The sequence below is a fragment of the Citreimonas salinaria genome, assembly GCF_900107235.1.
GTDB lineage: Bacteria > Pseudomonadota > Alphaproteobacteria > Rhodobacterales > Rhodobacteraceae > Citreimonas > Citreimonas salinaria.
On record NZ_FNPF01000022.1, the window covers coordinates 1 to 48,718 of the forward strand.

Below are 48,718 nucleotides of genomic sequence, written 5' to 3' on the forward strand. Positions count from 1 at the left end.
ATGATCTCATAGTCAGACATAAGCACGTGCTTAGGCATATGCCTAAGCCTCCATGGTTATGCCCGAGTGTCCGGTCGAAACGGGGGCCAGTTCACCGCGCCGGCAGACTGGCAGGCGTTCGAGCGACTGACCAGGGATCTGTTCGAGAGCGAATGGAAAACAGACGATGCTCGCGCCAATGGCCGGTCGGGCCAGCAGCAGCACGGAGTCGATGTTTACGGAACGGACCGGGTCCACAACAAAAAGGTGGGTGTCCAATGCAAAGGCCGCTCTGCGGGCTACGGAAAAGGCTTGAACGAGAAGGAGCTTCGAGAGGAAGTCGAAAAGGCCAAGAAGTTCCGGCCACCCCTCGACAGGTTCATCCTCGCCACCACCGCCCAAAATGATGCGCGAATACAGGAAGTCGCGCGCGAGCTGAACGAGAAGAACCGCAAGGAACACTTCTTCGAGGTGGATGTCCTTGGCTGGGATGAGATCAAGCACATCCTCAATCGCCATCCACGCGTTGCAGCAATTCATTGCTCGGGTGTATCGACGATCGCCGACCTTCAGATCACCGAAGCCTTGGGCGATGTTCATAAGGATCTGACACGGCAGATATCTGGTCTATCGACCGAGATCCGCTATTTCCATCGATCAGCCTCGATTGCGCCGGAGCGAGACCCATCAGATGACGCGCTCGGTCAGCGTATCACCGATGCAGCCGATCTTCTCAACGACAGCCCTGCACAATCGGCCATCTCCCGGCTCGAACGGCTTCTCGGAACCGAAGGACGCGACGCAAGCGCCAGAAGTCGCTTCCGCATCAAGGCCAACCTCGGATCCGCCCACTTCGCCAAGGGAGACAAGAAGGCAGCTGTAGATTGGTATCGTCAGGCTTACGACGAGTATCCCGATACGCCTGAGGGAGTTTCAATTCTGGCGGCCGCTGAGGTCATCGCAGGCAACCGCGAGAAGGCAGCAGAACTGGCAGTTCGCGCCATGGCGCTGCCCGACCCGCAACAACGGGCCGCCGGAGTCTTCTTGGAAACCGCGCCTCTCGAGACCCCATGGCAGGATCTTCAGGCCCAGCTTCCGAAACAGTTTCAACGGGTCCCGGAGTTCCTCTTGGCGCTTGCGGAACATGCGCAGTGCGCCGGTCAGGTCAGGGATTACCGGCGCTTGGTCAAGGATGCGGTCAATCGGGATCCCGACAATTGGCGCGTGCGCGCATATGCGGGCTACCTCCGGTTTCAGGAGGTAGCGGAGCGCGAAGATATCCGCAGCCTCAGGCTCATGCGGAAGAGCGACATCGAGATCGTCGAGGATGCGAGAACGCATTTTCTCGTTGCTTGGAACCTGCTGCAGACGAGCGGCTGGGCCCGGGAGGCTGAAACCTGCGCCATGAACGCCCTCTCGGCCTCCCTGATGCTCGGGGACGAAACCAAGGCGGAACAGCTTCTCGAGGAGGCGTTCCGGAAGTTTGGGGAGACCCCGCAGCTGCTCCGTTTCCGCGCAGCACACCACATGCACAAGGGTGAAGTTGGCACGGTCGCCGACGCCCTGTCGAGGATCCCGGAAGCCGACCGGGATCAGAACGACGAGCTCATGCTCCTTCAGGCGGAAATCAATGAAGGCGCTTATGCAGAAGCGCTCGCACGTGCCAACGTCCTGTATCGAGAAGCCGAAGACGCCGGTCTGCGTGTCGCATATGGCAACTGCCGCATCCTGGCCGCCGCGCAAATCGACTCTGACCGCTTCAAAGATGTCGCCCATGAAGTCCTGACGGATTACCCGGATTCCGCCCTGCTCCAGGCCTGCTTCGTGTTCAATCATCCGGGGGATCTCAACGATCCTGGGGTCATTGATCACCTTGCCGATCTGGCAGAGCACGAGACCAACAGCTTCGCTCGGGACCGTGCAGCTCATGCCCTCGCCAAGGTCGGCAGGAACTCCGAGGCCGCAGATATCTATCTCAGCCTCTGCAGTCCCGACACTGATACGCCCCAGCTTCGGATGGCCCTCCAGACCTTGGTGAACAGCCGCAGGATCCGCGAAGCCCGGGAACTCTACGGCAAGCTCGAGCCGGGAATGAAAGACACCGCAAGTATGCGCAGGATCGGCGCAGTCATCTTTCAATGCGCCGGCAACCTGAAGGGCGCCAGAAAGGAACTCGAGCACGTTTTCGACACGGGGGATGAAACCCTGGAAGACCGAGCTCGCTGGATCGACATCTGTGAGCGTCTGCCCGACATCCCGGCAATCAGCCGGTATCTCGACACCGTGCCGGTGGACATTGCCGGCGATCCCCGGATGCGAATGCACCTTGCGCACAAGCTCGATCACTACACGGACGATTTCCACAAGGCTCTCGAGATTGGATACCGTGCCTTGCGCGAAGGCTACGACGACTCCCGAGTACACCTCGGCTTCATGGTTGGTTTGATCCTGACCGGCCGGTCCGGGCGTCATGTCGATTTCGACCGCGAGGTTGTCGAGGAGGATACGGTGGTTGTGGTCTCACGCGATCACGCTGACCCGCTCACGAGGATCATCGAAACGGCTCCGACCCCGCGGGCAGACCGCGACGAGATTTCCCCTGATGACCCGTTGGCTCTTCGCCTGATGGGCAAGGCCGTGGGTGACAGTCTCCCGATGGATTCCGCGGTCGGGAAGTTGAACGCCACCGTCACAAAAATCCTGTCCAAGTATGCGCATGCGTATCATCGGTCTCAGAGGGACTTCGAGCGCCTGTTTCCTGAGAGCAAAATATTCGGAGCGCTGCGGATCGATGAAAATGATCTGGAAGGCAGCTTTCGTCCCATCCTCGACAGCGCAAGAGCGCGCGCTGAGCAGGTCAAGCGCATCGAGGAAGCTTACGAGTCTGGAAAGGCTCCTATAGCTCTGCTCGCCAAGGCTGGCGGAGGGACGGTCTTTGATTTCTGGGACTTCCTGCGGCACCACGGCAGCATCAAGATCAAGATGGCCCTCGGCAACGCCGTTGAGAGGAAGGTGGCAACGCAATCGGCTCTGAACGCGCCGGGCGTGATCGTCGATCCAATCACCCTATACGGTGCCCAGACTCTCGGCTTCGCCGAAAGCCTTCTTCAGGCATGCCCGGATCTGCATATCACCCAGAGCAGTATCGATATGCTTCACGAGGCCTATCAAGCCAGGGTGGATGCCATCGGTGGGTCAGGACACCGAGGCAGCCTTGTCGCGGACGAGCACGGGGCGCGTATGATCGAGATGTCCCAGGAGACCTCCGACCTCCTAATCTCGAACCTCGGACGAACCCTCGAGGTTGCAAGAGGCCTGAAAATCGCCATGCCGGAAGAAGGCACGACACTTCATCCGGATTTCGAAGCAGTCTTTGAAGACGTGGGCCCGTGCTTCGTGGATATGCTGGTAGTCGCCAAGGAGAGAGGGTGGACCTTGCTGGCGGATGATACTGCCCTCCGGCTGTTTGGCAGCCTGGATGGTATTTCATCAGCCTGGAGCCAGGTCGCGCTGCAGATCGCGCGCAACAAGCGCACGATTTCGCAGGAGGCTTATTCTGATGCCCTCGGCGCAATGCTGGAGGGAAATTATCGATACGTCAGCATCGACGGAGAAACGACACAGTTCGAGTGGGAACGCAGAGACACTTCGCTCTGGTTGGAGCAATTCCTCGATCATATCGCCCTGCCGACGAACGACCCCTGGAGCGTTGCTCAGTTGATTGGGTCCAGCCTCCTGGAACTCTGGGACGGCGAGGACGGTGGCGCGCGTTGCGCCGCCTATGCTGCCTTCATGCTTGAAGCTTTCTCAGAACGGTTGGGCGAAGATGGGGCGACCAAGATGCTGGGTGATTCAGTCGCCGCGGCAGTCTCGAGGGCGCAGAGAAACGCACGTAAGATCAAGCTTCCCCCGCTCCTGACGAGCACCACCCACCTTGTTTCCCCGGGTTTTCTGGCCCTGGAAATCAACCGAGACCTTAAAGAAGCCGTCCTGAACACAATTGGTGACTGCGTGAAGTCAGCACAGAATCTGACCAAGTTGCGCAGCAACGATCCCCTGGAACACGAAGCCTCATGAGGTTGGCAGCTGCCAACTGAGGTCCTCGGTTCAACCTGCTCGAGACTGCGCCCATGAGATATCTGAGCATCAGACGCGAAATCGAAGGCAGCCTGCCCACCGTGGCGGAGCTCCTTCGTCAGAAGGGCAAGAAAGATGCTCCCCGCGCCATGAGCCAGGCGAACATCGAGATCACCGAAGTCGGCTACGACAACTGTTCTGACCCCGCCATGCAATCACCCAGATTGATCGGTCGAGTTCGAAGACTGCCCGCGAGATTGGGGCGTTGTTTCCAGGGATGCGTGGCGCCATCAAGGCCCCGTTAGCGTCCATTGATTTTACTCCCCCAATAGGGTATATGTTTCGTGCAAGATGCGGTTATCCTGTCGGTCACCATCGATGACTCGGAAGATCCGGTCGTGATCGTGTCCATCGAGATCGCCGAGGGACGCCTCGAGGTCATGGCCGAGATTGAAATCGACCAGGACCGCAGGATGATCATTGCGACGGGCCTTCATCTGCACGGTGCGGGCTTCGATCCGAATGGCTTGGGGCCTTTGAGGCTCCGGCAGATTGTAAGGGCCATGCTCGAGGAGTTGGACTATGACGAATGCAGGATTGAAGGAGGTGTTCGGACGACTGGGGCAAGTCCAGGACGTCGACCGAAACCAGTCCGGTTCAGAAGAAAGTCTCGTTCTGCGTCCTGAGGGCGCGACTTCCGCGATCAACGCAATTGCGGCGACACGCGCCCTTGCACAGTGCGGGCTCACGCTTCTCCGGGCGAAGCGGGCCGTGGAAGCTGTCATTGCCGGAGAGGAGCTCACTCTCGTTCTTCCGAAAGTGGCCTCGCGAGATCGCCTGGTCGAGGATCTCGCCGCCGCGGGACTGCAGGGCAAATTCTTTCGAAAGAGACTTCGCATGAAGTCCAAGGTTGAAGCCGGAAAATGGGTCAGGAAAGTCCGCGTACGTGCAGGCCTGACCCAGGAGCAGTTCGCCGTCGTGTATGGCGTAGATCTCAAGACCCTCCAGAAATACGAGCAATGCGCGAGTGTCCCGGCCGCGTCCGTCCTGTCCTACCTCCAGATGATCGAAGCGGATCCCGAGGCCGTGAAGCGCATGCGCATCGAAGGGTGACGCCGCGTTGGCAGCGGCCAACGCTTTCCGGAAGGGTCACTGCCGTTCGCACATAGGAGATGCAGGACCTTGTCCCCGACCTCGAACCCTGCCTTCACCCCGGAACGACACGCGTTCCGAAAGCTGGACCTGGATGGCCCCGGCGGCATGCAGTGGTTCGAACTTCACCACCCCGATTTCGTCATGGAGGGTCGCGATCCACTGCGGCTGAACGTGTATCTCACCCGGGACGGCGACTTCACGACAATCTGGTATGGCCTGATCGATCCGCTCATCGCCGAGGCAAAGCTGGGCATGGACGACGACCGAGGGATGGAGCTGGCGCAACTATACGAAACCATCCTCTTTCGCGGCGACATAGGAGACGATGCCTTCGGAGCGAGCGTTCTCAAGGCGACCCGCGTCACGCGAATGGCGCCTGCCATTCTAAGAATGTCTGATGAGCATGGTTTGGAGTGCCTGCCTCTCGACGCGGCTCGAGACAAGCAGGAGCGCCCGGCCTGAAGCGGTGATGTTGGCAGCTGCCAACATCAATCTCCGCGACAGATCATCATTCAACCAGATCCCTGAGCATCCGCCGAGAGATCAAAGCAAGGCGGCTGCGCGGCCAGCCCTTTGCGTTTCGTGGTGCAAGTTCAGGCCAGGGTCGCTGCAATTAAGGTGTCTCGCGGACATAAAGCTCCCGAAGAAATTCTCGGAAGGCGTTGATCCCCGGACGTCGGCTGTGCGGACAAAGCCGCCTGACACCCTTGCAGCGAACCCCCCCGCGTGGGTGCCGAGTATCTAAGACGGCCGCGGCGGTGCAGCAGGGTTTCCCAGAAGCGGTCGTTCGAACATTGCCAAATATGCCAAATCGGAACCAGGTTACGTCCCAGCCAAAGTCCAATCCGCAGCTCGGCTCGGCGATCGAAGGAGTGACATTCAATCGGCGCGATCTTGCCCACCCGATCTTCCTATGAATGCATGTCTCGACAATCCGCCGAAAATGCTGCGAAGCGGGTCGGAGGATACTGCCCAGCGCACCGGGCGTGAGTTATGAAGACATTGCTTCCCTCTTCCTCACCGGCCGATCCGCGTACCCAAGAAGGACCCGCCTCGATGCGACCGCAATATGTCCACCTGCGCTGCCTTGCTGGCCTTCTCGCTGCACTCGCACTCGCCGCCTGCAGCACCGAAACCACGCGTTTCAATCCGTTGACCGATGTCCTGACCCCGCTCCCCGGCGTGGATGCCGAGACCCAAGCAATGTACGCTTCTGTTCCGGACGGGGACATAACCGTTCCGGCAGTGCCGCCGAAGTACCTGTCCGACGGCAAGGCCCGGCAGCTGGTAGATTATTCGACCTCCGAGCCAACCGGTACCATCATAGTCGACCCATATGCCCGACTGCTCTACCACGTGCAGGAAGGTGACAAGGCGATGCGCTATTCCATCGCCGTCGGGGAGGCGGGCTATGGCTTCTCGGGCACTGCGCGGGTGGCCTATGTGCGCAAGTGGCCGGGCTGGACCCCGACGCAAAACATGATCCGTCGGGAACCCGAAAAGTTCCAGCAATACGCGGACGGAGTGGAAGGCGGACTGGAAAACCCGTTGGGTGCACGGGCTCTCTACCTCTACAGGGGCGGACGCGACACTTTCTACCGCATCCACGGAACACCCAGCCCGTGGACCATCGGCCACCAGGCCTCGTCGGGTTGCATCCGAATGTTCAACCAAGACGTGATGCACCTCGCGGAGCGGGTCCGGGATGGAGCACGCGTCGTGGTTCTTACCGAAGCACAATCCAACGCGGGCAACGAGGTGGACGTCTGAGGTCCCGGCACGGCGACTTCCCATCTCAGAGGCCAAGCAATGCGGCTCAGGCAAGGCATTCAACCTGGCTGTGTCGGGCCAATTCGCTAAAAGGCGTGGATCATTCGCTGGTTGGGGGTGTTGGCTTTCTGGATATGCGAGCGAATGCGAAAGACGGCGACCGCATCGGGCTCGAAGCCGCCATGCAAGTCGGCAGCTGACGCATGATATCGAGGCGCCGCCGATGTCGGCAGCCGACGGCTCGGTGAAGCCATCTTGCACTCGCGGCTAAAGCCTGGACTCCGCCCTCCTTGTGGCATTGGATGCAGCTATAGCCGGATGCTACACTCCGTCCATGACATGGAAACCGACATCCGAGATGAGCCGCGATGAACTCGAGCAGTTGCGCGGTGCTGTCGAGCGGCTGGCTGTGTATGTACCACGCGACCTTACTGCCGACGAATCCGCGTGGCTCGATGCCTTTACCGAAAAGGTGGGCAAGCCCACGGAATCTGAAGAGGCGTTCTACGCAGACCGACGCAAAGCCAATGAAACGGCGAGGTGACCTGCCCCCCGTGGCATCGCTCACCGTGATGTAGAGTCTGCTCAACCGCGAAGGAGCAGACGAATGAGGAAGAGCCGTTTCACCGAGGCGCAGATTATCGGGATGATCAAGGAGCAGGAGGCGGGGATGGCCACGGCAGAAGTGTGCCGCAGACATGGCCTGAGCCCTGCGACGTTCTACAAGCTCAAAGCCAAGTATGGCGGCCTGGAGGTCTCCGACGCTGCTCGTCTGAAGGCCTTGGAAGACGAGAACGCCAAGCTCAAGCGCCTGCTGGCCGACACCATGCTGGATAACGTCGTGCTGAAGGATCTGCTGGGAAAGAACTGACGACATTGACCAGGCGGCGAGAGGCAGCGCTGCGGGCAATGCGAGATCACGACATTTCGCAGCGCCGGGCCTGCCAGCTTGTCGGTGTCGATCCCAAGACGGTCCGGCGCACACGCCCGCCGGACTGCCCAGAGATCCGCGAGGAAATGAAGGAGATCGCCGGGAAGCGGCGCCGGTTCGGCTATCGCCGGATCGGCATCCTGCTCGAGCGCAAGGGCATGACCATGAACCACAAGAAGCTCTATCGGCTCTACCGGGAGGAAGGGCTGTCGGTGAAGCGACGGCGCGGGCGCAAGCGGGCTCGCGGCACGCGCACGCCGATGCCGGAGGCGGCGCGTCCCAATGCGCGCTGGTCGCTCGACTTTCTGGCCGACAGCTTCGGCGCCTCGCGCAAGTTCCGCATTCTGGCGGTAATCGATGATTGCTGCCGCGAGAACCTGTGCCTGATCGCTGACACCAGCATCTCGGGTTCCCGCGTGGCCCGCGAGTTGGATGCGCTGGTGCGGATATATGGGAAGCCCGCGTGCATCGTCAGCGACAACGTCCTATGTCGGGAAGTTTTGGCTGCTTAGGTCAGCAGGTCATGGGGCGTCCGGTGTCCCGGACGCCCTGTTACGGTTGCCCAGACGGGCTCTGCCGTCAAGAAATGATCTCTTCCATAGCAAACACAGGGTACGCGCTGCGGCGGCCCTCACCGTCCTCAATACGAGATCCCAAATCCCAAGCAGAAGGCCCGAACATTATCTACGAGGTCAGCAAGCTGCCTCCACGGCTCGTCAGAGAGAGGTCCTTCCGCCTGGGCTCACCCCCTCGAAGAAGGGGCGATAGGGTTCGCCGTGCATGACCACGGCGTGTACGGTGCGCGCCATCTTCGCCGCGATCGCGGTGTAGGCCTTGCGGCGCAGATGGGCGTTGTGTCGATCCTTCGAGATGTAGCGTTCGAACTTGTCGCGGAAGCTGTTGGTCCGCTTGAGGACTGCGGTTTGGCCGGCCATCCAGAGCGTGCGCCGCAATCGGGCGTTGCCGTACTTCGAGATGCGACTCTGACCGCGGAACATGCCGGACTGCACGGTGGCGAGATCCATTCCGCAGAACTTCAGGAACTGCCGATGATGCCGGAAACGGCGCAGATCACCGGCCTCGGCCAGGATGGTCATGGCATTGATCGGGCCGATACCGGGAATGGTTGTCAGCAGCTGATAGTCAGGCAGACCGGACAGAAGCTCGACGGCGCGGGCCTCGATCTGATCACGCTGCCGGACAAGGCTTCGGCCCTCGGCAAGTACGAGGCGGAACATGCGGACAGCATCGGAATCCGAGTGTACTGGCAAACCCACCGAGCCCACGGCCGTGGCGTAAATATCTGAAAGCAGGAGTTCTTTGGACACCTTGCGGCCGACGACATCCCACGCATCAGCAATAAAGGCGTTCCGGCTCACGGCGGTGATCATGTGTGGTGACGGGTATTTTTCCAGGAATGCCAGGAACCAATCGGTTCGCGAGCTTCGGTGAAATCGTTCGGCCTCGGGAAAATACAGCGGCAGGTAGTGGGTCAGGATGCGGTGCCAGAGCTCGGTCTTCGAGCGCGAAACAATCTCATGGGTCTTTGACAGCTCCTGGATGTCGGATGTCCCGACCACCATCGGATCGTGAAAGAACTGCACGGCGCCGATCTCCAGCATGTGCAGGATGACTTGGGCGTCCTTCGGGTCGTTCTTGTCCCAGCTGTTGTGCAGGGCCTCCCGCGTCCTGGCCAGACCGACGGAGGAGACAAGCTTCAGCTCGAATCCGGCCCGGCCGAGGTGGTGCGCAAGCGTGCGGTGATAGTTGCCGGTCGCCTCGAACCCGATCCTCACCGGCAGATCATAACTGGCGAGGACCGCAGACAGGCGCTGGAAGTCGTCCAGCGTGTTGGTGACGGTTATGCGGCGGCGGCGCTTTTTGCCCGGAATGCCGATCAGCACTTCGTGGCGATGCTTGGAAATGTCGATGGCGACCAACAGGGTCGGCGCGATAGAATGGGTGGCGGTCATAGCCGGTCTCCTCAGCGGTGTGGTTGCGCAAACCACTGTTGAGACCTGAGCCCCGGTTATGGCCACACGCTGCGCTATCTGGGGGCTGCGCGCGTGGCCATAACCTGTCGGCAGCCCTTATTCCCGACGTGCTATGGCACGGAGTTCACCAGTCGTGCCATCCTCCGGTGGGCCGACCAAAACGAAGTGCCTTGGCATTACATCGATCCAGGCAAGCCGCAGCAGAACGCCTTCATCGAGTCGTTCAACGGCAGCCTGCGCGACGAGCTTTTGAACGAGGAGCTCTTCGACAGCCTTGACGACGCCCGCCGCAAGCTGGCGCTCTGGCGCTACGACTACAACGCCATCAGGCCGCATTCCTCGCTGGGGAACCAGACGCCACTCGAAGCGCGCCGAACGCTTGAGCAATTCGAGGGCTCCGCGCCCGGCGCGCTTGCCCAGAACGACCGACCAAACTACCAATCTCAAATCCGCAGGCTCTCGTTATGAACGAGGGACCCGCGGGGGGCAGGTCAGAGGGTAAAAAGGATGACGGCATGACATCCCCGATCGATCGACCTCCCGAAGTCCTGGCGGCAATGCAAAGGACGCGGGAAGCGGCCCAGCAACTCGATCGCGATGCGCTTGCGGTCGTGTGCTGGCTCGACGCGGAGTTCCCGGGCCTGATCACCAGCCTTGAAATTCAGCGGCACTACTCTTGCGAGGACAACCAGATCGCCCATGTCGAGCCGCGGGTGACGGATCGCCCGCGGCGACACGAAGTCCGCGATCTGGCCGAGACGGCATTCGAGGCGTTGGGCTGGTCCCTGCACCCGGAGGGGCGAGATATACGCTCTGCTGTCTATCGGACGTCACAATCGCAATCCGCCCATGCCCGCATTGTCGATGTTGCCCGTGTTTGCCGGGTGATGGAGGCGGCAGGCGCCATGGAGACGCGCCCGCCTCTAACGGCCTCACAAAGGGGATGAATATCCGCCACCGTTGCTCCTCCCGCGAGGCTCTTCACGGAGGGCACGTTCCCTGCTCGTTCTTCATAGGCTATACTTCCAGCATGAAGAACGTCAGCATTGAAAATTTCGCGATCCTGGATTTCGAAGCTTCCAGCTTGTCAGCGGCAAGCTGGCCAATCGAAATCGGACTCTCATGGCTTGCGAACGGTCAGGTGCAGACCTGGTCATCTTTCATCCGCCCGGATCCGGCATGGGACCTCGGCGACTGGTCGTCGCAAAGCGCCGAGGTCCACGGCATCCCCCTCTCAGAGCTCGAGGACGCGCCCTATGCCGCGGAAGTCGCGGAAGCCTTTCTCAATGTCGTCGGGCGCCGCAGCCTCGTCTCTGATGCCCCTGAGTTCGAGGAACGCTGGCTCTCGCGCTTGCTGCGAACTACCCGCCACGTGAAGTCCTCTTCGATCGAAGATTTCGACGCTGTCTCGTTCGCAGTGTTCTCGGGCTACGCTCTCGATATGCTCTATGAGACCATTGAGCGGCACCCCGCGCCGCATCGAGCGGGACCGGACACCGCACGCCTCGCCCGGGGGTGGCTCAGAGCAACGGCACTTCAGGAACCTGAGTAGAGGATCGCATGACCGAGTTTTTTACCACCGAGATCATTCTCGCCGGCACTTTGGTCAGCCTCAGCGCCATGGCGATGACTGCCAGTATCGTCGTGCTTCGGCCGCCGAAGGACAGGCGACCGACGGTCGATCTCGATGCCTTCGTTCGCAATGCACCCTATCACCGCTTGCGTGAGATCGGGATTGTCGTCGAGGAGCCTGCGGCCTGAAGCTCGATGGCTTGCAGTGAGCGTGGAGGACCTCCGGCGGAGACGACGCTCGCCGGTATCTCTCGGTATCTTCAGGAGTATACCGGCATCACAAGCGCACTCTTGAAGCTATTGCGAACGACGCGCCAGACATACATTCTGGCAGGAAACTAAAATAAGGGTTTGAAATTCTTTTCTGGGGGTGTAGGTATTTCTCAGCAGGAAGGGGAATCACATGCAAACAACAACACACATGGACGCCCGCATGAACCAACGGGGCATCAACAAGGAACTGATCAACCTCGCGCTGGAACACGGTGAGCCCAAGGGAGACAAGACCGTCCTCGGGCGAAAGGAGTGCCATGAGGCCATGCAGCAGCTGCGCCGCGAACTGAAGGCCCTCGAGCGGGCAATGAGCAAGGGCGGGATCACCGTTGTCTCCGACGGGGAGGCCCTCATCACCACCTACCGCACCGACAGCTTTTCGTCGGCCGCTGCAAGAAAATAAGGGGCTGAAACAGAAATGAAGTCACGATATCAAAACATTTGGCACGCTCTTGACGGCATCCGCGGGTATATCAGGCCCTCCGAGATGCCCGAAGCTCTCCTCATCGAGGCGTCCCAATCTCTCGGAATGCAACAAGACACTTCCGACCCGAGGTTTACCGCTTGGGAGAACGTGTTTGGGACCGAAGCATACCGGTCTCTGAAAGAGGCGCGGTCGCTCTTTCTTTCCTTGCCCGTACCGGAACGGCTCTCTGCCTTCGATGAAATGATGAGTATCTATCGGTCAGATACAGGTTTCTCCTGGATCGGGCATCAGGCCGCAAAGCGCATCGTTGAGCTGGCAGACGACCCCGATGCCGCCCGCTGCGCATTTGCGAGTTCCCTTCATCCAGCCCTGCTGTTGGCGATGAATGGAACGAGTGTGCGCTTCGAAGACATCAATCACGACGTGTGCAACCTCGCGAGAATGATGGCGGTCGTTCTGGAGGTTCATCTTCAAGTGGTCCCGGCCGATCCGTTCGCCAGAATCGATGAAGAAACCAATGACGCAGAAATCATCATGGCGCCTTTCGGGTACAAGATTCCCTCAACGTCCGATCTTCCCAAGAAGACCCTGGAAATTCTCGGAGACGATGGCCGATCTCGGCGCCTTAGCAGTGAGGCTGTGGCACTCGCCGACGCTCAAGTGTCCACATCCAAACTCGTGATCGTTTCCGTTGCCGACGGTGCCATGTTTCGGGGTGTCGGTGTCGAGCCCATTGCCAGGGAAGCTCTCGTGGAATCCGGCCGGCTCCGGGCCATTCTTGCGGTTCCGGGAGGGATGATCTTCCAGAACACCGGCGTTGCCAGCGACATCCTCATTCTGAGTTCAGAGTGGGATACCAAACTCAAGGTTCGCTTCGTCGATCTGAGCGCACCTCGGTTTGCCGGGAAGACCGTCCGCGGTCGTCCCGAGATAAAGTCAGACACCTCTTGGCTCAAAGCCATCGTGGCCCCCGTTCTGGAAAGCAGCGCCTCGGCGATGGATGTTCCGATCTCCGACATTCGGGCGAAGGATTACATCCTGAGCTTGGATCGATATCTCGTTCCACCCGCAGTCGCCGACCTGGAGTGCTTTCTATCCGAAAGGGATACTCTTCCGCTTCACGAGGCCGTCGAACTCATCCGTCCGTTGTCTCTCGGTCAAGGCGATGACGGCGACTTCAAGATACGTGAAGCATCTCCTGCAGACATCGGAGAGCGCGGTTACCTTCCGTTGCCCAAGAAAGAGATCTCCATCGAGCGAGCGCAACTCAGGAAGGCCCGCAATCAGAGGCTAATGCCGGGAGATGTTCTCTTGTCAGTCAAGGGAACCGTTGGCTCGGTCGCCTTGGTGCCTGAAGAAGCTTCCGTGGATGGGGAAAGCCATTTCTGGACAGCTGGGCAGTCGTTCATGATCCTCCGCCCCAAGCAGGGAAGAATTTCAGGCATCGCCTTACTCGAATACTTCTCGAATCCTTCCGTGAAGACCGCATTGAGGTCCCTTGCTGCGGGCGCGGCCATCCAAACGATCTCCATCAAGGACCTCAAGGAGTTCCGTGTTCCCGTCCCCTCGACCGAGGAAGAGGACGAGATCGAGGCGGCATTCCGGGACCGTCAGGCCCGCTTGGCCGAGGTTCGCACCATCCTCAAGGGCATCGAGCAGGCCCGGGATGCCTCATGGCCTCATCGGGAACTTCAGGGTGCGCAAGCATGAGCGCGTCGCACCACGACGATGGTCCTGGGAAATCTCGTTCGGCCACAGGAATCCGGACCAATATCCAGAACAGCCGCGAGATCTTACGCCACAAAACCTCCAGGGACACCATGAGCAACCAGAAAACAACGAACCTCAGCGCCTTCATCTGGTCAATCGCGGAGCTCCTCCGGGGAGATGCGAAACCCTCCGAATACGCGAAAATCATCCTGCCATTCGTGGTCCTTCGCCGGCTGGACTGCGTGCTTGCACCCACCAAGGACGCGGTCATCGAGGCGGCCGAGAATCTGTCCGACGATCTCGACGACGAGATGCGAGACCGGATGCTCACCAGCATCGTCGGACCCCGGGCCAAGATCTACAACCGCAGCCGCTTCACCTTCGAGGCCCTGCGCGGCCAGGACGCCGAGCAGCTGCGCGAGAACCTGATGGATTACATCACGAAGTTCTCGACCAATGCCCGCGACATCTTCATCGACAAGTTCGACTTCCCAGCTCAACTGAAGGCCCTCGAGGAAGCCGGCATCCTCTACCTGGTGTTCGAGCGATTCTGTCAGATCGACCTGCACCCGGACACCATCTCGAACATCGAGATGGGGCAGCTCTTCGAGGACCTGATCCGCCGCTTCAATGAGAACTCCGCGGCCGACAACGGTGACTATTTCACGCCTCGGGAAGTCATCCGGCTGATGGTCGAGCTGCTGCTGGCCTACGATCACGAAGCCCTCTCTGGATCGGGAGTGATCCGCACGATCTACGATCCGACGATCGGCACGGGCGGCATGGCCTCGATCGGCGAGGAAGAGATGCGCGCGCTTAACGAGAAGATCCGCGTGAACATCTTCGGCCAGGAGATGATCAAGGAGAGCTACGCGATCTGCAAATCCGACATGCTGATCACGGGCCACGATCCTGAGAACATCGCCTTCGGAAACACGCTCACCGACGACGCCTTCCCGACCCACAAGTTCCACTACATGCTGTCCAATCCGCCCTACGGCGTCGACTGGAAGAAGTCCAAGGACAAAGTCACCGAAGAGCACGAAACCCAGGGGATGGACGGCCGCTTCGGAGCCGGACTGCCAAGCATTTCTGACGGGCAGCTCCTGTTCGTCCAGCATATGGTATCCAAGATGCGACCGGACGAGCAAGGATCACGCATCGGTATCGTCATGAACGGCTCGCCGCTATTCTCTGGCGGTGCAGGGTCCGGCGAGAGCGAGATCCGCCGCTGGCTTCTGGAGAATGATCTCATCGAGGCGATCATCGCCCTGCCCACTGACATCTTCTACAACACCGGCATTCAGACCTACGTCTGGCTACTGTCGAACAAGAAGATCGAAGGCCGCCGAGGTAAGGTCCAACTCATCGACGCAAGCGGCGAGCGCTTTTGGAGTCCCACGCGCCGAAGCCTGGGCGCGAAGCGACGTGAGATCCCCGAAGAGGCACGCCAAGAGGTTGTGTCGATCTACCATGACATGCTGAACGGCGGATCGGATCACTCCGAAGTCTCCAAGATCTTCGACACAACCGCATTCGGCTTCCGCAAGATTCGGGTGGAGCGCCCGCTGCGCCTACGGTTCGATGTGACTGAAGAGACCATGGCTGCCCTCACAGCTGCGAAGCCCGTGGAGAAGCTCGACCAGGACGCCCGCGAGGGCTTGCTGGCTGCGGTGGAAGCGGCTTGCGCTGATGCGCCGATCATGGATCGCGTCGTGTTCCGAAAGTCCCTGCGTGCGGCCTTGAAAACGGCCAGCATCAAGATCGGCGCACCGATGCAGAAAGCTATCGAGGCAGCGATCGGGACACCCGATGAGGACGCGGCGATCTGCCTCGACAAGGACGGCAAACCCGAGCCCGATCCGCATCTGCGCGATTTCGAACTCGTGCCGTTGGCCGAGGACTGGCGCGACTATGTCGCCCGCGAGGTCACGCCCTTCGTGCCCGATGCCTGGGTCGACGAGACCTATCGCGACGACAAGGATGGTGAAGTCGGCCGCGTCGGCTACGAGATCAACTTCAACCGCTACTTCTATAGCTACGCCCCGCCGCGTCCGGTGGCGGAAATCGACGACGACTTGAAATCGCTCGAAGCTGAGATCGCAGGGCTGTTGGCGGAGGTAGTGGAATGAAGCGGACACGACTTCGGTGGCTGGCGAAAAACCTTGACTATCTGCGCATTCCGTTAAACGCGACGGAACGTGCTGAGCGCCAGGGAGATGTCCCCTATTGGGGAGCCAACAGAATCGTCGACCACGTCGACACGGCTCTTCTGGATGAAAGGGTAGTTCTTGTTGGCGAAGATGGCGCGCCGTTTTTTGACCGCACCAAGGATGTCGCCTTTGTTTCGGATGGTCCAATTTGGCCCAACAACCACATTCACATCTTAAAGCCGAACCCCCGAATGTTGGAGGATCGCTTCCTTGCTTATTTTCTGAACCACGTCGAATACGCCTGGTATATCAACGGTTCCACCCGCGACAAGCTTACGCAAGCTCAGCTTGGAAATATTGAGGTGTTATATCCTGACCTCGACTCCCAGAAAGCCATTGCCGATTTCCTCGACCGCGAGACCGCCAGGATTGATGCGCTGGTAGAGAAGCGAAATGCATTCAATGCGCTACTCGATGAAGTCGCGAGATCCTTGATCGCCGACGCCATCAATGGAAGATTGATCGAGTCGCAAGAGCGCCAAGATGCTGCTTGGTTGGGCACAGTTCCAAAAACTTGGGACATGAGGCGCATGCGCTTCATATATCGGGAGCGGGTTGGCCGAAGTGAAACCGGCGAGGAAGAGCTTCTCTCGGCTTCACACCTCACCGGCGTGACGAAGCGTTCAGAAAAAGAAGTCAACATGTTCTTGGCCGAAAGCAACGTTGGCTACAAAAAGGTCATGCGTAATGACTTGGTGGTCAACACGATGTGGGCATGGATGGGCGCCATGGGAATCAGCCCCGAGGAGGGTATCATCAGCCCATCGTATGGTGTCTATCGACCAATTGATCAGAGACTGTCTCCAGAATTCGCTGATCTTGTCGTTCGTTCCCCGCAGTTCACTGCCGAGGCAACTCGACGCAGCAAAGGGATCCATTCTTCGCGCCTTCGTCTTTATACTGACGCTCTCTATGACATAGTCTTTCCGGTGCCGCCGCTTGATGATCAGACACGCCTTGTCGAACAGTTGGCGCGTAGACGGTCTCGAGAAAATGCTCTGAGGGAGAAGAACGAACAGGCAATTGCGCTGTTGCAAGAACTCCGCGCCTCCCTGATCACTGCCGCCGTCACGGGCCAGATCGACCCAGCCACCTATCGGCGCAATAGCACAACGGACCGGGCGCTGGACCGGATCGCCGAGGAGATGACGCAGTGAGCACAGTAATTGCCGACCTAAAAGACGCGGTTCGCGCGACCCTGCGCGCGGACTTCGAGCCCATCCCCTCGGTCCGCGCCAACAGCGGCAAGGTCCACCTGGAAGTCTGGCGCAGCCGCGGCAAGCGCCGCGCCGTCGGCGTGGAGCTCGGCCATGACACTCAGGTGAATTTTTGGGTGGTCCGTCCTTTCGGATTGCCGAAAACCTTGCCCGCCAGCGTGGAGCGCGTCGACAAGCAGCCCAAGGGGCGCCTCTGGACGGATGCTGAGGGCAAGGGGGCGAACAGCAATCTCAGTGCCTACGAAGAATTCCGCGGCAATCCGATCGCTCGCCTCGAGGTCCGCAGCATCGAGGATGCCCACGTGATCCTTGATCACCTGCGCGGCTGACCAAGTCCATTTGAACCAGAGACATTGACGAAATCGCCATGACAACAAAGCCCAAGTCCTTCACAGCCGAGAAGCTGCACACCGAACAGGTGGTCGAGCGGCATATCGTCGATCAGCTCGTTGCCACCCAAGGCTACGACGAGCGTCCGTCAGACGCATTCGACAAGACACTCGGGCTCGACCGGGAGGTCGTGGTCGCCTTCATCAAGGGCACGCAACCCGAAGTCTGGAGGACACTGGAAGGGCAATATCCGGGCGCCGCCGAAGGCGAATTCTTCCGCAATCTTGAGGTGGCCCTGAAAGGGCGCGGCACGCTCGAGGTCCTGCGTGAGGGCTTCAAGATCGTGCCGAACATGCACTTCCGGTTGATGTTCCCGCGCCCGGCGTCGTCACTCAACCCCGATCTGGTTCGCGCCTGGCAAGGCAATCGCCTTACCGTGATGACCCAGGTCGTCTATTCCAAGCGTCACGGCAACGCGATCGACATCGTTCTCTTCCTGAACGGCATTCCCGTCGCGACCCTGGAGGTGAAGAACACCCTCACCGGCCAGACATTCCGTCATGCCGAAACCCAGTATAGGAAGGATCGCTCGCCGGCCGGGGAGCCGCTTCTCACCTTCAAGCGAGGGGCTCTGGTGCACTTCGCTCTCGATCAGGAGCACGTCTCGATGACGACGCGCCTGATGAACGGGAAGACGCGCTTCCTGCCTTTCAACCGCGGTCGCGATGGCGGCGCCGGCAACCCGGACATCGAGGGCGATTTCGCCATCGGCTACCTCTACGCCGACCAACCCGAAGGGAAGGCCATATTCGGGCGCGAGGTCTGGATCGACCTCATGTCGAAGTTCATCCACCTCGACAAATCGGACGGGAAACAGAAGATGCTGTTCCCGCGGTTCCAGCAGCTGGACTGCGTGCGAAAGACACTGGCGCATGCCCGCACCAACGGCCCCGGGCACAACTATCTCGAACAGCACTCTGCCGGGTCCGGGAAGTCGAACACCATCGCCTGGTTGGCCCATCAGGCTATCAATCTGCACGACGATCAGGACAAGCCGATCTTCGACACCGCGATCATCATCACTGACCGCCTCGTTCTGGACCGACAGCTGCAGGCCACGGTCGCCAGCTTCGAGAAGACGCCCGGGCTGGTGAAGAAGATCGGCGGGACGTCCCGTGACCTCAAGGCGGCCATCGAAGCTGGTGCCCGGATCATCATCACCACCATCCAAAAGTTCGGGACCGAACACCTTGCGAAGCTCTCCGGAGTGAACACGAGGCGTTTCGCGATCATCATCGACGAAGCTCACAGCTCCCAGTCCGGCAAGGCGAATGCCGACATGGTGCGCTCGCTGACGCGCTCCAGCGAGGACGTCGAGGATGTCATCCTGGAATATCAGCGCGCCCGGGGACCCCAGCCGAACATCTCGTTCTTCGCCTTCACTGCCACACCAAGGCCGGTGACGCTGGAGCGCTTCGGTCGCATCGGCCCGGACGGCACTCCGCAAGCCTTCCATCTCTACTCGATGCGCCAGGCCGTCGAGGAGGGCTTCATCCTCGATGTCTTGCAGAACTACACGACCTACCAGGCCTACTTTCAGCTCGAGAAGACCATCGAGGACGACCCTGCCCTGCGCACGCGGGACGGTCAGCGACGGGTCGCCCGCTTCGCCCGCCTCCACCCGACCAACATCGCCCAGAAGGTCGAGGTCATCGTCGAGCACTTCCGCCGGCACGTGATGCACGAGCTCGGCGGCGAGGCGAAGGCCATGGTGGTGACGGAAAGCCGCGAACATGCCTTGCGCTACTGGCAAGGCTTGAAAGGCTACATCGAAAAGCAGGGATACACCGACATGAGGGCCCTGGTGGCCTTTTCGGGTGATCTCGAGGTCGACGGCCAGACCTGGACCGAGGAGGCCGCCAACGGGTTCTCCGAAGGAGAGCTCCCGAAGCGGTTCAACGGGATCAAGCCGGACGGGACCCCCTACGACGTGCAATACCAGGTGCTCGTGGTCGCGGAAAAGTATCAGACTGGTTTCGATCAGCCGAAGCTCTGCGCCATGTATGTCGACAAGAAGCTGGATGGCCTGCAGGCCGTTCAGACGCTGGCCCGGTTGAACCGGACACATCCCGGGAAGGAACGGACCTTCATCCTCGACTTCCGGAACAGCGTGGAGGACATCCGCACGGCCTTCGCTCCGTTCTACGAGGCGACCCTGCTCGAGGAACGGACGAACCTCAGCCAGATCTACACGCTCGAGGCCCAGCTGCACGCCTCTCCCGCCATCGACATGACAGAGATCGGCGAGTTCGCTCAGGGCTTCTTCGTCGGCCGAGATCTGACCAGTGCCGAACGGACAAGGCTTGAAGCCATCGTGAGACGCGCCCGGGACCGGTTCCTGCTTGCCGACGACGAGGCGGCGACCGAGGAGTTCCGGCAGCTCGCGAAGAGCTACATGCGGTTCTATGCCTTCGTCAGCCAAGTCATCCCGCTCGAGGACTCGAGCCTGGAGGGCCTCTATGTCTATCTCGACTGGCTGGTGCGCCTTCTGCCCTCTCGGGCAGTCCCTGCGCAGATCGAGATCACCGACGACATGCTGCGTCTCGAGGCCTACCGGATCGAAAAGACCGATGAAGGATCCGCGTCCCTCTCAGCCGGAGAGGGAACCAGGATGCAGCCGATCGTGGAGTTCGGCGCGAGCCCATACACCGAGGAGGAAGAGAGGTCGCTCTCGCAGATCGTCTCGGCGTTCAACGACCGGCATGGCACAACCTTCTCGCGGGAGGACTTCCTGCGCTTGGAGCAGGTGAACCGCGAGATCCTCGAGGACGAGGATCTGCGCGAGATGATCCTCAACAATCCCGAAGATGTGGTGCGGCCCGAGTTCGCGAACCTGTTCATGGGCGCCATGATCCGCATGTTCCAGCGCGACACAGAGATGAAGAGCGCCGTCATGACCGACAACGAAGCTCGCGAGATGGCCATCCGGCACTTCTTCAGGACAGCTCGCCGTCAGGTCTTCGAGGAGGCACAGGATCGCTCCTGAGGTTCGAAAGGCCTCCTGGGGAGGCCGGCCCCTAACGGCAAATGTTGAAAGCGGCGCTCCACTTGGCGCCGCCTGTACTTCACTAATAACCTGTGCCTTGCCTGGTATCCCAGAGGCGCAGGATCTCAATTTGAGTCGATGTCACGCGGTAAATGAGCGTGAACGGTGTCCGAGGGATCGACAGCTCGCGCACGTTCTCCCGAGCATCACTTCGGTGACCGGCAAAAGGATTGGCCGCCAGCGTCTTCTGGATAGCTTTCAAGTGAGTCCGGGCCTTCGCGCTGCCTTCAGGGAAGACTGAACGGTAGTAGTAGCGGAACCATTGGATGTCCTGCGCCGTATCTTCGAGGAATACGATCTTCATGCGCTGTTGGGCGTGATGTCCACTTTCGGGGCGGAGAGCTCGTCCTCAGTGTCCCAGGAATCGATCCAGTCATTCATCGCCTCGGCGGAAATGAACTCGCCCTGGTCTGCCTGTTCCAGAGCGGCCTCAATGGCTGCGCGCTTTGCAGCCTTGGCTTCCAGCATCGCGCGAATGGCGCGTACCGCAAGCTGGGCGGGCGGTCGATCTTCGATCTCCGCCTCGCGCTCCAGCGATTGCCTTAGCGCGTCGTCAAGACGAATTGAGTAAGGTGAGGAGCCCAAAGATAAGTCCTTTCGCCCACGTTGTCATACAATGTAATACGGCACCGAGCAGGACGCAAGATGCTACGAGAGACGTGCCCGAAGATTTCTTCGACACTTGGAACCCTGAACCGGCCAATCCACCGCTGAGCAAACAGCGGGTGTGTCAACATCTGCCGTCAGGGGCTGGCCTGGGGAGGGGCCTTCTCTCCCCTTTCTGGCGCCCAACTACGCGAATCGATGGACTGAGATCGAGAGGGCAGCGGACGTGATTCGGGGCGATCGCAGCACCTGAGCCGCCTCAAGGCGCACCCAACGCCCCTCATCCCAACCCGCAAGCAACTTTTCCCACACGAAAAAAAACGCCTCCCAACCCGCCGGCTGGGAGGTCTGCTGTGGTCTTCGGTGGCGCACCCTGAAAGACCGGCGAGCCCGATTTTCCAACCCCATGAAATTTCGGGGCACGGAAGAACGGCTATATATGCCTCTGAGAGCCCTCAAAGATCAATATATAGGCACCCATCCCAACTTAAGCGCATCGTCCGAGCTCCAAGACGTTTTGAAATAATGGCCCCACAGGAATCGTCACCACAAGGGAAGCAGCCACTGCCCCGGAAATTTTCAAGTTGATCGGTCCACTGCTGCGCGCCGCAGCAGACCGCTCCCCTCGACATCTCCGAGACAGCAACCACCGTGTTTCCCGCGCAAAGAGACGCGAGACCTTTTGCGCGCACGTCTGCGAGCATGTGCCGTGACCGGTCCCGCCAGGTCCCGCTCAAGCCTTCGACCCCGCTGCGCGCCGCAGAGCCTTGACCGTCACGATCCCTGCCGAGTGCACCCGACACAGTGAGTAAATGGATCGCCGCTCGGCGGGCCAAAAGCGATCGGTCGAATTTTCTTCGACGAAGCTGCCACTATCCTCAGATCCAGGACAAGCATGCCGCTCCGCGGCTCTTTCAGGAGGATTCAAGATTCTCTTGATTCAGGGGCAAATTCGCCCCGGCAAATCAATACCTTAAAGACCCTTCTGGCGCAATTTCCCCGCATTCTGACGCAGGAAACCCGCGAAATGACGAGATTTCCCCGCGCCTTGTCGCAATCTCCCCGCGAGATGACGACATTTCCCTGCGTGGAAATTTTTGCCAAGCGCCGCCGTCTGACGCGGAGTTCGGAAGCGAAAGCGGTCACGGCCGGCGTCCCATGTCCGGGTTCTTGCGAACCCGGACACACGGCGCGCCACGGCCGTCGAACCATCACGGTCATTGTCTGTGGTCGCGAACACTTCTGCCCGCGCGTCCTGCGGCGCAGCAGGAACCTCATGCCGTGGACACCACGAGCGGCCACAGGGCTTCCGGAGAAAAATTCGGCATCGGAGACATTTCCCAGCCCAATTGCTTCTGCCGCCCGTGAAACGACCAATCTTCCGTGTATGGACATCAATCGCACCTACGAGGCCCTGACCTCCCCGACCCCGCCAACGCACCTTTTGCCTGCCGGCCCTCCGTTCGCGACCGCGAGCGCCCTCGCCCTCCTGATCCGGATCGAAGGCGTTCCCTTGCTGGCGCTCTCCTATTCGGCAAAGGACCTCGAGACGCGGTTTCCGCATGTAATGGTTCCCGCCTGCGCCCGAAAGGTCTTCAAGCTGGAGCTGTCCCGTTACCGGGCCTGGCGGCGGACGCTCTTCGACTTGTATCTGCTTGAGACCGGTTCACTCGCGGACCGAGACGTGATTGCCGGTTTGAAGCGCATCGCCCGCCTCCAATTCGGAGGACGCATCGTCGAGAAACTCAACATACTGCGTCATGCCCTACCGGATAAGATGGAGATCAAAGAACTCTCCTCCGCCAGCGCCCTTCAGATCGACCAGCGCCTTGCGGGCGATATACGCCCACCGTTTCGGGCGGCCCTCGCGCTTCTCGACCGACTACAGGACGCGCCACTCGCTGCCGGGTCGCGACATCTGCTTCCAACAGGGATCATCGGGCGGCTGCCGGCCCCGAGTGGACATCTCTACCATGCCCCTCTTCCGCCGCTGCTCGGCGCGGTATACTCGGAGGCCCCTCCCCTGCTCCGGGCAGCCGTGCCCTTCGTTTACCGGCTTTCCCTCATCACAGGTATCATTTCGCCCGACCAGGATCCGTCGCTCGACGCGTTTGCGAGGACGTGCCTGGCGCTGTGGGGAGTCGATCCGGCCGATCATGGGTTTCGGCGGCCGTCGCAGGTCGCCCTGAAGGCGTATATCCGGAACATCGGGCACTCCGTGGAGACTCCCTTCGGCGCGCCAAGACGGAAACAGCCAGAATTCGTGGATGCCTGGTCAGACCTGCGCGAACAGATGCGAGCGCACGGCAAGGACGCGGTGATCCAACGAACATGGGGCGTGTCCAGATATGCGATTCTGAACGAGCTGTCGCCTGCCCAACTTACAGCGGAATGGGTCCACGAGACCATGCACTCGCTTGCGGGTCACGACCGCAACGCGTTTCGCAGCGGGATCTTCGTCCTGAACGATCTGATCGAGGACGTGAGTTTTCCGGATGACGTTCTGCCGCCAGAGGTCATCGGACTGGTGCGGGAAAGAAAACAGCCGCAACCATGACCTCCGCGGTCGGCAATCCGGGCCTCGAAACGGGTTGGTGATGCCGGCAGACGCCCCGCATCACGATCGAAACCGCCGTGTCAGATCGGCGCGCCGGTAGCCCTGCCGCAAGCCCCTTTCGGGAGCAGGAATGTGCACGAAGACACCTGAACTTTTTTCTTCGTCATTGCCGGAGCCGGCCAATGTCATCTTCGAACAGGACAGGAACCCAGCCGAGAAGTTCTCCAGTCGGGCCCGATACCCGGAACTCTTGACGGTCGTGTCGGCATCCTTGCCGTCGCATCCCGGAAGCGACCATCGAGCAGAAAATGCTCCCGGAGCCCACAAATGGAGACCATCCATGAACTCGATTGTCATTTCACGCGTCCCAGACGTCACAGACGAGACTCTTCTGCATGCTGCGTTGTCGCGGCTGGGGTCCTACCTGGACTACGAATCCGGCTCTCTCGAAGCCCTCCTGACGCTCACCGGGAACGAGGCTGCAATCAACGACATCGAGGCGCTGCATGCGCTGCATCTCGACCAGGATGCGACTGCGGCCGATATCCGTCAGCTTCTGATGCAGGCACAGACATCGCTCGTGCGCCTCCTGGGCGTCGTAGGACCGATCCTCCTCCACGCGACAGTCTTCGAGCGGAGCCCATCGGATTTCGACGCCTGGCTGCGCTGGTCCGGTGCGCGCCTGCGGGATATCTCCGCGACCCTGTCACGTGCCCTCGTGGACTGACACGAACGACGTGGTGGCTCCGGAGACACCGGTTCTTCGGATTGGCAGACCTTGCGAGAGCCCCGCGAAGCCGCTGCATCGCGATCGCGTAGCCGAGCCTTCATTCCATTTTCTGATCTGATCCTCAGGGACCCATCTCCTCGAAAAGGAGATGGGTCCCATGCCATTCGAACTCTTCCGCGCGCCGATCATCCCGGCCAGTCCCGCCGGTCTCTCGACCGACGAACTGCGGCGCTACCTGGGGGTCGGCCGGAACAACGTCGCCGCCATCGCGCGTCGCTTTGGCCTCGAGAACCTGCACGGCATCTATCCCGAAAGCGTTGTCTGGCGTCAGCTGTTCGGGCTGGGACCAGGTGACGATGCGGCGCTGGCGGCGCTGCGCGAGCCACTCGCGGACATCGCCTGGGTATCCCGGGCAACGGGCGTGCCGCAGTCAACGATACGCGGCCATCTCCGTTCGGGTCATTGGCGATACGACGGCGGCGTGCAGCTCGGCGACACGCACAACGATGCTTTCCCGCGACTGCGCCGCTGGATACCGACCGTGATCCGGAGCCGACGGTGCGGCTCGCCTCTTCCGATTTTCGCCAGCATCCCCCCGCTCCCGGCCAATCCTGTGGGCGACGAAGCGCGGGCCGAACTCGCCCGCACGACGACCGACGAGCAGCCGCCCGATGACGTGTTTGCCGCGCTTTTGGCGGATCCCGCACCCGCCTCCCGATAACGCCGGAAATAACACCCCCCTGGCTGTTTGCGGCGTCGGTAAACTCCCCGGTTTTTATTACCGCGATCCCGGTAACGGCCAATCTTCCCGATAACGATACCACCAAGAGGATGCAAAATTGACCGCCACCACTCCAACGATGCTCGATATTCTTCGGTTTGGCCAGGCCTTCGAGGGCGGAACTGAAAAGCAATATGCGACACATTTCGAACGAATGTTCCGCAAGCGTGGATACCAGGACCGCCATCTCGAAACGCTCGAGGGGTCCTTGGAGGTCTACCTCCAGGTCGCCCCGAAATACCGGAAAGGCAACGCCGATCTGAACGCAAGGATCCTGGATTGGGGCATCACCCCCGGGACCTACAGGCAATACCAGGCGGACGGGCGGCGGATGGTCGAAACCTTCACGGGGGAACTTCAGGCACGGCGCGCACGCCGAGAGCGGCAAGACGGTTTCGCGCGATTGCAAGCCATCGTTCCCGACATGATCAGCGCCGTCCTCCTCAAGGAGAGCCAGGGCCGCAACCTGCCGAGGCTCATCGATCTGGCCCGGGCCAGGGGGTGGGACATGTGCGACATCACGCGCGAGCGCATCATCTCCCTGCGCGAGGATTGCCTGAGCACCGACGAATGGGCCCGTGTCAAGCAAGCGGCCGCCTGTCTGGACTACCTTCGGCAATTTCCGACCTGCGTGCCGTTCCTGCCGCACGACGAGATCGGCGATCTTGCCGGGGTTCTGCGCCTCGACACACGGCTCCCGGCATTTCTCGACGAGGAAGCGCAGCTATGGGTGCGAAAGACCACTGTCGTCTACCACGACGACATGCTCACCGAAGAAGCCCGGTGCGCGACAGCGAAGGAGTACTCGGAAAGCTGCAAGGCCGTCTATACCGCCTCCCTGCGCGCATATATGCGCGAGGCCCATAATGACTGCGACCTCGACACCGTCAACGGCCTGACCGCCCTGTTCAGGCCCGACCGGATCGAGAAGACGCTCATCCGTCTGTGCAGGAAGTCCGGCACCCCGGACGGTCTCGCGCCGCGCACCCTGTCCTCCTATGCGCTGAACCTCAAACGCACCCTGGCGACCCAGGGACTTGCGGAAGAGGCCGCCAAGGTCGAACGGCTCATGAAGACGCTGCCGGTTCTCATCGAGGGGCAGGCGGCCAGCAAGATGATGTCACCGAAGGTCGAGGCCTGGTGCCGCGACCTTCTGAACGACCCCAATGCCATGGAGCTTTTCGAGACTCAGCATTTCTTATATGCTGAAAAGGCGCTCGCAGCGATGGAACTGGCCGACCTTGAAGGCATCGACCTTCTCGCCTTCAGCCGGTCCCCGGACACGCAACCACTCACTCCCGAACGATCACGCCTCGCCGCGGACCTTCTAAGGCAAGCCAGGATGTACGGCACCTGCGCCGCTTTCGCCGCGATCGAGCTCGAAGGGGCCCCGTTCCGCAAATCGAACGTCATCGCCGACCTGAGACTCTCGGGCCACCCGCAGACCTTCTTCGACCATCGCGCCGACAAGACGCGGCCCCGCCTGGAAATCCATATCCCGAACGAGCTTCTGAAGAACGGGGACGCGATGACGAAGCGCAACCAGCATCTGCCCCGCTTCATCTTCGACAAGGACGGGCTCGGTGCCGACGGCTATCGCATCCTGTCGTTCTACCTGACGCGCATCCGTCCCCTGTTCCGCGGCGCGGATCTCTCGGATCACATCTTCCCGGCCATCGAAGCCGAGCCCCGGTCTCTGGTGATCTCGACGTTCGACGGCTGGCTGACTGAATGCTCCACGAAGATCGGGCTCCCTCTCCTGCCGCACAACTTCCGTCACGGGGTCTCGACCATCGAGATCTTCCATGACCCTACCTGCTACGCCGAGCTCGAGACGTTGACCGGGGACACGGAGAGGACGCTGCGGCAGCACTACGCGTTCATCGACCGCGAGCGGCAGAGCCGGACCTTGCAGCAGAAGAGATACCAGCGTCGTGCCCAACGAATGCAGGCCTCGCCAAATGCTGCGGGGGTACCGGCATGAAGATCCACCAGATCCTCGAGCAACCGGTCTGGCGAAGCCTCGCGCAACGGCCCGGGTTCGCCGACCTGTCCGTCCCTTCGATCGAGACGACAAACGGTTTCTTCGAGTTCATCGTGGCACACGGTCTCGCGTCACCGACGGCGGGCGATATCCGGAACTGGCTCGGCGACTGCGCGGAGCCGGAGCGTTCGCTCCGGATCGACCATCTCCAGGAAGTCTTTGCCGTCTGCCAGCCGTCGTTCCTTGGGGCCATCCGGGAAGCGCGTCGTTTCGCGACGCCCAGCCCCCCCAGGAACCCAGTAAGCAAAGCCGCGCACGCTGTGTCCTTCGAACAACGAAGGGACAAATCCTGCGTGCTCCGACCAGTCTACGAAACGCAGGATTGGGATCCCATAGCCCCTCCGACACGGCGCCCGCCGAAAAAACGATCTGTCTCCCTCCCGCCCGGGGACCTCCCTGTGGACTATCAGAGCGCGTTGCGCCGCGCAGCCGACGGATTGCCTGGCCAAGAACCCGGCATGCAGGTGCCCGCCCGCAGCATGGTGTTGAGAATGCGTGAAAAGGTCTGTCAATACGCCTGGTCGGCGGCGCAGCACAATCTCGATGCAGAGCTTAGCGTGCCGGGAATAGACGCATACCTTGCCGACCTGAAGGCGCGCCTCCTGCCGCGGCCGGAGGGACTGCGATGGGCGAGCATGCGCGCCACGGCCGATGCGCTCCTCCTGTTTTCCAGATATAGCGGCGCTTCGGCTGAGATCACCCGACATCTCTGCGATTACCGGCGGGATTACGAGGCCCGGGAGACCGGACAGCGGGCCCTCAAGTTCTTCGCCCTCGCGCGCACCGGGAATTCAACGGACCGTATTCTGGACATGGCCGAGGGACTCCTCGCCGGCGTGGAGGCCGAGGAACGCCCCAGAAAACGGCACCAGATGCGAAACGGAGCGGCCATTCTTGCGATCTTCGCGAATGCGCCGCTTCGCAATGCCTCGGCGCAGCTCGCATTCGGTGAGACCCTGTTCTGGGAGCGCGGCGAGTGGGTGATCAGAACCGAGATCCAAAAGACGCAGGCCCGCCGTCCCGATCTCTTCAAATTTCCCCTCCATCCGGCGGCCGGTCGATTCATCGACGCACTGATCCTCGCGGATGCATCCCCGGCCATGCTCCCCACTCTCAGAGAAAGAGTGCTGCGCGAAAGGCGCCAACTCTTTGTCCTGCCAGACGGGTCTCCGGCCGCCGCGACGTACGTCCCGCGCGTGTTCCAAGCGCTCACGGACAATAGTTTCACCACATTGCGCGTCATGCTCTACTCGGACGCCATTGCCCATCACGGTGTTGAAGGGATCGACCTTGCCAAGCCGGCGGCGCATCATGCCAGCACCGATATCGTGAAGAGGCGTTATATCGCGGAGCAGGTCGCGGAGATCCATGCGAACAACCTTCGCGAACGGCAAGGCCGGCGCAGGAGGAAGGACAGACAAGACTTCGATGTCCTTATCTCGACCCTTGAAGCGTTCAGTGGAGGCGAATAACCACTTGCCCTTCGCCTCCGCGACGGTCTCGACCTGGGGCGCTCTGCCTCAAATCATCGGCGCACTTCTCAACTTCTTGCTCCAAATGATACTCGAAAAGGCTTTTTCTAACATGTTTTCAATGCTTTAAGCGATCTTCCAGATCCGAGGGACGCGAGATGAGAGGCCTGTTCGGCGGGAGTAGGGCGGCGTCCTATCGTTCGGCGGCAAGCAAGCCTTCGGCTGACCCGGGCAAAGTATAATTTCATTCGGTGACCGTTGTTTTTATTATACATTATCCAGTTTACCGCGGTAAAGTCCAGTCCGGGAATGATCCGAAGGGAAAAAACACTGAACGATCAGCGCATCTTCCTGCTTGAGTATCACTCACGGGCCCGACACTTTCCCTGCCGGAGGCTCTCGCCGCTCAGCCTTGCTCGGCCGTGGGTTTTGCACCGCGGTCTGCGTGCGCACTCAGCACGAAGTGCGGCGTGAGACATGGCGCAGGACGATTGCGGTTTGACCCTCAAAATGCAGATTGGTAGGAGCGCCCCCTGCCCTTCTGGGGTCTGCGCCAGTCGTTGCAAGGACCCTGGAGAACGCCATGATCGCGGAATCTCTTCGACCATGACCGGGTGGGGGTGTTCCAAAAGTACTGGCTCATAGCAATGCGCTTGATACCAAAAGAGCGCTACTGAGGCCCCTGCCCCACTCCGATTAAATTAGGGCCTTTGAGCATCTCCCTCGGAGCACAAATCTGCATTCAGGTGAGCGTCGAAACGCTTGGTGGCCGGAGGATCTCGCCGCTAAGCCTTAGTCGGCCCAAGATCTTGCACCGCGGTCTGGACAAAAATCCCTGAACGAAGCGAGAGGTCGTGTTTGAGAGGGCAATGGCAATTTGATCTTCAATCGAATTCGGGAGATCTGCCCTACTCTGCTGCGAGATGGTCACTTCGCGGTAAGGTTGGAACAACGTGCATACGTTCAGAGCTTCGCATGCGCTCTGCAGTATGCCACGGATCACGGATTCCCGGCATCCTTATCGTAACCCCGATGTGCGTGTGCTCCGGCTTCCAGTCTGTGCGCTCGATGCGATGGGAGTGGGTCGCCGAGCGCGGCGGGAGGTCATTTCTTTGTTAGTCCCCGACACACTCCTTATGTTGATGAAAGCGGAAGCCCCAGGTGACCTATCATCTGGTCTTCTTGTTGCCGTTCCGGGGAGATTTTGGTCTGCGACCTTCGTCGGCGGCAGCGCTTCTGGAGTCCTTTCTTCACTCCAGCCTCAAGGCTTGGCCGACTCCGCGGAATCGTCTTGCTGTCGATGGCAATGTTTCAGAGCCTCGTATCAGGCATATCGTCGAACACGGCCATCGGCGATCGTCTGGCCAGACTTCCATGCCTTCAGCATTGATGCGAGATATGCGTTCGGGTTTGCGATCGTTGCGATGCGCTTTGTCAGGGTGTCCAGGCAATACATGCTGTCGACGGCGCCGATGGTAGAAACCAGGTCAGCGACCGTTTCCTGTCTTAGTCCAAGATACTTTGAAAAATCAAAAAGCATTCCCGCTACTTCATTTTTCGAAGCTGGAGGCGAAGGAAACCACTCTGATAGCGCTGGAAGTTGACGCCAAACTCGTTTGAGGGCTTCGGTATCGGCCGCGCGTGTTTCTTTGTATTCTTTTGGTTTGGACTCAAAGGGGAGGTCACAGTGTCCGGCGGCGCCGGGCATTCTGTCCGACAGCGAACTGCATTCCACCGCGGCATTAGGGGTGATCACGGATGCTGATGTGGCGACCCAATTCTGCTGTGTCGTCTCACAGGAGGGAGTAGGGCAGGGGGCTTGTTCAGGATTCGCAGGTTCGTCGAGCGAACGTGCGATGGTACTCAGCGCATCGGCTATTCGGGCCTCGAGCAGCTCAAGATCGGAGCCGCTGGGGGCCTTGCGCTTGCGGAGCCTGTCGTAAAGCCTGACCAGATCCGCGACGGGGTCCGTGGCCCAGCTGGGAGCGTCACGCACGATCTGCTTCAGTCGCGAGAGCGTCGAGCTGATTGAGGTCAGCCTGTTGCGCAGCTGGCGTGCTTCTTTCGCTGCCTGCGCAGCGATCCTCTCGAGTTTCGGCAGGCTCGCGAAAAGCGGCGAAAGATCGATTCCATATGCATCAACGATCTCGTCTGTGTTGGGGTCGCGCAATGGGAAACGCCTGCCGTTTGGGGACAGACGCCTGGCGATGAGCCCAGCTCGCTCGAGGCGTACCTCACCGCGGTGGAAGGTTCGTGGCTCCATGCCGCCAGCGCGTTCTGCCAGACGTTCCACCTGCATAAACGAGATCGGGAACGTTTCGGGTCCGATGGGGCCTTTCCGAAGCACCGTGAGATGTACTCGCAACACGCTGATGTCCCTGTCGGTGAGGCCGAGATGACGTGCAACCGCAGTTACGCGGTCGAGTATGACCCATCGGTCCAGGCCGAGCGTGGACGGCCGGGCGTCAATTGTTTGGGTGGGAGCAGGGCAGGGCGCGGGGCGCACCTCTTGCCTGCGCCGACACGGGGTTTCCGTGGACGTGAATGTCTGCATGGTTGTTTCAGGTCGGCAATACTTCCCCGTTCACCGAAAACGGCGTTGAAGAGATTCGCTTCTCGGGGTAAGAAGGTGGTGTTCAAGCAACTTCTCAGCCCCTCGGGACTTCGGTTTCGGGGGGTCTTGTTTTGCCTTCTGGCCTGTCCTCTTTGGTTTCTGCTCTGGTCGGGGTGGGGCGCTCTTGGGGGCACCTTGATGAGACTTTACCGCGGTAAAGTCAATTTTACCGTTCTTTATCAGTCACTTGAGTATCCTCCCTTATTGTCGTCGTTCTCGAGTTCGCGCGCGATGGCCCGTTCGATACGCTCAAGCAGGTCGTGGCTCGCTTTGCGCCCGATCTTGATGCGCAGCTCCCGCGGCCGGCGGGTCTGCCTCACCTGTCCTGCCATGTAGCTGCGCGTGACTGGTGCATTCGACTCTTTCTGCGACGTGCTTTCCGGCGATGCCTTCCATGCCTTGACCGCGGCGAGCACGGCTTCGAACCGGTCGGCACTGTCTTTGATGGACGTATCGACCATTGCGAGCACGACCTCTTGCGAGAGGAGTTTGCGCTTCATCTCTTGGTGAAGACTGTCCCATTTGCGCCGACCGATGCCGCGGGCTGGTCCGATCGCGACTACCACATCCTCGCCGACATTCTGGTAAGTCTTGATCATGAAGCTCATCAGTGTCTGCGAGATGTTCAAAAACTCCGATACATCCGTCTGAGAGAAATCCGCGTCTATGGCCAAGGAAGCGGCACGGGCGCGCTCGATGTAGCTCGTCTCAAGGCGGGCCGTATTTTCGATGCCTTGCGTGATGAATGCTTCGCGATCGTCCATGCGTGTGACGAACGCTTTTATCGTGGGCTGACCAATGGCCTTAATTGCGGCCAGGCGCCGCCGGCCGACCACGATTTCATAGGGCATGTCGCCACGCGCGTGGCGGACGATGACAGGGATTTGCTGGCCGTTTTCCCGAATACTCTGGATCAAGCTCTCGATGTCTTCGTTTACATCGATGCGGTCATTGATCGGGCTTTGCGTGACCTGGTTGACCGGTATGTCCTGGTAACTCCGTTCGCCGCCGCCGCGGGTCGCGGCGGCGATATATTTCTCTGAAGCCGCGCCGCCGCGGACCATCGGCTTGCGACGAGCCGGGCGCGGCTCCGCTTCGGTTTGTGGGTCGGTGTCACTTTTGGGTGGTTCCCCGGAGATGTTGAAAACGGATCGAACCATTATGCGACCTCCCTGACGCTGCTCTTGCGGCCGCGGGCAGCCATGATCTCTTGCTCGATTTCAAGAGAGATGCCGATGACACTCTCCGCGATGCGGTCATAGGTCTTGCGGGTAAATTCGCTCGGATCAACCTCGAGCAACGGGTTCATCGTGTTGCCGGCATCGGCGATGGCTGTCGAGCTGAGCAGGTCGGTGCGCAACATCGCCTCGCCGAGTGTGTGACGCAGAAAGCTGGACAGCTGAAGTTGCGCCGGGTCGCTCGGTTGATACCGGGTGAGGACGAAGCGAAGAAAATCGAACTTTTTTTCCGGCACGACGTTCTCGATGGACCGCAGCGTGCTTGAAGCCAGTTCGAGAAACTTTTCGAGACTCACGACGTCCAGCATCCCGGCGGAGAGCGGAATGATCATTCCACTGGCCGCGTAGACCGCAGTAATAACGCAGAAAGACATGTGCGGAGGCGTGTCGAAGATGATGACGTCGTAGGAATCCTCTATGGGCGCAAGCTTTTCCTGAAGGCGCTGATAAAACGGAACGCCACTGGCTGCGGCCTGGGCTGTCTCGTATTCGAACTCCGTCAGCGCAATCGAGCCGGGCAAAATGTCAATGTTGGGGAAGTAAGTGGCGGCAATGGCCTGGTGTGCCGGGACGGGGCCATCGTCTGCCGATTCATAGCGCAATACGTCGTAAATCGATGGTACGTTGTCGAGGTCTGCCCGCACATCGAAAAGGTCAGACACGCTGGCCTGAGGATCGAGATCGCAGACAAGCACGCGGTACCCTCGTGCTGCCAGAACTTCGGCGCAGTTGGCGACAAGCGTCGATTTCGCGACGCCGCCCTTTAGGTTGTAGACAAGGATCTTCGCGGTCTCCTCGCCAGGCAGTCGCCACGGTTGCGTGCCATCGGGAAGTTTCCCGGCCTGAAAGAGGGCACGCTGGATCTCGTGGATCTCTTCCAGGGCGTAGGTCTTTTTGTTGCCGGGCTCCATGCGGCCGGACGGCAACCCCTTCAGCGTCTTGAGATGGGACCGAAGCGTGTTGTACTTCATGCCGATGCACAGGTCGGCCATCTCCCGTATGGAGAAGCGCCTCAGGGGCTTGTCTGACTTTCGGTCGTCCGGAGACATGACCCGGCGCATCTGCTCATCGAGCGCATCGCCAAGCCTGATGCTGTAGCGCTCGAGGTCGTCTGAGTTTATCTTGCCTGCCATCACTGGCTGCCTCGTCGTTCGTTTTTATAGACGCTATATCAGTAAATCCCCACAGGTCTACAGAAAGCTGACGGCGCGAAGTAGGGTAAACATTCGCGCGTTGCTTCAACAGGGCTGTATAACACAAAGACAACAAGTGCTTAGAAGGAAAAGTTCAGGATGCTATGCTTGTACGGCGATAGCAAATCTGTTCTCGCCCATGGATGGAAGAGGGAGAACGCGCCCAGATTGGCCATGGGGTTGTGCGATCGGGCGCGCGCATGTGCCAAGTTGCACGACCGATCGATTCCCGGGGGAAGGGGGAGTCCTACAACTGGTGCGCGAGCAACGGCATGCCTGGATCGGGCGCCCGTCGTCTGCTGGCGTCCGTTTCGTTACCGGAGGGGCAAGGGTTCATAAACGCTGCAGGTAGCGCCGGCGGACCGGATTGTTGGCGCGTTTTAGTGGTGCGGCGGCTTCTCTGAAGAAGGTGGCGGAGCCGGATTGGCTGCCGTCGGCTTCATCCGTACGCGAATCTCTACATATTGCTTATTACCGGTCTATTTCTCTCGGTCCGAGCACATTCTAAACTGGTTGCGACAAATACCCTTCCCGGATGGCGGCCCAGACGAAGGGGCTTTGAGGCGCAGGTGACGGAATACGGCGCCGCGCTGCGCTACCTGGGGCTCCTCGCACTGATCGAGGGAAATCCCGCCAGCCGCAAAGCCGGATGGCTGAGGCGGTCAGCCTGCTTTGCGGCTGGCGGCGGATGGCGATCGGCGGTCGAGGCCGTCGCCCTGACGAAGCGGGGTCACGAAGTGACCGGACATTTACGCCGCTTGGCAGCGCAGAGCTCGCGTTGGAGCGGCTCGATGCTAAGGAACGCCAGGCCTTAATTTCGGCGCCGCTTGTTCAGGTTCTCGACCGCGCACCAGCGCGCGGAGATTTGCCCGTGCTCTCACTCATCGAGTTGCCGCTCGCGGAAGACGATGAAGAGACCGCTCAAGATGATTATGCCGGCGCCGACATAGGTGGCGAGATCCGGAATTTCGTTCCAAATCAGCCAGCCGAGCATCGTCGCCCAAAGCAGGGCGGAATAATCGAACGGGGCGACCACCGCGGCGGGCGCGAAGCGGAACGCCTGCGTCATCATGGTCATGCCAGCCGTCCCGAAAAGCGCGATGGCGAAGAAGAGCCAGAGATCCTCGGCCCGGATGGCGGCCCAGACGAAGGGGCTCACGATCCCGCTGAGCAACGCTCCTGCTCCGACGAGGTAGAGCATCAGGGTCCAGACGCTTTCGCGCGGGTCGACCCACCGCGCGCTGATCATCAGAGCGGCGTAGAAGAGGGCTGTCGCCACCGGAAAGAGCGCGGCGGGCTGGAAGGCCGCGCTGCCTGGACGGACGACCACCAGCACGCCGAGGAATCCGACCAGAACCGCCGACCATCGCCGCCACCCGACGTGCTCCTTGAGCAGCAGCGCCGAAAGCGCGGTGATGAACACGGGCGCCGCGAAGACCAGCGTCGTGGCTTCGGCGAGGCCGAGATAGGTCAGGCCCGTGAAGAACAGCGTGGCGGCGCAGAGCCAGAGCACGGCGCGCACCAGATGCGCCACGGGCCGGTAGGAACGCAGCGCCGCCGTACCGCCCATCCTCAGGGCGATCAGGATTGCCACGGGCAGGGCGATCACGTTGCGCAGGAAAAGGATCTGCACCGGGGAGTAGTCGGCCGCCAAGGTCTTCCCGATGGCGTCGTTCACGCTTAGGCACGCGACGCCCGCGCACATCATCAGGATGCCGGTGAACGATCGCGAAGCGGCATTGGTGGCGACAGTCTGCATGGGTGTATACTCTTCGGGCGTGGAATCCGCCCCTCGCGATCGACAGGAACACGCGGCTGTTTTGACAGTGATGCGGGAGTTGCGATCCTCGACTTGGACGGGGCTGAGATACCCCAAGGCTGAGTGCAGGCGGCGGGGATTGTAAGCGTCGATGAAGCGGGGGACGCCGATGGCGACTTCCTCGAAAGTTCCATACTCCATCAGATAGGCATCCTCCACCTTCAGAGTTTTCATGAAGCTCTCGGCCTGCGCGTTGTCGTGGTGATTGCGGCCGGCCACTGTCGAGCATCCAGCGCCAGGCGCCGTCGTGGCGCCGAAGGCGGTACTCTACGCGGAACGATTGCCTTGAAGTGATCGCGCCGTCACACGCCTTGATCCTGTCGAGATCATCGGGATGAACATTGTCCATCCATCCGCCGTCGAGTTCCTCCTCCAAAGCCCTGCCGGTAAAATCTCGCCAGGTCTGGTTGAAATAGAGGCCGGAGAAATTCGCGTGAGAGAGCCACATCAATGCGGGAGACGCATCCAGGGCTGCGCGAAAGATTTCATCTTCTGCCGTGGAATCTGGTTGCGAGATGTGGTGCGGGTCCATGCCGGGAAAGATAGCAAACGCCAAGCCGTTGGCTACTGCCGATCGCTCATGGCGAAACTTCGACGTCAGGAGGTCGCGTCCTGCGTCCCGGCTGCTCTGCCGCGGCCCATGCCTTTTACAAGCGGCAGCAGGATTATCACGCGCGTGCCCTTGCCCACCGTGCTGCTGAGCGTGATGGCGCCGCCCGCGTCTTCGGCAAAGCGCCGTGCCTGGAACAGGCCCATGCCCGACCCGTCACGGCCCTTGGTGGAAGCGAAGGGCGCGAAGAGTCCCTTCTGGATCTCTTCCGGAATGCCGATGCCGATGCCGGTGTCCTCGACCGAGATCTCGACGTAGTCGCCGTCACGCAGCGTCTCGTGCCCGCGCAGCGGCACGCGTAGCGTGGCGATGCGCAGCAGGCCTCCCTCGGGCATCGCGTGCGAGGCGTTGATGCACAGGTTCACCAGCGTGGAATCGAATTGGGCGAGGCTCACCTCAACCACCGCGTTTGCGGCGTCGAGGTCCAGGTGCAGTTCCACACCGGGTCCGGTGGTGCGCTGCAAGAGGCTCGAAAGACGCTCGATCAGCCGGTCCGGCTGGACCTGAACGGCGCGGAGCTCGTGGTCCTTGGCGAAATTCAGCAGGTCGGTCGTCAGCGCGATACCCCGGTCGGCGGCATCGTCGAGCGCAGCCAGCAGCGTCTCGTCGGCGTTCTGGCGGCGCAGCATCCGGGTGCCAGACCGCACCACCGCCAGCAGGTTTTTGAAATCATGTGCGACGCTGCTCGTCATGAAGCCGATGGTCTGGACCTTTTCATGCATTAGCGCCTCCTGGCGCGCGACCTGCTGTTCCAGGGTCCGCCGCACCATTGCCATGCGCAGGAACAGTGTCAGTACGACGATCAGGATGGCGCCCAGAACGACGACAGGGACCATCTGCCGCCAACTCGCCAGCGCTTGGGTGCGGTCGAGGGACACGCCGACGATCAGCGGAAAGTCTTCGAGCGCGGCATAGCCGACGATCGCGGAGCGCTGATGGATGCCACTGATGCTGGTGTAGACGCCGCTCGACGCGTGTGGTAGCCTGCTTCGGAAAAGTTCGTGATCGGTCAGCTGCGTTCGGTAATAGCCAGGCAACGGCGGTACGCTGGCGATCAAGGTGCTGTCCTTGTGCAGCAGGGCGATGGTGTCGAATTCCCGCAATTGCAGCAGCTGGAATGTCCGCTCGACAAAGCTCGGCTCAACCGCTGCGACGGCAATTCCGGCGAACCCACCGTCTGCGGTCTCGATCCGCCGGGCGACGGGCACAAACCACTCCGAGTTTATCATCGACTGGACAGGACGCCCGACGAACAGGTCCACCTCGGGATCGTCACGAAGGATCTGAAAGTATCGGCGATCGGCCAGGGACACGCGCAGCGCATCGGGTTGGGTCGTATGGATCGCGTAGCCGTCCGTGCCGACGACGAAGAGCGTGCGCACATAGTCGAGGTGATCATTGAGCTGGTCGAGATATGAAGCGTAATTGGCGTCTCCTTCGCGCGGTTGCGCGCTTTCCAGCACGGTCACCATCGACATCAGCGCCGCGTCCGTGGAGCGCATGGCGATCCGCGTATGCTCGCCGAGCAGGGCTGTCAGGTTGCTTGTTGTCGCGCGCGCCTCGTCGAGCGCCTGACGATAGGATTGCGCCAGGATCAGCGCCGACACGATTGCCGCGAAACAAACAAGGACGACCGCTTCAAGCCTGGGACGGCGCGACGTGTTCGGCAGCCGGACGCGCCAGCGCCGGATTGGAATAGTCCCGGTGCCGTCCGTCATCCGCCCAACCTTGGGCTGCTCTCGCGCGCCATGGGAAAACCTTCAGCGTTAGAGAACGGGCCACCAGTCAACCAAAATGATCGGTTGTGGATCATCGCAGTCACGCTCCTGTCAGGTGTAGTCTCCGCTTCTTTGACAAACCGCGATCTCATGCCGGGTTCTGGATCCTGGGCGAGGATGTGCTGATCGCGAACGCGGTTCAGTTCACCTACTTCTACATCGTTACCGGGTCAGCGGATACAACGATTTCTCCCCCGTATCGCCAACACTCTCAGGTCGCACAACTGACCTATGCGCTGCGCGGCCATCCACGATCTACCGGTGAAGGTGCGCCCCGTCCGAGAGGATCACATCGTCCATCGGCACGTCCCAGGGCATCGGGAAGATTGTCGGAAGCAGGCATCCGGCGAACCCGACGCCGATGACCCGCGGCGGCGGGTCGATCCGCGGCAAGGTGCGGTCGTAGTATCCCCCGCCGTTGCCGAGCCGATAGAGCGCCTCGTCCGCCCCGACGAGCGGGGCGATGACGACGTCGGGACGGCCGGCTCGGCCGCCGGCGGGGACTGGGATGTTCCAGAAGCCTCGGGTCATCCGGCAGCTCGGTGACCAGCTGTGGAATTCCAGCGGCGCATGCTCCTCGACGACCACCGGAAGCAGAACCTGCGCACCGGCGGCATGAACCTTGTTCATCCAGGAGCGAAGGTCCGGCTCGCCGCGGATTGGCCAGTACCCCGCGACCGTCATGCCGGGGCCGGGCGCGATGACCTTCTCGAGGCGATCGATGAGTGCGGCCGTCGCACCCCTCCGGTCGCCGGAAGAGAGGGCGCGTTCCGCCACCAACCGCGCTCTTTCGGCACGTCGAAAACGAGCCACGTCTCGGGCTGTGTCAGGATCGACCGGATGCCCGTCGACGAGGAGATGGGCGAAGCACGGTGAAGAGCCGTGGCCGGCCTCGTCTTCCGCCATCTCACTCTCCTTTCGCTACGCCGTGATGTGAAGACGGCTGGGCCGCAGAATACTTCTGATCCTGCGACGTGAGCTACGGATTATTCAAGACAACTTCAGGCGGCGGCGCGGTCCTCGGACCCGCGCAGCAGCAGGCGGATGATGTCAGACCGGGTCAGGATGCCGACAAGCCGGTCGCCGGACGTCACCGGGACGACCTCGGCACCCTGCGCCGACAGGCGGTTGAGCAGCGCGCCGACCGGCATGTCGTGCGGGACCGCGCGGTCGGCCGGACGCATCACATCCGATACCGGGCGACGCAGAGCGGCGTCTTTTCGGCGCGCGGGACGGTCCTGGGCAGCCAGTGCACCGAGAAGATCGGCCTGAAGCACCAGGCCGCGCAGCGTGTTGCCGTGCTCGACCACCGGCAGGCTCTTGATCGCGTGCTTTCGGAACAGCCGCGCCGCCTGCGGCAGCGGGGTGTCGGGCCGCACGGTGATCAGGTTCGTGGTCATGATGTCGGCGCAGGTCGTGCCGTCGAAGCGCTGCCGTGCAGCCTCGGCCTCGGCCGCCGCCAGCAGCCGGCCAAGATCCGCCACGCCGAGGTTGGTGGACTGGTTGAACCGCTCCAGCAGCGCGCCAAGCTGCGCGTTCGACAGGCCCAGCCGCAAAGCGGGCTCGCCCGCGTCGTCGGTCTCGGGCTGGCGGAACGGATAGACGCGACCGGTGGCACGGTTGTAGATCACCGCCGCCAGAACGAGCGCCGCGGTGGTCAGCCCCACCGGCATCAAGGCGAAGAGCGGCCCGGCCTCAAGCGCCGGCGTTGGATCGAGCGAGGTCAGCAGCGCCACGGCGCCTCCGGGCGGGTGCAGGGCCCGGACGAGCATCATCGCCGCGACCGCCGCGCCAACGGCAACGGCCGCGGACCATGGCGCGGGCACGATCCACACCGTCAGAAGGGCCACGAGGGCGGCCGCCACGTTGCCGACGATCGCCGACCATGGCTGGGCCAGTGGCGAGTTCGGCACGCAGAACACCAGAACGGCCGTCGCCCCGAGCGGCGCTACGAGATAAATCGACGAGACGCCCCAGGCGACGCCTGCGCCGACGATGAGAGTACACAGCCCGATGCCCAGGAACGCGCCAGTACTGGCCCGCAGCGGCTCGAGCCCGTGGGGCGGTGGAAGCGCCGGGTAGAGATGATGCCATGGTCGCATCCGGGAAACCTCGGTCGGACTTGCGGAATTGCTCGCGCCTTGAGCGTTATCCACGGCTTATGCCTCAAGATCGGGTGGTTTGAAAACGGCGCGGGTGGAGGAAAGGACGGTTGTCCTCCCGATGCTGCGAATGACCGAACGAGGTTGGCGAGTGGACAGAGGAGAAGAGACAACTGGCCATTAATCCATGCTCCAGCGCCTGCGCCTCTCCCGGAACGTTTGACGCGACTTCGTGTTGAAGGAGCAAGGGAGGCGAGCTGATGGCAAAGACTTCAACAGGCGATTGCGGCACCTGGAACGCGGAAGTCGCCAGCCTAAATGGTCGCGTCCTCAGGGTCGATGAAACTGAATATCGTTGTGAGGAGCATCGTAGCCGCGCTTCAATGAATAAGACGCAGCGCGAGATCACAAGTGACAGGACCGTCGCCATCGCGGCGCACGGGGAGGATGCGCTGACTTGGCTCGTTCCGTGAGCGGCGGGTTTGCAACAATCGGGCATTCGAACCGGTCGCCGCAGACCGTGATAGACATGTTGCGGGATGCGGGAGTCCGGCAACTGATCGACGTGCGGTCGTTCCCGAGGTCCCGCAGCAACCCGGATTTCAACGAAGACAGGTTTCCCGAGAGGCTTGCTGAACATCAGATCGGCTACCGGCACATGCTGGCTCTCGGCGGGCGCCGGCCAAAACAACCGGATGTTGATGACGATCTGAATTCCTTCTGGAGGGTGCGCAGCTTCCACAACTACGCCGACTACGCCCTCGGATCCGATTTTCAGAACGCTTTTTCCGAGTTGCTCACGCTCGGCCGCGCCGAGACTCTCGCGCTGATGTGCTCGGAAGCTGTCTGGTGGCGATGTCATCGCAGGATCATCACGGACTGGCTGCTGCTCCACGGCCAGGAGGTGCGTCACCTGATGGCACCGGGCCGCACCCAGTTGGCGCAGCCGTCCGAGGGCGCGCTGCTGCTGGACGATGGCTCGGTGATCTACCCGCTGTCTCGAAAGTGATCTCTCGGGTCGGCGCTGCCGGGGGACCCATGTGCCGTCGCGGAGACGCTTGAGTGAGGCAACAAAGGCCGGCACGGCGCTGCTGCCTCGCTGTCACGCGGTTTTCCGTGTGAGCCATGGGGATATTTGCCAGACGAGGATGGCGAAGGCGCAGGTCCAGAGGGCGGCGGAGAGGGCCACGCCGTCGAGGCTGCCGAAGGCGAGGTGGTGGCCGGCCACGCGCGCGGCCGCCGGCACGGTCAGGTAGGCGATGTGCAGCATCAGGAGCAGCGGGGATCGCCACGTCGCCCAGCCGCACCAGCGCGCGACGCGCCCCAGGTGCATGAATGCGGCAAGACCGGCAGGAACCGCCGTGGCGGGGTGACCGGGCAGGACGACCCACAGGATCAGCGCCGCGGCGCCGGACAGCAGGCACAGGCCGTCGAGCCGGTCGAACGTCGCCGGCAGGCGCGTCGCGCTGCGCTTGACCAGCCAGTTGCGCGTGAAGGCGGGCAGGATGCGGCCGCCGATCAGCAGGATCAGGAAGACCAGCAGCGCGATGCCCAGCCTGCGGGACATATCGGCGCTGCCCTGCGTCATGGCCTCGACGTGGAACAGCACGTTGGCCAGCCACAGCAGCGAGACCGGGATCAGCACCTTGAGGTTGCGCCAGTTCCGTCCGGCGACGATCTCGTGCGCGATCATCACCGCCACGGCCAGCACGAAGGCCTGGTCGACGACAGCCACGGCGACCGGGCCGAGGCCGGTCAGCCCGGCGGCCGCCAGGCGCCCGGCCAGCCAGATCGCCAGCAGCACGACCAGGGGCCGGCCGCGCGTCGGCCGCCGCCCCGTCCAGTTCGGCACCGCCGTGAACAGGAAGCCCGCCACGACGGACGCGCCGTAACCGAAGACCATCTCGTGTATGTGCCAGTCGACCGGCGTGAAGTGGCTGGCCAGGGTCACCTCGCCGCGCCAGATCAGCCACCAGGCCGGGACCAGGACCAGCGCGCTCAGGGACGCGGCCAGGAAGAACGGTCGGAAGCCGTAGGAAAACAGCGCCGGACCCCGATACGTGTCGTCCTGGCTCATCGGAACTCTCCTGCTCGAACGTCGTCCCGCGCCCGTCGCCCCGGACGGCCGTCCCCGGCCGCCGGGGGCATCGTCGCGGCTGTTTCGTCCGCTGCAGAATTGCCGTAGAAGCCGATCCGAACGTTGCTCCGAGACAATCTCCGGTGCCGAAACCTTGGCCATTCTTAACGAAAGCCTTTTGCACGGCCTGCCGCCCTTCTCGCGGCTGGACAGGGCGCAGATCCGCGAGATCCTCGACCTCGCGGTGTCCCGCCGCTAAGAGGAAGGTACGGCGATCCTCCGCGAGGGGGACGATGCGGCCCGCTTCTTCCTGCTGATCGACGGCTACCTGCGGGTGATCCGCACGATACCGGGCGGGGACCAGATCATCGTTCTGCACATCTCGCCGGGGCAGCTGTTCGGGATCGCGCCGGCGTTGCAGCGCGACACCTACCCGGCGACATCCGTGGCCGTGGCCGCGGCCGAGTCGATCGCGCTGTCGTGGCCGGCGCGCCTGCGGTCGGACTTCACGACGCGCTACGACGGCTTCGCCACGGAAAGCTACGGGACGCTGGGCCAGATCCAGGAGACGCTGACCGAGCTGGCGACCCAGGCGGTCGAGAAGCGCGTCGCCGCAGCACTGCTGCGCATGGTCAACCAGAGCGGGCGCAAGACGGATGCGGGGATCGAGATCGCGTTCCCGGTGACGCGGCAGAACATCTCGGACATGACCGGCACGACGCTGCACACGGTCAGCCGGCTGCTGTCGGCCTGGCAGAAGGACGGCATCGTCGAGTCCACGCGCAAGCACATCGTCGTCACCGACCCGCACGTGCTGGTCGTGCTGAGCGGGCCGGGGGCGTAGGTTCGACGCATCGCACCGGCCGCTGGCATCGGCGGCCCGCCGGGCGCTGGGGGCGCAGGCCGACCGCGAATGCCCGCGCGCTGGTCCTGCGCGCCGGGCTGGGCGTCGTCGTGTGGCTGGGCCTGCTGCATCTGCACGAACCGGTGATCGGCGCGTCGCCGTTTCCCGTCTGAATTATTGATCCTGCGCAAGGTTCCGGCGGCGGGAAAGGCGCATAGGACGAACATGAAACAGATCGATCGCCTCCGATCCCTCGGCCTCTTCGACGCCAGGGTGCCCCGCTACACCTCGTATCCCACCGCGCCGGTATTCTCGCCCGCGGTGGGCGAGCCGCAACAGAGCGCCGCCCTTCGGGCGCTGGACCCGCACACGCCCGTGTCGGTCTACCTGCACATTCCCTTCTGCGAACGGCTCTGCTGGTTCTGCGCCTGCCGCACGCAGGGGACCAGGACGCTGTCGCCCGTCGAAAGCTATCTCGGCACGCTCGAGCAGGAGCTTGCGCTTCTGGCGCGGACCTTGCCGGCGGGCCTTCGGATGGGGCGGATGCACTGGGGCGGCGGCACGCCGACGATCCTGCCGCCCGCGCTGATCCACCGGCTGGCGCAGGCGGTCAAGGCGGTGATCCCGCCCACCGACGACTGGGAATTCTCGGTCGAGATCGACCCGACGATGGTCGACCGGGCGAAGATCGACGCGCTGGCCGAGGAGGGGATGAACCGCGCCAGCATCGGCATCCAGGACTTCGATCCGAAGGTGCAGCAGGCCATCGGGCGCATCCAGCCGTTCGACGTGACGCGCGATTGCGTGCGGGATCTGCGCGCGGCGGGCATCCGGTCGCTGAATGCCGACCTGGTCTACGGGCTGCCGCACCAGGACGTGGCGCGGCTGGACCACACGGTGTCGGGCGTGATGGACCTCGACCCCGACCGGATCGCGCTGTTCGGCTACGCCCACGTGCCGTGGATGTCCAAGCGCCAGCGCCTGATCGACGAATCCGCGCTGCCGCAGGAAGTGGCGCGCTACGAGCTGGCCGAGCACGCGGCGGCCCGCTTCCGCGACGCGGGCCTGACCCCGATCGGCATCGACCACTTCGCCCGGCCCGGCGACGGTCTGGCCGTGGCCGCGCGGACCGGTCGGCTGCGGCGCAATTTCCAGGGCTACGTGGACGATACCTGCCCGACGCTGATCGGCCTCGGCGCGTCGTCGATCTCGCGCCTGCCCACCGGGTTCATCCAGAACGCCGCCGCCACGCCGGCCTATGTCGAGCGGATCGAGGCGGGGCAACTGGCGGGCGCGCGCGGCCACGTCATGACCGACGAGGACCTGCTGCGCGGGCGCGCGATCGAGATGCTGATGTGCGACTTCCGGCTGGACCTCGACGCGCTGCGCGCCGGCTTCGGCGCAGGCGCCGACAGGCTGAGGGCCCAGATGGCGCTGGCCGCCGAGCGTTTCGGCGACCTGGTCGAGGTCACCGACGACGGGCTGACGATCCGGCCCGAGGGGCGTGCGCTGACCCGGATCGTGGCGCATGTCTTCGACGGCTACTCTCCGGACGGCGCCCGGTACAGCCAGGCCTCCTGACGGCCCATGCCCCGGCGGCCCGTCCGCCGGGGCATCCGCATCCGGCGTCCAGGCAGACCCCCCGGCCGGTCCGGGGTAATTCGTTCTGGCGGCGGGCGTGGAATTCCGGCCTCTCGCTCAGCAGCTTGTCCCTCGGCGCTACGCTCTCCTTTCGAACCAAACGCCTGCTCGATGTAGACCTCGCCCTGCATGAAGTAAAATTTGCAGTTGACCGGCGGCAGTCTGCCCTCAGGCTCGACAATATCATCCGTGGATCCCGGCGGCGAAGTGGTCCGCGACCTCGACGGGCTGCGGGCGGTCGCGAACGGCTGAGGTCAGCGCAGGCGCGCGAGGCGCTCCAGCCCGCGCGTAGCCAGATCCTGCGCCGTGGCGACGACCTCCTCGTGCCCGGACTGGTCGGCGACGAAGAGGTAGACCTCGACCGTGATCTCGAGCCGCTCGACGGCCAGCGCGCGCAGCGACGCGCGACCCGTCGGAAGCGCATCGGAAGGGGCGACCATGTCGTCCGTCGCGCCCAGTTCGCCTGCGGTGTCGCGTTCTTCCTGCGCGATTTCGTCCAACACGTGCGCAAGCGGATCTTCCGCATCCGCAAGGACCGCGGCGATGCGCACATGCAGCCCGGCCAGCGCGGCCTCGCGCCGCGCGGCCTCGGCCTCGAGTTCGGCCAGGGAAGCCGTGCGCAGATAATCGAAAGACGGTTCGCGGCTTTCCTTGTACGCGGCACGCCGCTCTGCCCGCAGGACCCCGACGTGATCCATCTCCGCCAGCGCGAGGCGCTCGGCCTCGTTCTTGACGGCGGGATCGCGGGCATGTGCGCTCAGGTAGGACCAGAAGGCGAAGGCGCGCTCCTCGTTCCGGACGGCCAGCGCGAAGGCGCGGTAGGGCGTGACCAGACGCAGGTCGCGCAGGCCCTCGTCCTGGAATACCTCGGGCAGGGTCGGCGCCGGGGCGGTCGCGTCGCCCGGGGCGTTTTCCCGCTGCAGGGCTCCGATACGCTCGAACGCGGCGCGCGCGCCGTCGTTGCCGAATTCCGCCATGCGCGATGCGAGATCGCCGTAAAGGCGGATCGCTTGGCCCGACAGGCCGCGGTCCAGCGCATGAAGGTCCCCGGCCGTTTCGACGGTAATCGCCGGTTCGGCACGTAATCGGCTCATTCGCCTCCTCCCCTTGCAATAATCAAGCTGCCTTGTTTCCATGAGGCAGACAACCTCAGGATGACCAGGAGTAACCCGGCAGATAACGCCGCCCGACATTGAGCCAGATCAAAGAGTGGCTGGAAAGAGCGGAATAGGTCGTGTCGGACAGGTCCGGCGCCACAAGCCTTGGGCAGAAGGACAGGTGAGCAATGAACGGATCTTGTACGCGTAGCAGGGCTGCCCACGCATCGGCATTGCGCCTGGTCATGGCACTCGTGCTGGCCGTTCTGACCGTCATGATGGCGCCGAACCCCGTATCCGCGGCCGACCGCCTTCCCGAATTCCTGGCCGAGATCGATCCCGGCACGCTGGTTCCCGGCGCCGACCGGTTCGGCGACGTCGCGGGCAGCCCGCCGGTCGTGCCCGCGCTTGCCGGCGACGAGGTGCTGGGCTTCGTCTTCCTGAACTCGGACTTCGCGGATGCGACCGGCTATTCGGGCAAGCCCATCCACATCGCGGCCGGCATCGACCTGTCGGGGCGCATCACCGGCCTGCAACTGCTGGAGCACCAGGAGCCGATCGTCCTGATCGGCATCCCGGAAAAGCGGGTCGTGGATGCCATCGCCTCGCTGGTCGGCACCGACGTCGCGGCCGTGGCCGAGGGGCGGCAGCCGCTTCCTCAGGTGGACATCGTCAGCGGCGCCACCGTCACCGTCCTCGTGATGGGCGACAGCGTACTGCGCGCGGGCATTGCCGTGGTGCGGCAGGGGCGCCTTGCCGAGGTGCAGGCGGATGACGTGGCCGCGCCGGCACAAGCGGCCGAGCGCACCATAGACATGGAGCAGACCGAGGTTCGCGACTGGCAGACGCTGGTCGGCGACGGCTCGGTCCGGCGGCTGTCGCTGAGCGTGGGCGACGTGAACGAGGCGTTCGAGCGCGGCGGCAACGAGGATGCCATCGCGCGGCCCGAGCGCGGCGAGCCGGAAGAGCCGTTCATCGACCTCTACACCGCGCTGGCGACGATCCCGACGGTGGGCCGTTCGCTGCTGGGCGAGGCCGCGTATCAGCAGATGATAAACCAGCTGGAGCCGGGCGAACACGCCATCGTGGTCATGGGAGAGGGACGCTATTCCTTCAAGGGCTCGGGCTACGTGCGCGGCGGCATCTTCGACCGGATCGAGCTGATCCAGGACGTGAACACCCTGCGCTTCCGCGACCGCGATCACACGCGCCTCGGCGACGTCGAGGCCGAGGGCGCGCCGGATTTCGACGAGGTGAGCCTGTTCCGCATCCCCGCGGGCTACGGATTCGAGCCGACCGAGCCGTGGGCTCTTCAGCTTCTGGTGCAGCGCGCGACGGGGCCGCTCGACAAGGCGTTCACCACCTTCGGCCTGACCTATACCCCGCCCGAGCAGTACATCGAGACGACGCCCGCGCCGCAGGTGCCGGCGGAACCCGTGGCCGCCGGCCCGCAGCTGGGCGAGGCCGCGGCGCTGACCGGCGAGCTGGCCGAGCCGCTGTGGGTGCGGATGTGGCGTGCCAACACGGGCAATATCTCGGTCGCTCTGGCGGCGATCGGCGTGCTGACGGTGATCTTTTTCTTTCAGGACGCGCTGGTGAAACGCTACCGGCTGTTCGTCTGGGTGCGGCGCGGGTTCCTGGCCTTCACGCTGGTCTGGATCGGCTGGATCGCCAACGCGCAGCTGTCGGTGGTCAACGTCCTGACCTTCGCCAATTCGCTGATCACCGGGTTCAGCTGGACCTATTTCCTGTCGGCGCCGCTGATCTTCATCTTCTGGGTGTCGGTCGCCGCGGGCATCCTGTTCTGGGGCCGCGGCCCGTTCTGCGGCTGGCTGTGCCCCTTCGGCGCGTTGCAGGAGCTGCTGAACAACGTGGCGCGCGCGCTGAAGGTGCCGCAGATCAACGTGCCCTGGGGCCTGAACGAGCGGCTCTGGCCGATCAAGTACATCATCTTCCTCGGCCTGTTCGGACTGTCGTTCTATTCCGTCGCGATGGCCGAGGTCGCCTCCGAGGTCGAGCCGTTCAAGACCGCGATCACGCTCAAGTTCATGCGCGCATGGCCATTCGTGCTGTTCGCCGTGGCGCTGCTGGTCATGGGGCTGTTCATCGAGCGCTTCTTCTGCCGCTACCTGTGCCCGCTGGGCGCGGCGCTGGCGATCCCGGCGCGGCTGGCGATGTTCTTCCCGTGGCTCAAGCGGCACAAGGAGTGCGGCTCGCCATGCCAGCGCTGCGCCAAGGAATGCCCGGTGCAGTGCATCCATCCCGACGGGACCATCAACCCGAACGAGTGCATCTGGTGCATGCATTGCCAGGACCTTTTCTGGGACGAGCATCGCTGCCCGTCGATGATCCAGAAGCGGCTGCGCCGCGAAAAGGTCGCCTCGGCGCCCGGCGCGCCCCCGAAACTGAAACCCGACGCCGCCCGCGCCCGCGCGGTCGCGGGGCACCCGAATTCCACACCAGGTTAAACAAGGAGACTTATCATGGACAAAGAAGAGTTCCGCCGCGTGGCGCTCAGCCGCCGGCAGATGCTGGGCAGCTCGGCCGCCATCGCGGGCGTCGCAGGGGCAGCGGGCCTGGGTGCCTTCGGCGCCTCGGCCACCGGCGCCCGCGCCCAGGGCAGCGGCAACGGCCACGCTGCGATCGAACCCGGCGAGCTCGACGAATACTACGTCTTCGTCTCGGGCGGCCAGTCGGGCGAGGTCCGCATCCAGGGCCTGCCCTCGATGCGCGAGCTGATGCGCATCCCCGTGTTCAACCG

Annotated in this window: 37 protein-coding genes and 6 pseudogenes; 27 read left to right on the forward strand and 16 right to left on the reverse strand. The window is 62.2% G+C overall.

The features are described 5' to 3' along the window. Nucleotides 1-291: 291 nt before the first annotated feature. The 6 genes and pseudogenes from BLW27_RS18400 to BLW27_RS18430 all read left to right on the forward strand — a co-directional run. Nucleotides 292-4,056, forward strand: coding sequence for a PIN domain-containing protein (locus BLW27_RS18400; RefSeq protein WP_245710942.1), 3,765 nt, complete (start codon nt 292-294; stop codon nt 4,054-4,056). Between the two features lie 582 nt (nt 4,057-4,638). Then, nucleotides 4,639-5,169, forward strand: a complete 531-nt coding sequence (locus BLW27_RS18410; protein ID WP_089885780.1) for a helix-turn-helix domain-containing protein — start codon at nt 4,639-4,641, stop codon at nt 5,167-5,169. Nucleotides 5,170-5,238: 69 nt separating this feature from the next. Beyond that, nucleotides 5,239-5,673: a hypothetical protein gene (locus BLW27_RS18415; protein WP_089885783.1), complete on the forward strand. Its 435-nt coding sequence runs from the start codon at nt 5,239-5,241 to the stop codon at nt 5,671-5,673. Nucleotides 5,674-6,267: 594 nt separating this feature from the next. Then, entirely contained in the window at nt 6,268-6,981 is a 714-nt protein-coding gene (locus tag BLW27_RS18420) for a L,D-transpeptidase (protein WP_089885786.1), read from the forward strand. Nucleotides 6,982-7,339: 358 nt separating this feature from the next. After that, the gene (locus BLW27_RS18425; protein WP_089885789.1) at nt 7,340-7,525 is read left to right on the forward strand and encodes a hypothetical protein; all 186 of its coding nucleotides are present in this window, start codon (nt 7,340-7,342) and stop codon (nt 7,523-7,525) included. A gap of 63 nt (nt 7,526-7,588) precedes the next feature. Continuing rightward, nucleotides 7,589-8,394, forward strand: a pseudogene (locus BLW27_RS18430) (IS3 family transposase); the annotation flags it as partial. 234 nt (nt 8,395-8,628) lie between these two features. Here BLW27_RS18430 and BLW27_RS18435 read toward each other — a convergent pair. Further along, on the reverse strand, nt 8,629-9,885 hold the full coding sequence (locus tag BLW27_RS18435) for an IS110 family RNA-guided transposase (RefSeq protein WP_089885792.1): 1,257 nt from the start codon (nt 9,883-9,885) through the stop codon (nt 8,629-8,631). 135 nt (nt 9,886-10,020) lie between these two features. Here BLW27_RS18435 and BLW27_RS18440 point away from each other — a divergent pair. From BLW27_RS18440 to BLW27_RS18485, 10 genes and pseudogenes are all read left to right on the forward strand, one after another. Then, a pseudogene (locus tag BLW27_RS18440) lies at nt 10,021-10,374 on the forward strand (integrase core domain-containing protein); the annotation flags it as partial. A gap of 47 nt (nt 10,375-10,421) precedes the next feature. Then, the gene (locus BLW27_RS18445) at nt 10,422-10,853 is read left to right on the forward strand and encodes a hypothetical protein (protein ID WP_089885795.1); all 432 of its coding nucleotides are present in this window, start codon (nt 10,422-10,424) and stop codon (nt 10,851-10,853) included. Nucleotides 10,854-10,936: 83 nt separating this feature from the next. Continuing rightward, nucleotides 10,937-11,458 carry a 3'-5' exonuclease gene (locus tag BLW27_RS18450; RefSeq protein ID WP_089885883.1) on the forward strand — a complete coding sequence of 174 codons (522 nt, stop codon included), beginning with the start codon at nt 10,937-10,939 and terminating at the stop codon, nt 11,456-11,458. An 8-nt stretch (nt 11,459-11,466) separates the two neighbouring features. Next, nucleotides 11,467-11,667: a hypothetical protein gene (locus BLW27_RS18455; RefSeq protein ID WP_089885799.1), complete on the forward strand. Its 201-nt coding sequence runs from the start codon at nt 11,467-11,469 to the stop codon at nt 11,665-11,667. A gap of 214 nt (nt 11,668-11,881) precedes the next feature. Next, on the forward strand, nt 11,882-12,154 hold the full coding sequence (locus tag BLW27_RS18460; protein ID WP_089885802.1) for a hypothetical protein: 273 nt from the start codon (nt 11,882-11,884) through the stop codon (nt 12,152-12,154). Between the two features lie 15 nt (nt 12,155-12,169). After that, nucleotides 12,170-13,888 (forward strand): N-6 DNA methylase, encoded by a 1,719-nt coding sequence (locus tag BLW27_RS18465; RefSeq protein WP_089885805.1) that lies wholly within the window; start codon nt 12,170-12,172, stop codon nt 13,886-13,888. Next, nucleotides 13,885-16,020: a type I restriction-modification system subunit M gene (locus BLW27_RS18470; RefSeq protein WP_218141157.1), complete on the forward strand. Its 2,136-nt coding sequence runs from the start codon at nt 13,885-13,887 to the stop codon at nt 16,018-16,020. Before BLW27_RS18465 ends, BLW27_RS18470 begins: the two co-directional genes overlap by 4 nt. After that, the gene (locus BLW27_RS18475) at nt 16,017-17,258 is read left to right on the forward strand and encodes a restriction endonuclease subunit S (RefSeq protein WP_089885811.1); all 1,242 of its coding nucleotides are present in this window, start codon (nt 16,017-16,019) and stop codon (nt 17,256-17,258) included. Before BLW27_RS18470 ends, BLW27_RS18475 begins: the two co-directional genes overlap by 4 nt. Next, nucleotides 17,255-17,647 carry a hypothetical protein gene (locus tag BLW27_RS18480; RefSeq protein ID WP_089885815.1) on the forward strand — a complete coding sequence of 131 codons (393 nt, stop codon included), beginning with the start codon at nt 17,255-17,257 and terminating at the stop codon, nt 17,645-17,647. Before BLW27_RS18475 ends, BLW27_RS18480 begins: the two co-directional genes overlap by 4 nt. 38 nt (nt 17,648-17,685) lie before the next feature. Beyond that, on the forward strand, nt 17,686-20,694 hold the full coding sequence (locus tag BLW27_RS18485) for a type I restriction endonuclease subunit R (RefSeq protein ID WP_089885818.1): 3,009 nt from the start codon (nt 17,686-17,688) through the stop codon (nt 20,692-20,694). A gap of 82 nt (nt 20,695-20,776) precedes the next feature. On the opposite strand, the gene BLW27_RS18490 is transcribed toward BLW27_RS18485, so the two are convergent. Beyond that, complete coding sequence (locus BLW27_RS18490; RefSeq protein ID WP_089885821.1) at nt 20,777-21,058, reverse strand: type II toxin-antitoxin system RelE/ParE family toxin; 282 nt, start codon at nt 21,056-21,058, stop codon at nt 20,777-20,779. Next, entirely contained in the window at nt 21,055-21,339 is a 285-nt protein-coding gene (locus BLW27_RS18495) for a CopG family ribbon-helix-helix protein (protein ID WP_089885824.1), read from the reverse strand. The genes BLW27_RS18490 and BLW27_RS18495 overlap by 4 nt, the downstream gene beginning before the upstream one ends. Nucleotides 21,340-22,255: 916 nt before the next feature. Between BLW27_RS18495 and BLW27_RS18500 the strand changes: the two genes are divergently transcribed. Next, nucleotides 22,256-23,917 (forward strand): hypothetical protein, encoded by a 1,662-nt coding sequence (locus BLW27_RS18500; RefSeq protein WP_218141158.1) that lies wholly within the window; start codon nt 22,256-22,258, stop codon nt 23,915-23,917. A 60-nt stretch (nt 23,918-23,977) separates the two neighbouring features. Here BLW27_RS18500 and BLW27_RS20930 read toward each other — a convergent pair whose 3' ends face one another. Continuing rightward, nucleotides 23,978-24,274 (reverse strand): hypothetical protein, encoded by a 297-nt coding sequence (locus BLW27_RS20930; protein ID WP_143042356.1) that lies wholly within the window; start codon nt 24,272-24,274, stop codon nt 23,978-23,980. Between BLW27_RS20930 and BLW27_RS18505 the strand changes: the two genes are divergently transcribed. The 4 genes from BLW27_RS18505 (at nt 24,258) to BLW27_RS18520 (ending at nt 28,944) form a co-directional block, all read left to right on the forward strand. Beyond that, the gene (locus BLW27_RS18505) at nt 24,258-24,644 is read left to right on the forward strand and encodes a hypothetical protein (RefSeq protein ID WP_089885830.1); all 387 of its coding nucleotides are present in this window, start codon (nt 24,258-24,260) and stop codon (nt 24,642-24,644) included. The two genes, BLW27_RS20930 and BLW27_RS18505, sit on opposite strands and share 17 nt — an antisense overlap. A gap of 160 nt (nt 24,645-24,804) precedes the next feature. Then, nucleotides 24,805-25,368: a hypothetical protein gene (locus BLW27_RS18510; protein ID WP_089885833.1), complete on the forward strand. Its 564-nt coding sequence runs from the start codon at nt 24,805-24,807 to the stop codon at nt 25,366-25,368. Nucleotides 25,369-25,486: 118 nt separating this feature from the next. After that, nucleotides 25,487-27,412, forward strand: a complete 1,926-nt coding sequence (locus tag BLW27_RS18515; RefSeq protein WP_143042357.1) for a hypothetical protein — start codon at nt 25,487-25,489, stop codon at nt 27,410-27,412. Beyond that, the gene (locus tag BLW27_RS18520; protein WP_089885838.1) at nt 27,409-28,944 is read left to right on the forward strand and encodes a hypothetical protein; all 1,536 of its coding nucleotides are present in this window, start codon (nt 27,409-27,411) and stop codon (nt 28,942-28,944) included. The genes BLW27_RS18515 and BLW27_RS18520 overlap by 4 nt, the downstream gene beginning before the upstream one ends. Nucleotides 28,945-30,268: 1,324 nt before the next feature. Here the strand turns inward: BLW27_RS18520 and BLW27_RS18525 are convergent. The 9 genes and pseudogenes from BLW27_RS18525 to BLW27_RS18560 form a co-directional block, all read right to left on the reverse strand. Then, on the reverse strand, nt 30,269-31,498 hold the full coding sequence (locus tag BLW27_RS18525) for a helix-turn-helix domain-containing protein (protein WP_089885841.1): 1,230 nt from the start codon (nt 31,496-31,498) through the stop codon (nt 30,269-30,271). A gap of 239 nt (nt 31,499-31,737) precedes the next feature. Beyond that, on the reverse strand, nt 31,738-32,718 hold the full coding sequence (locus tag BLW27_RS18530) for a ParB/RepB/Spo0J family partition protein (RefSeq protein ID WP_089885844.1): 981 nt from the start codon (nt 32,716-32,718) through the stop codon (nt 31,738-31,740). Continuing rightward, complete coding sequence (locus tag BLW27_RS18535; RefSeq protein WP_089885848.1) at nt 32,718-33,929, reverse strand: AAA family ATPase; 1,212 nt, start codon at nt 33,927-33,929, stop codon at nt 32,718-32,720. Before BLW27_RS18535 ends, BLW27_RS18530 begins: the two co-directional genes overlap by 1 nt. Nucleotides 33,930-34,866: 937 nt before the next feature. After that, nucleotides 34,867-35,748 (reverse strand): DMT family transporter, encoded by an 882-nt coding sequence (locus BLW27_RS18540; RefSeq protein ID WP_245710944.1) that lies wholly within the window; start codon nt 35,746-35,748, stop codon nt 34,867-34,869. 87 nt (nt 35,749-35,835) lie between these two features. After that, a pseudogene (locus BLW27_RS21805) lies at nt 35,836-36,018 on the reverse strand (integrase core domain-containing protein); the annotation flags it as partial. A gap of 55 nt (nt 36,019-36,073) precedes the next feature. Beyond that, nucleotides 36,074-36,340: pseudogene (locus BLW27_RS22160) on the reverse strand (PAS domain-containing protein); the annotation flags it as partial. 65 nt (nt 36,341-36,405) lie between these two features. Beyond that, complete coding sequence (locus tag BLW27_RS18550) at nt 36,406-38,136, reverse strand: hybrid sensor histidine kinase/response regulator (protein ID WP_089885856.1); 1,731 nt, start codon at nt 38,134-38,136, stop codon at nt 36,406-36,408. Between the two features lie 315 nt (nt 38,137-38,451). Further along, entirely contained in the window at nt 38,452-39,102 is a 651-nt protein-coding gene (locus BLW27_RS18555) for a 5-formyltetrahydrofolate cyclo-ligase (RefSeq protein ID WP_089885859.1), read from the reverse strand. Between the two features lie 95 nt (nt 39,103-39,197). Then, nucleotides 39,198-40,298, reverse strand: coding sequence for an HPP family protein (locus BLW27_RS18560; protein ID WP_089885861.1), 1,101 nt, complete (start codon nt 40,296-40,298; stop codon nt 39,198-39,200). 260 nt (nt 40,299-40,558) lie between these two features. On the opposite strand from BLW27_RS18560, the gene BLW27_RS18565 reads away from it, so the two are divergent. Together BLW27_RS18565 and BLW27_RS18570 are read left to right on the forward strand one after the other, a co-directional pair. Then, the gene (locus BLW27_RS18565; protein ID WP_089885864.1) at nt 40,559-40,771 is read left to right on the forward strand and encodes an HVA1 family protein; all 213 of its coding nucleotides are present in this window, start codon (nt 40,559-40,561) and stop codon (nt 40,769-40,771) included. After that, on the forward strand, nt 40,756-41,307 hold the full coding sequence (locus BLW27_RS18570; protein ID WP_245710943.1) for a DUF488 domain-containing protein: 552 nt from the start codon (nt 40,756-40,758) through the stop codon (nt 41,305-41,307). Before BLW27_RS18565 ends, BLW27_RS18570 begins: the two co-directional genes overlap by 16 nt. A gap of 93 nt (nt 41,308-41,400) precedes the next feature. Here the strand turns inward: BLW27_RS18570 and BLW27_RS18575 are convergent, their stop codons facing one another. Next, complete coding sequence (locus tag BLW27_RS18575) at nt 41,401-42,375, reverse strand: NnrS family protein (protein WP_089885872.1); 975 nt, start codon at nt 42,373-42,375, stop codon at nt 41,401-41,403. 154 nt (nt 42,376-42,529) lie between these two features. On the opposite strand from BLW27_RS18575, the pseudogene BLW27_RS18580 reads away from it, so the two are divergent. Continuing rightward, nucleotides 42,530-43,219: pseudogene (locus tag BLW27_RS18580) on the forward strand (Crp/Fnr family transcriptional regulator). Between the two features lie 225 nt (nt 43,220-43,444). After that, nucleotides 43,445-44,800, forward strand: coding sequence for an oxygen-independent coproporphyrinogen III oxidase (hemN, locus tag BLW27_RS18585; protein ID WP_089885875.1), 1,356 nt, complete (start codon nt 43,445-43,447; stop codon nt 44,798-44,800). Between the two features lie 314 nt (nt 44,801-45,114). On the opposite strand, the gene BLW27_RS18590 is transcribed toward hemN, so the two are convergent. Together BLW27_RS18590 and BLW27_RS20935 are read right to left on the reverse strand one after the other, a co-directional pair. Continuing rightward, nucleotides 45,115-45,954 (reverse strand): ferritin family protein, encoded by an 840-nt coding sequence (locus BLW27_RS18590; protein WP_089885879.1) that lies wholly within the window; start codon nt 45,952-45,954, stop codon nt 45,115-45,117. Between the two features lie 55 nt (nt 45,955-46,009). Then, on the reverse strand, nt 46,010-46,204 hold the full coding sequence (locus BLW27_RS20935; RefSeq protein WP_143042359.1) for a hypothetical protein: 195 nt from the start codon (nt 46,202-46,204) through the stop codon (nt 46,010-46,012). Between BLW27_RS20935 and BLW27_RS18595 the strand changes: the two genes are divergently transcribed. After that, nucleotides 46,203-48,425, forward strand: a complete 2,223-nt coding sequence (locus BLW27_RS18595; RefSeq protein WP_089885886.1) for a NosR/NirI family protein — start codon at nt 46,203-46,205, stop codon at nt 48,423-48,425. The genes BLW27_RS20935 and BLW27_RS18595 overlap by 2 nt on opposite strands. A gap of 15 nt (nt 48,426-48,440) precedes the next feature. Further along, a pseudogene (locus BLW27_RS18600) lies at nt 48,441-48,718 on the forward strand (TAT-dependent nitrous-oxide reductase); the annotation flags it as partial.

What these genes read in the sequence shown, in the direction of transcription:
- BLW27_RS18410 (WP_089885780.1), top strand. Translation starts at nt 4,639, where the DNA reads ATGACGAATGCAGGATTGAAGGAGGTGTTCGGACGACTGGGGCAAGTC.
- BLW27_RS18420 (WP_089885786.1), top strand. Translation starts at nt 6,268, where the DNA reads ATGCGACCGCAATATGTCCACCTGCGCTGCCTTGCTGGCCTTCTCGCT.
- BLW27_RS18425 (WP_089885789.1), top strand. Translation starts at nt 7,340, where the DNA reads ATGAGCCGCGATGAACTCGAGCAGTTGCGCGGTGCTGTCGAGCGGCTG.
- BLW27_RS18435 (WP_089885792.1), bottom strand. Translation starts at nt 9,885, where the DNA reads ATGACCGCCACCCATTCTATCGCGCCGACCCTGTTGGTCGCCATCGAC.
- BLW27_RS18445 (WP_089885795.1), top strand. Translation starts at nt 10,422, where the DNA reads ATGACATCCCCGATCGATCGACCTCCCGAAGTCCTGGCGGCAATGCAA.
- BLW27_RS18450 (WP_089885883.1), top strand. Translation starts at nt 10,937, where the DNA reads ATGAAGAACGTCAGCATTGAAAATTTCGCGATCCTGGATTTCGAAGCT.
- BLW27_RS18455 (WP_089885799.1), top strand. Translation starts at nt 11,467, where the DNA reads ATGACCGAGTTTTTTACCACCGAGATCATTCTCGCCGGCACTTTGGTC.
- BLW27_RS18460 (WP_089885802.1), top strand. Translation starts at nt 11,882, where the DNA reads ATGCAAACAACAACACACATGGACGCCCGCATGAACCAACGGGGCATC.
- BLW27_RS18465 (WP_089885805.1), top strand. Translation starts at nt 12,170, where the DNA reads ATGAAGTCACGATATCAAAACATTTGGCACGCTCTTGACGGCATCCGC.
- BLW27_RS18470 (WP_218141157.1), top strand. Translation starts at nt 13,885, where the DNA reads ATGAGCGCGTCGCACCACGACGATGGTCCTGGGAAATCTCGTTCGGCC.
- BLW27_RS18475 (WP_089885811.1), top strand. Translation starts at nt 16,017, where the DNA reads ATGAAGCGGACACGACTTCGGTGGCTGGCGAAAAACCTTGACTATCTG.
- BLW27_RS18485 (WP_089885818.1), top strand. Translation starts at nt 17,686, where the DNA reads ATGACAACAAAGCCCAAGTCCTTCACAGCCGAGAAGCTGCACACCGAA.
- BLW27_RS18490 (WP_089885821.1), bottom strand. Translation starts at nt 21,058, where the DNA reads ATGAAGATCGTATTCCTCGAAGATACGGCGCAGGACATCCAATGGTTC.
- BLW27_RS18500 (WP_218141158.1), top strand. Translation starts at nt 22,256, where the DNA reads ATGCCGCTCCGCGGCTCTTTCAGGAGGATTCAAGATTCTCTTGATTCA.
- BLW27_RS18505 (WP_089885830.1), top strand. Translation starts at nt 24,258, where the DNA reads ATGAACTCGATTGTCATTTCACGCGTCCCAGACGTCACAGACGAGACT.
- BLW27_RS20930 (WP_143042356.1), bottom strand. Translation starts at nt 24,274, where the DNA reads ATGACAATCGAGTTCATGGATGGTCTCCATTTGTGGGCTCCGGGAGCA.
- BLW27_RS18510 (WP_089885833.1), top strand. Translation starts at nt 24,805, where the DNA reads ATGCCATTCGAACTCTTCCGCGCGCCGATCATCCCGGCCAGTCCCGCC.
- BLW27_RS18520 (WP_089885838.1), top strand. Translation starts at nt 27,409, where the DNA reads ATGAAGATCCACCAGATCCTCGAGCAACCGGTCTGGCGAAGCCTCGCG.
- BLW27_RS18525 (WP_089885841.1), bottom strand. Translation starts at nt 31,498, where the DNA reads ATGCAGACATTCACGTCCACGGAAACCCCGTGTCGGCGCAGGCAAGAG.
- BLW27_RS18530 (WP_089885844.1), bottom strand. Translation starts at nt 32,718, where the DNA reads ATGGTTCGATCCGTTTTCAACATCTCCGGGGAACCACCCAAAAGTGAC.
- BLW27_RS18535 (WP_089885848.1), bottom strand. Translation starts at nt 33,929, where the DNA reads ATGGCAGGCAAGATAAACTCAGACGACCTCGAGCGCTACAGCATCAGG.
- BLW27_RS18540 (WP_245710944.1), bottom strand. Translation starts at nt 35,748, where the DNA reads ATGCAGACTGTCGCCACCAATGCCGCTTCGCGATCGTTCACCGGCATC.
- BLW27_RS18550 (WP_089885856.1), bottom strand. Translation starts at nt 38,136, where the DNA reads ATGACGGACGGCACCGGGACTATTCCAATCCGGCGCTGGCGCGTCCGG.
- BLW27_RS18555 (WP_089885859.1), bottom strand. Translation starts at nt 39,102, where the DNA reads ATGGCGGAAGACGAGGCCGGCCACGGCTCTTCACCGTGCTTCGCCCAT.
- BLW27_RS18560 (WP_089885861.1), bottom strand. Translation starts at nt 40,298, where the DNA reads ATGCGACCATGGCATCATCTCTACCCGGCGCTTCCACCGCCCCACGGG.
- BLW27_RS18565 (WP_089885864.1), top strand. Translation starts at nt 40,559, where the DNA reads ATGGCAAAGACTTCAACAGGCGATTGCGGCACCTGGAACGCGGAAGTC.
- BLW27_RS18575 (WP_089885872.1), bottom strand. Translation starts at nt 42,375, where the DNA reads ATGAGCCAGGACGACACGTATCGGGGTCCGGCGCTGTTTTCCTACGGC.
- hemN (WP_089885875.1), top strand. Translation starts at nt 43,445, where the DNA reads ATGAAACAGATCGATCGCCTCCGATCCCTCGGCCTCTTCGACGCCAGG.
- BLW27_RS18590 (WP_089885879.1), bottom strand. Translation starts at nt 45,954, where the DNA reads ATGAGCCGATTACGTGCCGAACCGGCGATTACCGTCGAAACGGCCGGG.
- BLW27_RS18595 (WP_089885886.1), top strand. Translation starts at nt 46,203, where the DNA reads ATGGCACTCGTGCTGGCCGTTCTGACCGTCATGATGGCGCCGAACCCC.
- BLW27_RS20935 (WP_143042359.1), bottom strand. Translation starts at nt 46,204, where the DNA reads ATGACCAGGCGCAATGCCGATGCGTGGGCAGCCCTGCTACGCGTACAA.